Here is a 57,671-nt window from a genome sequence, read left to right as displayed (position 1 = left end):
TAATCTAATACAATCGCTTCTTTGGGGATACCTGCTTTAATCAGATCCTTTTGCATCGTAATTGGTTCATTATAATTTAAATGCGCATTATCTCCACTTACTAACAGATAATCGACTTTTCCTTGCCAATATAGATCAATAGCGCCATCGATACGATTGCGATAAAAACCGTTAATTCCACCACCTTTTACATATTTAGATGTACCTAATACTACACCAATTGTTCGATAGGGGAGTTTATTTTCATCATGATAAATGTAAGGTGCGGTTTTATAGCTTATCCAATAGTCGAGACTAATTATTACCGCTATTAAAAACAGTAGAAAGGTAATTAAATAAGCAATAAATTTTCTTAATATCATGCTAAAACCAATCAAAAATAAATACCATTATTGGAAATAAAAATGGTGCTGTCAATGAAGTCATAATACCACATAGTACTAGTGATAAAGAGCTATAAGCTCCTTCATTATAATCTACTTCAATACAGCGTGCAGTACCAACAGCATGTGATACAGCACCGATTGATAAACCTCTGGCGGAAGCTGTTTTGATTTTAGCCCAATTTAATAATTGATGAGCAAAAATTCCACCTAAAGTTCCGACTAGTATTACACATAATGCGGCAATAGATGGAACACCACCTTGATTTTCTGCGATAGTTACCGCTATGGCAGTAGTAACTGATTTAGGTAGTACCGAGGCGGCAATTTCATCACTACCTCCTAACCAGAATGCAATACATACTCCCGTCACCATAGAAGCAATTGAAGCTGTAAAGGTGATTATCATGATGGATTTCCAACGGGCTTTGATTTGTGGGATTAATTCAAACAAAGGATAGGCTAAAGCAACAACCGAGTATGGAAGTAAATCATTAATAATTTTTACATTTTTTACATATTCAATATAACTAGTGTGTGTGATTAATAATATTGGAATTAAAACAATAACCGAAATCACTAGTGGATTAAATAATGGATTTTTGATTTTAAAGGAAATTTTACGAATAATTAGAAAAACTAAAACAGTTAATGGTAGCATCCATATCATGATTGTTTCTCCTTATCTTCAGACGATTTTATTGTTGATCTATGCAAATGTTCAGTAAGATATGCCGTTAAGAATAAGACAATGATTGAACCGCCAACACTGGCAAAGCTAATCGGCAGCCAATTAGCTAAAAGTAGTGAATAATTGTCCATGATCCCCATTGCAGCAGGAATAAATAGCACAGTCATATAACGCATAAAGAGGTTACAACTGTTTTTGATCCAACGCGTTGGTATAAGTTGAAATGCTAATAAAAAAAACAAGATTAATAGACCAATAATACTACCTGGGATCATGATTGGTAAGATTGCCGAAACAATGTTACCTGCCCATAAACATAGGGTTAAAATAATTAATCCACGACCATAACTAAATAGTGTGTAATATAAAGAATAAAGTCGATGCTTAATTGTTGCATGTTTGGCTAAAAAATGTTTCATGGTTTATACACTAATTGTCTTAAAATTAAATATTGACGGTATGCCCGTCGTTTAGAAAGGGCGGAGAGCTAAAACTAGAAATATATAATACGCCCCTGTAATTTAATTATCCAACTAAATAATGACAATATTGGTAAAGCTGTTTTAATAAAGTAAGCTTTTCCGGTTTCTGTATATAAATTTCTGCTAGTTGTTCAAGTGATTGTAAATAATTTTGTATCTCAATGCTATTAAGTTTATCTCGACAGTGATCTTGCCAAATACGTTGTTCTTGTTCGGTTAATGTTTGCGGATAATTTCTTGCTTTGTAGCGAAAGAATAATGTGGTTAATCGTGGATCATCGAAAGTGATTGATAAAGTTTCTAATAAATGAATTGGCGTAGTTCTTATTGTTTCACAACGTAAAAGATCTTGACCATTTAAAAATCCACCATAAATTTGTGCATCAACATCACTGTTAACTGGATAATCATTATTGATACTAAATAACTCACGCATTTTATCCTGTAATTTATTTTGGTTTTGCAGCAGCTTTTGTTGATTAATCAAACATTGTTGTTTATCTAAATTAAAACGCTTTGCGTTATCAGCTAATAATGTGCTTAATGGCGCAATAATTGGACATTTATTTATATGAATCAGTTTTAACGGAATACGCTGCTCATCTAACTCAAGATCGGCTGTTTTGGTGTAAAGTTTTTCCTGAATAGTCTCGACAGGTAAATCAATAATTGAATCAATATCTCCAGCTAGATCACAGACTATAACTGCATTATTTTGCGTTGGATGCCATGCAATAGGGCAGACTAATGACATATTGCCTCTATGGCTACCTAACATTCCTGATACATGAACAATAGGTGTCATATTTACAACGTCAATAAGCTCGGCAACTCTGTTTTTATTACGTAATTTAAAGAAATAATTGAATAACTTTGGTTGGGCTTGTTTGATAAGTTTTGCCATAGCAATAGTAGCATAAACATCTGACATTGCATCATGGGCATGCTCGTGGGCAATATTATTCGCTTTAGTTAAATCTTCTAAACGAAAACTCGGTAAACCAGCATCATTTGTTGGCCAGTTAATACCTTCAGGTCTTAATGCATAACATGCTCTAACGACATCAAGTAGATCCCACCGTGAATTACCATTACGCCAACTATAAGAGTAAGGATCATAAAAATTACGATACAAAATATTGCGAGTCACTTCATCATCAAAGCGGATATTGTTATAACCTAAGATACAAGTATTCGGTCGGTTAAATTCTTGATGGATTAATTTGGTGAATTCAGCTTCACATAAGCCACTTTGATTTGTTTTTTGTGGTGTAATACCAGTGATAAGAACTGCTTCAGGATTGGGTAAATAGTCTTGCGCTATTTGACAATAAATGACTAAGGGTTTTTCAATAATATTAAAATCACTATCTGTTCTAATGCCAGCAAATTGTGCCGGACGATCTAAAGCAGGGTTGATGCCAAAAGTTTCGTAATCATGAAAATAAAAAGTAGGCTGTATTTGATCGTTTTTCATTCCGTTATTTTGCTCTTAAGTTTTCATTTTAATTTCAAGTGATTATATCATTATTTAGTTAATTTTATTTATGAACAATAGAGTGATGTAACAATAATCAAATTTTAATAGTTAATCATTAATGAAAAATCAAGGTAATAATTAAACTGACTTTACGATCAATTACAGAAATTATTTTTGCTAGTTCTACTATTGATAGAAATGATTTTATAGTAAATTTATTTTGAATAATTAATCTGTTAAATTTAATTAATAATATTTCAGTTAATCCTAAATATAAATGTTACACCGTCACAAATTTGATGTTGTCATATTTTATGGAGGGAAGATATGTCAAATAAATTATTAATGAGCTTATTTTTTATACCACATTTTTCATTACCACGTTTGTTAATCTCAGCTCTTGATAATGCTATATTAGTCACCTTGATTTTTTGTTTAACTTATTGTTACAATTAAATTAATTGGTAAAAAAGTCTTTTTGGCTATATTGCATGCTATTAAGTTTACCAGGGTTATCGGAATTAAAATAATTATTTCACTTTAATTCTTATTAATTCGTTATCTAAAAAAAGAGTGATATTATCAGCTTTCTGTTGATGATTATGCTTTTAAGCTAGCTTACATGGAATATAAAACAAATTATTATTTCAGTATTGGTTTTTCGAAATGGATTTCACAAAAAAATTATCCTTGTTTTAGCTATTTGTTTCGCGTTTACCGCAAATTGTTATGCTAAAAACTGTAAAAAAGGTATACCATGCGGTAACTTATGCATCCACCTGAACAATGGGAATGTGATAGAAATCGACAAATAGAAAAATTTCAGGGTAATGACAACAAGTTTATCAGTGAAAAGTGTTAATAATGAAAACAAAAATTATCTTAGTGTTGGTCTTTTTTATTACTGTTATACAAAATGCTTATGGCGTTGCTCAGTATAGAACATTTGTTCCTCGGATTCGTACTTATTCTTTTCATACTTTCCATTCTAGTAGAGGAACGGGCAACGAAACACCGTTAGATAATATTTTTTTAAGTATTTTTATCATTTTCTTTCTTGGTATATTTTTTCTATCAGCAATATCGGTAATTCAAGAGTGTAAAGAAGCTAAAGATAAATTATTAGCAGAAGAGAAAGAAAAGCGTAATGAACTTGAGCGAATAAAATTAGAGGAAGCTAGAGCAATTAAAAAAGCGATGGCTCCTAAAGTCGAAGTGTATAAACTTAAGAAATATAGAAAAAAAAGATAAAACATATTGATTACTAGAGATTTTTTAAGTTCATTTTAGCTAATTAGTCGCTATATGATTTTATACGCCATTATGGCTGATAACTGTAACTTGAGTAACATCAGATTATATTTTATTTAAAATTATCTACAGCAAAAGGAATTGTATAAGACTTATTGGATAAAGTTTAAGTGTGATGGAATTTATATTGTTACTTTATTATATCTGTTTTTAAAGAGTTATATTATCTTTGCAATTCTAATCAGAATATTAAAAGTGAATATAGGGATATATTCACTTTTAATCGATGTTTTAATTTAGTAATAGGTTTCGAGTTCTTTTAAAAATATTTTTAATTCCTCAATCCAAAGGTTTGCATTCATTGTAGTGCCATGACCACTGGTTTTGTCACTGGCTGGGATAAGATAATATTTGGCTGCTAAAATATCTTTCAATGCTTTTTGCATCACACCAGTATTTGGCGGATTTCTTTCATCATCTTCTGAGTTAATAACTAAAATAAACGCCTTAATCTTAGTTAAATCTTGTGTTGGATCAAAGTTTCTTGCGGCATCCCATTGATATAAAAAGTCATTAGTATCCATGCTAACACGTTCTTTTAACTTGTCTGATAATATTTCTTCTGTTTTTGCCGTATTATAGGCTTTATTTTGCCAAGCAATATCGCCACCATTAGTTGCTATGTCATAATAATTATAAACAGTTTGAAATTTTTCCGGTTGTTTAGTATAAAAACCATTGTTCCAGTCAGGATCTTCCTTAATTGAATTGATAAGCATTTTTCTCATAATCCAATTTCGACTAGATATTGGGGCAGGGGTTGCTGCCATTGGAATTGCAGCTGTCATATATTCGGGATATTTAGTTATCCATAACCAGGTGTTCATGCCCCCCATTGAGTTACCAATAATAAGTTCAAGGTGATTTATGCCTAATCCATTTTTCAATAGTTGGTATTGAGCATTAACCATGTCACCATAATCATAATGAGGAAAATTTCCTTTTAGTTTGTCAGAAGGTTTTGATGATTTTCCCGTACCAATTGCATCAGGTAATATAATAAAATATTTTTCAGCGTCTAACGGTTTTCCTTTATCAAATAATGCATGCCCGAAACTATCATTAAGCATAGAATTACCATCACCAGTTGTGCCATGTAAAATTAAAACAGGTTTGCCTTTAGGATTTCCGAGTGTGACATAGTGAATTTTTAGATTTTTGACCGTATTACCATCATTAAATTGAAAGTTTTTAATAATATAATCACCTTCATTTCTATTGTAAAAATCAGTACAAAACCCTGGCATAGCGATGATAAAGGAAATAAAAAATAATAGTGCTTTTGTTAGATTACTCATAATTGGTTCTCTCCATTATATTTATGCAAAGCTAACATTGTTTTAACGGTAAGAGATGGGGCCGGTAGAGAATAATTAACGAGGTAATGATCCATCGTTAATATGCATATTAATTTAATCAATACCAATTTTTCAATAAAAATAATTACTATTTACTAAAAATAATTGCTATTTAAATAATATCAGTTAATAAAAAAAGGGAATTTATTATTCCCTTTTAGTGTGATTCAGTCTTTAGGTGCACTTTCAATAATATCTGCTAATTTTTCCAGTGTTATTCTTAAAAACTTTGGCATAGCTTCTATTTCAATTGAATCCATTAGGTTTTTTACATAAAGACCTAATTCTGTATCACCTTCAACAATTAGTCGACGTTGGAAAAATAGTGTGTCAGGATCTTGTCTTCTAGTCGCAATCATAATCAAATCGTTAGCATTACCAATAAAGCTGACATCAGGAATTTCTTCACGACTCACAACTAGTTTGTTATCAATTAAGCTCACAAACCAAACTAATTGCAGATCTGTTACTTGTATTTTAAGCCAACGATTTTCTAGAAAATCAAGATCACCATCTTCCAGCGAATTTTTGAATTGTAATTGCAATAATTGTTCAATCGTTCGTTTTTTCAAGTCGAAAGGAATACAACGTAAAGTTAAACCTAACACTTGTGGTGCTTTATCGACAAATTGAGAATGAATTTTGCCAAGTAATTGGTGTTTGTTGCCAATCATTTATGCATCTCCAGAAATCATCTTCTCATAAATATCTAAATCTGTATTCAGATGTTCATAAGTTTCTTCACTAACTTCATTGCGAATTTTCATTTGAAGTAATGCTGTACGTTCAGCACCAATTGCTACCAAACGCATACGTCTTTCTAGATTTTCAGCCTCGAGTGCTTTTTGTTCTAAATCTTTAAGTCCTGTCCTACGTCTTAATGAACCAATTACCCGCGATCCGACTTCATGAATAATCTCTTGATCTAAACCTTCTTCTGAGGTTTCTTGTAAAAGACTAGTTTGCATTTTTTCTAGGCTAACGATAGCTTCTTCTGCCATTTGTCCTTTAACAGTTAAAATCTCATTATCTTGTTCGGAATTGTCCAAAATAACACTACCACGTAATAGGATAGGTAATATGATTACAGCTGAAATTAATGATACTAATATAATCCCAGCAGCAATAAATACTAATTGGTAACGACCACCGATAGTCATTGGAATTGATAATACACCAGCTAAAGTAATTGCCCCACGGACACCAGCAAAGGTGGAAATCCAAAGATCACGATTGGTATAGGCTCTGAATGCTAATGGGCGTTTTGTGCCGAAAGGCATTGTTGGCATATGTTTCATTGCCCATAACCATGCGAATCGAGTACCCATTAAGACTACGAAAACAAATAAAACAATCAAACATAATTGCCATAATTCAATTGAAGCATCGGTCTGATTTTCAGTAAAGGTAGTTGATAAGATACTTGGTAATTGAATACCTAATAAAAGGAATACAAAACCATTAAATACGAAGGTTAACATTGACCATGTGCTATCAGATTGTAGGCGAGCAGTTAATGGTGCATTGCGCATCATGCCTGATTGGTTTACTGTCATACCTGCACTAACAGCAGCTAAAATTCCAGAACAATGACATTCTTCCGCTATGATATAAGCCGCAAATGGTAGTAAGAATAGTAATACAATTTGAATAGCAGGATCATTATGAGTTAATTGGTTTATTTTACGTAAGATACGTGCATATAACCAGGTAAATAAAACCCCAACCGCAAGTCCACCAATTGCAACAACGAAAAATGAAATACTGATTTGTAATAGGTTAAATTGCAAAGCGCCTGCTGCTATTGCGATGGCAAATTTTAATGAAACAAGGCCAGAAGCATCATTCATTAATGCTTCACCTTCAATGATTTCCATTTTTTCTTTTTCAATTCTTCCTTTACCGACAATTCCACTAAGAGCAACGGCATCGGTAGGAGATAGAACGGCAGCTAATGCTAAAGCGGCTGGTAATTCAACATTTGGAAGCATCCAATAAAGTAGATATCCTAGCGCAATAATAGAAATTACGACTAATACCAGTGCTAATCCGACAATTTCTCTAAAATTGTAGACAAAATCTTTCACCGAAGTTTTTCGACCATCAGCAAACAGTAAGGGAGGTATAAATAAAACAAGAAAGAGTTCTGGATCAAATTTCAAATACACACCCAAAGCAGCTAAAAGGCAACCCAATAATATTTGCATTAATGGCAAAGGAATTTGGATCGGCAACATTTTTATAACAACACCAGAAAGTGATACAATTAATACCAGAAGTAATATTGTTGAAAATAGTTCCATAGTTACTCTTTTGTTATTATCCTATAATTAACTATTGATTATATCGGATTTTTAACAAAATTTCAGATTAAAATTGCCTAAATCATACAATTTTTAATCACTCTCTTTTTTTGAATAAAAAAACAAGCGTTTTTATTGACGGATATCATTGATGGAAAATTGGCAAAGAGCATTTGTTCTTCATACGCGTACCTATAGCGAAAGTAGCTTATTAGTTGACTTATTTGTTGAGAATGTAGGAAAAGTAACTATTCTAGCTAAAGGGGCTAGACGTAAAAAATCAGTATTGAAGGGAATTTTACAACCTTTTACGCCATTAATTGTTCAGTATTCAGGTCAAGGAGAAATTAAGAATTTGCGTCAGGTTGAAGCAATATCTCTAACATTACCACTTGTATCAGTTTTTCTGTACAGCGCTTTTTATTTAAATGAACTATTAGATCGAGTCCTATTAGCTGAAACCGAAACTAATACGTTATTTGATGATTATTTGATAAGCTTACAACAATTGGCACAACAAATGTCAGCTGAAAATGTATTGCGTACATTTGAATTGGCATTACTTGAGAATTTAGGTTATCACGTTGATTTTTTTCATTGCAGTGCAACGGGCGATGATATTGTTGAAACCATGCATTATCAATATCAATCAGAAAAAGGTTTTATTAGTAGTTTGCTACAAAATAGTACCAGTTTCACCGGCGAACAGGTGTTAGCTTTGGGTAAAAGAGAGTTTCTAACTATAGATACGCTTAAAGCAGCTAAACGTTTTACTCGAATGGCTTTAAAACCTTATATAGGTTCAAAACCTTTTAAGAGTAGAGAGTTATTTTTGAAAATTTAGTTTTTGATTTCTCTATTCCACCAATGATTATTGGCGGAATAGTTTATTAATTATAATTTACTCGATTAAACTTAGTATCTTGGTGGTTTAGCATATTTGCTATTATAACTATCGGCAGGGAAAGCGTTAGAATTCGGTGATTTCTTATATTGATTACCACTTTCCAATTGGAAAATTGCTGTACCAATCACCCCAATATTGTTCGCTGAACCTTCATCGGTATGATTTGCATAAGCTTTAGATGCTTGTGAAAATGTAAATGAGGCTACTTCACTATCATTTTTTCGGAACCCTTTAATTGATAGCGTACTATACGGTCTTAAAATATAACCATTATTGTTCAATGAACCAGCTTTTCCGTTGATAACATCTAATCCATCAACAGTTGCTACAATTTCATAAGTATTTCTTGAATAATTAACATAATAAAGTTGATAACTTTTACCTTCTTCACCAAGCATATTGATTTCATCATCCTGTTTGAAAAGCGACCATTTGTTATTGTTATCATCAATTATTGACATACCCACATCGCCATTGAGCATGAGTTCTTGAACTTTTTTTCCATGCACAAAAACTTTCTTAGAATAATGAATTACCGCAACGTCTATTGGTGTGTTATTAATGCGATCTAATTTAACTTCACGAACATGAGATTCGACCCCATCCCCCCATTGTGTTCCTATTCCTCTATCATTTGCTGCTTTTGAATTGATTGCTTGTTGACATCCACTTAAAATTAAACTGATTAAGCCAATCATTAATACATTATATATGTTATAAAATTTATTCATTAAGATTTCCTTTTCTAATTATGTTTAGTAATTATATATACAATATTATATATTTGAATATTATATAAATATATATTAATTTTGTTGGCTGTATTTTATCGACTGAATAATGAGTTCTATATTATGCTCCACTTGATGCACGGATAACTAATTCACCATTTACGTATATAGAACGAATTGGTAAGGTTGGATTATTTATCCTTTGAATTAAAGTTTCTACAGCAGTCAAAGCTATACTTGCTAACGGTTGTTTATAAGTAGACAGTGGGGTAGATAGATGACCTGCATAATCAGCATCATCAAAGCTAATGGTAAATAATTTTTGTCTTGGATTTATTCTTTGATTCAATGAGATTAATTGCATTGCCGTAAAGTCATTACCACAAACTACATGTTTAATGTTCAATTTTGCCAATTGATTAATTACTTTATCATCAATTTGTGGCACTTGAATTATCCAATCGTTAATTTTTGTAATTCCTGCATCATATAGTGCTTGTTTATACCCAATTATTCTTAAAGCAACGGTATTAGCTGAATCACTTTTTGATACAAATGCTATTCGAGTATTTTTCTTTTCAATAAAATAATTTGTGACAACGTAACCTGCGGCAATGTTATCAATACTAACTAAGTCAGCTTTACCTCGAGAAGGGAAAACATAATAGTCTCTCTCTAACAATATACAAGGAATATTGTAGAGTGCCAGATAATCCATTATTCTTTTGTTTATGATATTCGCGTAAGGGTGAAACTCTAAAGGTGTGAAAAATATTCCGTTAATATTATTTTTTGTATAATTAATGATGACTCTTTCTACGTCATTTAAAATAGATTGTATATCCTGACTTTTGGTCAGCATCCCTGCCCATAAAAGAGAAAACTGATAATTATTGGCTAAACTTGCTATCTCAGAATATAAACTGTCAAGAATCATTCTACTTTCATCTTGTTCTAAACGAGGAGCCAATATTCCAAAAATATATTTGCTTACTTGTTGATCTTTAGGGTGTCTAACATAAAACTTACCGCCTTGTTTACCTTCAATATAACCTTCTGTTTTTAATCTTGAAAATACTTTACTGATCGTTGGCCGGGAAGTCTTATATATTGAGCTTAAATCAGATGAAGACGGAAGGGTACTATTACAATCTAAAATTCCACTTTTGATCTGCAATAATATTTCCTGATAAATCTGCTCACTTTTATTTGCCATTATTTTACCTATATAACTTTAATTGAATATAACTAGTATGACATAACCATTAAACTTGATAAATTAAATTTTACAAGTTCTTAAAAAAAGTGACTTTGATATCATAAATAATAAAAAGAAATAGATTAATATTGTTAACCTTGTTGCAGATAATTAGACTGAATTTACTCAAAATATATTGCAAAATATTTTTGAGTTTTAGTATTTAAGGAAATTATTATTATAAATCATTTGATTATCTGAGGTGAGTTTATGAAAAAATTCATAGCATCGTTTTTAACAATTATATTCTTTCTTTTTACAAGTTGTTTTCAACTTGTAAATGCTGATGATAAAAAACCTATAAAGTTTGCTTTTATCACTTCAACTTTAAACAATTCATTTTTTACAGCAATATCTGATACATTTTCTGAAATCGCCAAACAAAATGGCGATCAATACATTCTTGTCGATCCTCAATATGATCAAGCTAAGCAAATTTCAATGATGGAAGATGTCATTAATCAAAAAGTTGATATTATTTACTTAATCGCCGTTGATTCTGAAGGTATCCGCCAAGGATTATTGGCTGCAAAACAAAAACAGATCCCGGTAGTGGTGATTGATAATCCTATTAGTGATGATGATTTAGTGGTTAGCACTGTGGCTTCAGATAATTTCTTGGCCGGTAAAATTAATGGTGAACAAATGGCTAAAGATTATCCTAATGGCGCTAAAATTGCGGTTATTGATTGTCCTTTCAACCGTGCTAGCGTTTTAAGAGCTGATGGCTTTTATGCCGGATTAGGCGAAAACAGAAGTAAATTTGAAGTCCTTTCTCAACAAAATGGCAAATGTGCTTTAGAGGTCACCATGCCAATTGCCGAAGATATTATTCAAGCTCATCCTGATTTACAAGCATTTTTTGCCGTAAATGATCCTTCTGCTTTAGGTGTTGTCGTTGCATTGAAAGCATCAAATAAACTTAAAAATGTTAAAGTCTATACTGTTGATGGTTCTCCTGACGGTAAAAAAGCATTTAGCGATGGAGATATAACGTTAACAGTTGCCCAAGCACCAATTCAATTAGCTAAAGAAACCTATAAAGTTGGTAAAAAGGTTTTAGCTGGAGAAAGCGTTGCTAAAGAAATATTGGTACCAACTTTTCCAATTACCAAAGAAATGATTGATCAATATGGAGTAAAAGTCTGGCAGTAATCATTGACTTTAATCAAGTTATATCTATTGAAATCAATAAGGTGATATTTATATGGAACAAGTTGCATTACAACTATCTCATATAGAAAAAAAATTTGCTGGTGTCCATGCGTTAAAAGATATGCACTTTAACCTTAAACAATGTGAAGTTCATGGATTGTTGGGCGAAAATGGCGCTGGCAAATCAACCTTAATCAAAATTATTGGCGGCATCTATAAACCAGATGCCGGTGAAATTAAGATTAATGGTAAAACTGAGATAATTAATGGTATTAAAGATGCACAAGCAAGAGGAATTAATGTTATTCATCAGGAGATTGTCTTAGTTCCTTATATTAGTGTATATGAAAATATTTTCTTAGGCCGAGAACCAAGAACACGCATGGGTTTTAAAGATCATCGTCAAATGATCACCAAAGCCAAAATAATGATGGAAAGCATGGGATTAACGATCGATGTGTTACGTCCTGTACATGAGTTAACCATTGCACAACAACAACTTATCGAAATTGTCAAAGCTATTTCATTTAACGTTCGTATCTTGATCATGGATGAGCCTACTTCTTCTTTAACTGATAAAGAAGTTGAGCAGCTTTTTATTATGATTAAAAAACTAACCGAACATAACGTAAGTATCATTTATATTTCTCACCGTATGGATGAGTTATTTACTATCACAGACAGAATAACTGTAATTAGGGATGGTAGTTATATAGATACCGTCAATACTAAACAAACCAATATTGATGAATTAGTCAAATTGATGGTTGGGCGTAACTTAAATAATTATTATCAACGTCACTATCAACAAAATGGAGAACGTTTATTAGAAGTTAAAAATCTTTCGAAAAAAGGAGTATTTAATAACGTTAATTTTCATTTAAAGAAAGGAGAGATTTTAGGTTTTGCCGGTCTTATGGGGGCAGGTAGGAGTGAAATCATGCAAGCAGTTTTTGGCGCAGACCGATATGATAGTGGTGAAATTTATTTTGACAATCAGCTTGTTAAGCTCAAATCGCCGCAAGATGCTATTGATATAGGAATAGCTTTAGTTCCTGAAGATAGAAAAAAACAAGGTCTTATTTTAGGTAATAGTATCGCATTCAATTTAACATTAACAGTATTGAAACAATTTATGCATGGTTGTTTTGTTAATCAACAAAAACAGAAAGATATCATTCAATACTATATTAATAAGCTCAATATAAAAACCCCAGATGCTGACAAAATTGTTGGTCAGCTTAGTGGCGGAAATCAACAAAAAGTTGTGATAGCTAAGTGGCTAGCAACTAAACCGAAAATCATCATTTTAGATGAACCTACTCGAGGAATTGATATTGGTGCTAAAGCCGAAATTTATCAAATCATTGATGAACTTTGTGCAAGTGGCATGGCTATTATTATGATTTCCTCAGAATTACCAGAAATTATCAATATGTGTGATCGTGTTTGTGTTGTTGCGAATGGACAAATTCAAGGTGAATTATCGCAATCAGAATTAACACAGGAAAAAATTATGAAATTAGCAACAGGGAGAGCTTAAAATGGCTAGCCAATCTATGAAACAATCAGATGATATGAGCTATCATCACTCTACAATAACCAATAATATCATTATTAGAAGTTTCAAAAATTTTATTACTAATAATATAGGGATTTTAATTGCGCTTCTATTAATTAGTATCATTTTAAGTTTTGCTAGTCCGGTATTTCTTTCCCAAGAAAATATGCTCTCAGTGTTAAGACAAGTATCCACTAATATGTGTTTAGCGTTAGGAATGACATTGATCATCATATTGGGTGGTATTGATTTATCGGTAGGTTCGATCGTCGCTATGGCGGGTACACTCACAGTTGGATTTATTTCAATCGGTGAAATGAGCATTGTTCCAGCTATTATGCTGGGTTTATTTATTGGTACTTTATGTGGTGCGGCAAATGGTGTCGCTATTGCTTATACAGGTATTCCTCCATTCATCGTTACATTAGCAATGATGATGATCGCTCGTGGCGTAGGTTATATTTATAGTGGTGGTCAATCAATTCGTATTTTTGATGAGGGGTTTACCAGCATAGGTACAGGTTACTTAGGCATGATTCCATATCCAGTTATCTATATGTTGGTATTTATAGTAGTCATGTTGGTGGTTGTTAATCGAACGCGTTTAGGTACTTATATTTATGCTCTTGGTGGTAATCGTGAGGCAGCGAGATTATCAGGTATAGCCATTAAACGTGTTGAAATCATTGTATATACCATTGCGGGTTTTTTGGCTGCTTTCGCAGGGATAGTGCTGGCTGCAAGAATGTATTCAGGACAACCATCAGTTGCACAAGGTTATGAAATGGATGCTATAGCAGCTTGTGTGCTCGGTGGTATTTCAATGTCAGGTGGAATAGGTCGCATTAGTGGCACTATTTTAGGTGTGATAGTTATCGGCATTATTAACAATGGTTTGAATTTATTGGGGGTTAATTCATTTTGGCAATTAGTTGCAAAAGGCGTAATCATCTTTTTAGCCGTCTATGTCGATATGCTAAAACGCAAGAAAGCAAACTAATTTAGACTAATTTGTTTTTAAATGTATGAATAATTGCAAATTTAATTAATAGGACAATAAAATGAAAAAATGTACTTTGATGTTAAATAACCCAGATGGTATTACTCGACATAATGAACCGGTAATCGCGCGTCTTTTTTTCAAAGAACAGCCAATAGATCCGTCTAAATTAAAACTAGTTAATGAACAAGGGAAAGTTATACCACATCAATTGTTTGATATAGTTTATGATGATACCACCGATACACTAATCTCTGCTTGCTCAATCGCCTTTATAGTAACTAATTTAGAGCAGTTAGTTGAAAATTATACTTTGTATCTTGATGAGAAAACGCCTGTAGATAATGCAAATGGCATAAAACAACTAGTGACTACTTTGAATGATGGTGTAAAAAGACTTGATACAGGTCACTATATTTTAGAATTATGTCGTGGTACTGCAGACGGGACATCATATGGGAAATGGGGTATTCGTTACTTTTCTGCTAAAGCTGAAGGTCGGAATTTGATTAAGGATTGCTCTAATGCTATAGGTGGTTTTTATGGCCCCTTTTTTACTCCAGCCAATGGATTAATTAATCCGCCTGAGCATACCATCGTAGAGTGTGAAACAGAGGTTGAAGGTCCAATTTATTGTCGTTATCGTTTTAATGGTAAAATTCCTAATGGTTTAGATCCAGCTTTGCATGATAAATCATTTTCAATTGTTTGGGAGTTTTTCTATCAGTCACCATGGTTTAGGCGTACTTATCATGTTGATGATTTTGAAACTTCTGTTGATGGTATGCCGGTCATAAATAAGATCACCGTTGGTGATGAGTATGAAAGTGGTAAAAATAATGTGGTATTTTCTCGTTTTGCTAGCTATGGCGGTACATTTTATCGTCAAGGTGATCTTTATGCCAATATTCTAGCTGATGAAGTTAATCGAATTTTATCGCAACCACTAGATCAACTTCCACCAAATGCAAGACTCTATCGAGAGTCCATTGGTGATAATATTAATGCAGTTTCTTGGGATTTCTTCTGGCGCCTATTTTGTGTTAAAGAAGGTATTTTAAGTGATGAAGAAATAAAATCACACGTTAAAACTATTCTGCGTAAAGCTCATCATGTTGTGCATAATAGCGCTCGAAACAAAGAAGTATTATTTGCTAAAGATGTAGATGTTAATAGTGTGCCAGAACAAACGATTTTTCCACTTGCTGCAAATAAAACGGCTGAAATAAATCCCGAATCAGGTTATGCTATGGTTTGGTATACGAGTAATATTGTCGGACGTTATCAAATTGTTCAACGTAAAGATTCCGGTTGGGTTAATTGGGGTACTAATGGTGAAAATGAGTATCCAGAATTACCTACCGGTTCAACGATTTATACTGCATATGGTCAATTTGATGATTGGCAGAAGCAAGCCGATAGTATGGAAAAAAATATTGATGTCAAACAAGGGTTAATCGAAGATGAATGACATAAAGATTGTTGCAATAGGTGAATTTTTATGGGATTGTTTACCTAATGGGAAAAAGATTGGCGGAGCTGCCGCCAACTTTTGTTATCATGCTAAATCAGCTGGAGCAAATGCAATATTAGTTTCAGCAATTGGCGATGACGACAATGGTAGAGAATTACGTGAACAGATTGAAAAACTGCAAATCCCACAACAAATTCAAATATCTGCAAATTATCCAACTGGAACGGTATTAGTTAAATTAGATTCAGCCGGTAAACCCACTTATGATATTGTTAATCCTGTTGCTTGGGATGATATTCAATTAACAGATCAATTATTAGAACTTATTCAGCAAGATGATTTAGATGCAATCTATTTCGGCAGTTTAATTCAACGTAATATACATAATCACGAACTATTGCAAAAGATTGTTAATCATCGATCACAACGAAGCAAAATTATTGTTGATATTAATTTACGTCAAAATCATTATAATAACGCGACTTTACTTTTGTGTATTGAACATGCCAATATCTTAAAGTTAAATGATGAAGAATTACCAATTGTTGCTGATTTATTGAAGATAAAAGCTGATCCGCAAGCGCTTTTCAATTATCTAAATGAACATTATCAACTTGAGTTGTTAATTTATACCTGTGGTAGTGAAGGTAGTCATCTTATTACTAAAAATGAACAGAATCATTGTCCTGCTGAAAAAATCACCCCAATTGATACTGTTGGTGCTGGTGATTCATTTATGGCAATAAGCAGCGTGCTATATTTAAAAGGCAAACAATTACAAGAAATTAATAGTAAAGCCAATCACATCGCTGCATATGTTTGTACTCAAAGCGGCCCGATGCCTATTATACCACAAACATATTTAACCGAATTATAATCTGTTTTGAGACCTAGCTTTTTAATTAGTGAATAATAGCTAGGTCATAACTATTATTTTCATATTCGATTACAACATCGTTTTATTGATTCCTAATCAAAAATAATCACTAAAAAGGCTATTAATAATTAAAAATAGGGTAATGTCTGTTTTTATTCGTTATGAAATCAGGATGTATTTAATCACTAGAGATAAATCTATTTTTAAATCAAGTTCAAGCCTATTTAAAATCCTCATGATAAGTGATAGTATACTCCGTCTATTTATTTATGTACGCATGTGCGCTTTCGTGTGGCGCACCACTGTTATAAGGATTTATTATGCCAATTATTACTCTTCCTGATGGTAGTCAACGTCAATTTGATAAACCTGTTACTGTATTAGAAGTTGCACAAAGTATTGGTGCAGGGCTTGCTAAAGCCTGTATCGCAGGCCGTGTTAATGGTGAACGTAAAGATGCGTGTGATGTTATTGAGCATGACGCAACCTTATCTATTATTACCGCTAAAGATGAAGATGGACTTGAAATTATCCGTCATTCTTGTGCACATTTATTAGGACATGCCATAAAACAATTATGGCCTAATACTCAAATGGCTATCGGGCCTACCATTGATAATGGCTTTTATTATGATGTCGATTTAGATCACTCTTTAACTCAGGAAGATCTTGATGCTTTAGAAAAACGCATGCATGAATTGGCCAAAAAAGATTACCCAGTTAAAAAAGAAGTAGTGAGTTGGGAACGTGCAAGAGAAGTCTTTTGGGAACGTCACGAACCTTATAAAATTGCTATTTTAGATGAAAACATTCCTAAAGATTCTACTCCAGCACTTTATCATCATGAAGAATATATTGATATGTGTCGTGGACCACATGTGCCTAATATGCGTTTTTGTCACCATTTTAAATTACAAAAAGTTGCTGGCGCTTATTGGCGTGGTAATAGTGATAACAAAATGTTACAACGCATCTATGGAACTGCATGGGCAGATAAAAAACAACTCGACAGTTATTTACAATTTTTAGAAGAAGCGGCAAAACGCGATCATCGTAAAATTGGTAAACAACTTGATCTGTATCATATGCAGGAAGAAGCACCAGGTATGGTATTTTGGCATAATGATGGTTGGATTATTTTCCGTGAACTTGAAGTTTTTGTTCGTACCAAACTGAAAGAATATGATTATCAAGAAGTGAAAGGTCCATTTATGATGGATCGTGTACTTTGGGAAAAAACAGGGCATTGGGGCAACTATAAAGAATTAATGTTTGTTACTTCATCAGAAAATCGTGAATACTGCATTAAACCAATGAACTGTCCAGGCCATGTACAGATTTTTAATCAAGGCCTAAAATCATATCGCGATTTACCATTACGTATGGCCGAATTTGGTAGTTGTCATCGTAATGAACCTTCTGGATCTTTGCATGGTTTAATGCGAGTTCGAGGTTTTACTCAAGATGATGCACATATCTTCTGTACTGAAGGGCAAATTCGAAGTGAAGTAAATAATTGTATCAAAATGGTCTATGATACTTATAGTACATTTGGCTTTAAAGATATCACGGTTAAATTATCGACTCGTCCAGAAAAACGTATTGGTAAGGATGAAACTTGGGATTTAGCAGAAAAAGATTTAGCTGAATGTTTGCAAGAAAATGGCATTGAATTTGAATATTTACCTGGTGAAGGGGCATTCTATGGTCCAAAAATTGAATTTACTTTACATGATTGCTTAGGTCGAGCATGGCAATGTGGTACAGTTCAACTTGACTTTATGTTACCAGAGCGATTAGATGCAACTTATGTTGGTGAAGATAATGAACGTCATGTTCCTGTTATGATTCACCGAGCTATACTTGGTTCAATGGAACGCTTCATGGGCATATTGACCGAAGATTGTGCTGGATTCTTCCCAACTTGGTTGGCACCATTACAAGTAGCGGTTATTAATATCACTGATAATCAAGCCGATTATGCCAAACAATTAACCGAGCAACTACAAAAAGTTGGCATTAGAGCAAAAGCGGACTTGAGAAATGAGAAAATAGGGTTTAAAATTCGTGAGCATACTCTAAAACGCGTTCCTTATATGTTTGTCTGTGGAGACAAAGAGATAGAATCAGGAACAATTTCAGTTCGAACTCGCCAAGGTAAAGATCTTGGTAGCTTTGAAGTGAAACATGTTATAGAATTATTGCTTAATGAAATTCATAGTCGTTCATTAGAACAAATGAATTAATGATAAATTAATTTGGAGGAATGAGATATTAAAGTCAGTAAACGAATTCAGTCAACACGCGCGCACAAAATCAATGATGAGATTACTGCTCGCGAGGTGAGGTTAACCGGCGTCGATGGTGAACAGCTCGGCATTGTTAGCTTAGACGAAGCTTTAAAACAAGCTGAGGAAGCAACATTAGATTTAGTTGAAATAAGTCCTAATGCAGAGCCACCTGTTTGTCGAATTATGGATTATGGCAAGTTCCTCTATGAAAAGAGTAAAGCAACAAAAGAACAGAAGAAGAAGCAAAAGGTTGTTCAGGTTAAGGAAATTAAATTCCGACCTGGTACAGACGAAGGCGACTATCAGGTAAAACTCCGCAGCCTGATACGCTTTCTTGAAGATGGCGATAAAGCTAAAGTTACGTTGCGTTTTCGTGGACGTGAAATGGCTCACCAACAGTTAGGTACTGAAATGCTTGATCGCATTAAAGAAGACTTGGCTGATTTGGCTATCATTGAATCTTATCCAACTAAGATTGAAGGTCGTCAAATGATAATGGTGTTAGCGCCGAAGAAGAAATAATGGTTCAACAAGCTAATTTTTAGTTTGCTAAAAATTACACCATTATTTTATTTTTATTAACAATGCGAAGTGGAAATTTATAAAATGCCTAAAATTAAAACTGTAAAAGGCGCAGCAAAGCGCTTTAAAAAAACAGCATCTGGTGGCTTTAAGCATAAGCAAGCTAACAAGAGCCATATCCTAACTAAAAAATCAACTAAACGTAAACGTCATTTACGTGGTTTGACTACTGTGTCAAAAGGCGATTTAGGTTTAGTAGTGGCGTGTGTTCCATACGCTTAATTTATTGATTAATTATTTAGAGGATATAGTTTATGGCTCGTGTTAAACGTGGTGTTATTGCTCGTGCACGTCACAAGAAAATTTTAAAACAAGCAAAAGGGTATTATGGTGCTCGTTCACGCGTATATCGTGTTGCTTTCCAAGCAGTAATTAAAGCTGGACAATATGCGTATCGTGACCGTCGTCAACGTAAACGTCAATTCCGTCAATTATGGATTGTTCGTATCAATGCTGCTGCTCGTCAATGTGGTTTATCTTACAGCCGTTTTATCAATGGTTTAAAGAAAGCTTCAATTGAAATCGATCGTAAGATCCTTGCAGATATCGCAGTATTCGATAAAAATGCATTCGCTGCATTAGTTGAAAAAGCAAAAGCTGCACTTTAATAGCTTTATAAGAGCCGGGTTATCTCGGCTTTTATTGTTTTAACGATATTTAAGAGTTGATTGATTATGAATTTAGTTATTTTTCATTTCTTTTTTAGCTTCGATAATCTCATTCGTTTATGAGGCAAATGAGAAACGAAAAATAATTATAAAAGCCTCAGAAGAGGCTTTTTTTATGTAATAAACAATAAGCAGGAGAACTGTATGTCTCAATTAGTTGAACTGGTAAGCAATGCCAAATCCGCTATTGAAAGTGCTAATGATATTAATACTATCGAACAGATTCGAGTGGAATATTTTGGTAAAAAGGGCTATTTTACCATGCAAATGGCGTCTTTACGTGATGTTCCAGCTGAACAACGGCCAACCATAGGTCAGAAAATTAATGATGCAAAGCAAGAAGTTGTTGAGTTATTAAATCAAAAACGTCACTTTTTAGAGCGTCAGGCTCTTAATGCAAAATTAGCAAATGAAACCATTGATATTACTCTTCCAGGTAAATCACTTGAATTAGGGGGATTGCATCCAGTAACTAAAACTATTAACCGTTTGGTTGAGTTTTTTGGGGAATTAGGCTTTGCTGTTGAAACAGGACCCGAAATAGAAGATGATTATCATAACTTCGATGCTTTAAATATTCCTGCACATCATCCTGCTCGTGCTGATCATGATACATTCTGGTTTGATGCAAAACGTTTATTACGAACCCAAACTTCTACTGTTCAAATTCGAACCATGGAAAATCAAAAACCACCAATTCGAATTATTGCTCCAGGCAGAACCTACCGAAACGATTATGATCAAACCCATACCCCGATGTTCCATCAAATGGAAGGATTGTTGGTAGATAAAGATATTAGTTTTACGCATTTAAAAGGTTTATTACATGATTTTCTTCATTGCTTCTTTGAAGATAATATGGAAATAAGATTTAGACCTGCATATTTTCCATTTACCGAACCTTCAGCAGAAGTTGATATTAAAGCTAAAAATGGGAAATGGTTAGAAGTGTTAGGCTGTGGCATGGTTCATCCTAATGTGTTACGTAATGTAGGTATTGATCCTGAAGAATATTGTGGTTTTGCATTTGGAATGGGAATCGAAAGATTAACCATGTTACGTTACGGCGTCACAGATTTACGTTCTTTCTTTGAAAATGATTTACGTTTTTTAAAGCAATTTAACTAGTTCTGGAGATCAAAACATGAAATTTAGTGAAAGTTGGCTACGTGAATGGATCAATCCAGAAATAAGTAGCGATAAATTATCAGATCAGTTAACTATGGCTGGTTTAGAAGTAGATGATATTGAAAAAGTTGCTGGTGATTTTACCAGTGTAGTCGTGGGTAGAGTTGTTGAATGTAAACAACATCCTAATGCTGACAAATTACGAGTAACCAAAGTAGATATTGGTAAACCTGAATTATTGGATATTGTTTGCGGTGCACCTAATTGTCGTCAAGGTTTAACCGTAGCTTGTGCCACAATTGGCGCTGTATTACCTGGTGATTTTAAAATCAAAGCAGCAAAACTTCGCGGTGAACCATCGGAAGGGATGTTGTGTTCTTATTCTGAGTTAGGCATTTCTGACGATCATAATGGAATTATTGAATTACCAGAGGACGCCCCTTTAGGACAAGATATAAGACAATATTTAAATTTAGATGATGTAATGATTGATATTAGCGTTACACCAAATCGTGCCGATTGTTTTGGTATCATTGGTGTCGCGAGAGATATTTCTGCTGTAAACAATATCCCAATGAAAGAACTAAAAGTTGAAAATATCACTCATACAATAAATGATACTTTACCTATTCAGGTTGATGCAGCTAAAGCAGCCCCTCGTTATTTAGGTCGCATTATCAAAAATGTTAAAGTTGATGCTTCAACTCCACTATGGATGAAAGAGAAGTTACGTAGAGGCGGTATTCGTTCTGTTGATGCCATTGTCGATGTTACTAACTATGTATTATTAGAACTCGGTCATCCAATGCACGCTTTTGACTTAGCTGAGATTGACAAAGGCATTGTTGTGCGTTATGCCAATAAAGATGAAAAGCTTGTCTTACTTAATGGCAACGAGGTTAAGCTTGATGAAAAAACATTAGTCATAGCTGATCAGCAAAAAGCATTAGCAATCGCCGGTATTATGGGCGGTGAAAAATCAGGGGTAACTGCATCAACGAAAGATATATTTCTTGAATCAGCGTTCTTTTCTCCATTAGCTATAACTGGTAAAGCTCGTGAATACGGTTTACATACAGAAGCTTCTCATCGTTATGAAAGAGGTGTTGATCCTTATTTACAATCAGCTGCAATCGAAAGAGCAACTCAATTGATTGTTGATATCTGTGGTGGTGAAGTAGGGCCTATTACTGAAGTTGTGAATGAAAATGAGCTTCCTGCTCAAGCAAAAATTAAATTACGTCGAAACAGAATTGATCGCATTATTGGCTATCATATTGAAACTCAAAAGATTACCGATATTCTAGTAAGATTAGGTTGTGAAGTTGTCTATAATGATGATAGTTGGACTGTTAAATCACCTAGCTGGCGATTTGATTTACAACTTGAAGAAGATCTAGTTGAAGAAGTCGCACGGATTTATGGCTATAACAATATTCCTAATGTGAATATGAAAATTGAATCGGTGATGAAACCAAAACCGGAAAATAAAATTTCTTTATCTAGAGTAAAAAATCTACTAGTGGACAAAGGCTATCAAGAAGCCGTAACTTATAGTTTTGTTGACCCTAAAATTCAGCAAACATTACATCCACAACAACCACAAATTACATTACCAAACCCAATTTCGAGTGAAATGTCGGTTATGCGTTTGTCTTTATGGTCTGGCTTATTAGATGCAGTGTTATACAACCAAAATCGCCAACAATCTCGCATGCGATTATTTGAGACTGGATTACGATTTATACCAGATGAAAGCTGTGAGTTTGGTGTTCGTCAAGAATTAATGTTATCTGGTGTTGTTACTGGAAGTTTATATGAAGAACATTGGATATTACCTAAACAAAATATCGATTTTTATGATGTAAAAGGGGATTTAGAACAGTTATTTATTCTTTTAGGCTGTTCTGATGGTATTGAATATCAACGTTCCGAACTTGATGCATTACACCCTGGACAAAGTGCTACAATCCTTTTTAATGGCGAAGTTATCGGCAATTTTGGTGTTTTACACCCTGAAATTGAAAAAAAATTATCTTTAAACAGTAAAACGCTTGTTTTTGAAATAAATTTAGCTAAAATTAATGATAAAAAAGTTCCTGTTGCTCATGAGTTATCAAAATATCCATCAAATAAACGTGATATAGCTGTCGTAGTATCGAATACAATTCCAGCAGCGGATATTATCTCTGAGTGTAAGCGTGCTGGTGGTGAGCAACTTGTAAAAGTTAACTTGTTTGATGTTTATCAAGGTGATAAAATTGACAATAATCAAAAAAGCCTTGCTATCAGTTTGATTTTACAAGACAAATCACGTACACTGGAAGAAGAAGATATAACAAACATTGTAAGCAATTGTGTTATTGCTTTACAGAATCGTTTCAATGCCCTATTAAGAGAATGATAATTATGACATTAACTAAAGCTGATATTGCAGATCGTCTTGCCGATAAATTTGATATCGATCGTCAAGAAGCTAAAGTCCTTGTTGAACTTTTTTTTGAAGAAATTCGCGTTGCTTTAGAAAAAGGTGAGCCAGTTAAACTTTCTGGATTCGGCAATTTTGCTGTTCGTGATAAAAATTCACGTCCAGGTCGTAATCCTAAAACTGGTGAGAGTGTAGATATCTCAGCTCGACGAGTTGTCACATTTAGACCAGGCATTAAATTTAGAGAACGAATTGAGAAAAATTTAACTTTATAATTAAATTTTTTAAAAATTGTTTTGTAAGTAATAGCCTTTTTGTTGTTATTACAACAAAAAGGTTGTTTACTTTTTTGTTAAAAAATTATTGTAATTAATTGCTGAATCAAGCATAATACACCTCCTCTATGGAGGCTCTATGGGTCCTCTTGCAACATTTTTTTGCTCATCAGGTCAGGTCCGGAAGGAAGCAGCCAAAGTAAAAAATATGTGTGTGGGATGTGGCTGATAGGGTCTCCTCCAAAACATTTTCTCTCAAAAATAAAAAATTATTAAGCTTGTCGTTGTTTGTTTATTAATCAATTGATTTTTCTTTTTTTAATTTTGTAACTAAATAGGTTGTAGGAATACAGCATTTTTGCGATCATATATCAAATTTTATTTATTTTCTTAAATGAAATTATTTAAATTAAGCAAAGTAATGAGGAATTTGTATATGATGCGAGTTGGATTGTTTCTTCTAACTAACTTAGCGGTTATGTTTGTATTTGGTATAATTCTGAGTATTTTAGGCGTGAATGCCCAGAGTACCTTAGGACTACTTATTTTTGCAGCTCTTTTTGGTTTTGGTGGTTCATTTATATCACTTCTTTTGTCTAAAAGAATGGCACTACGTTCTGTTGGTGGTCAAGTGATAAAAGAGGCTCGTAATGCTCAAGAACAGTGGTTACTTGATGTCGTACGTCGCCAATCAGATCAACTTAAATTAAAGATGCCAGCAGTAGCAATTTATGAAGCAGATGATATTAATGCTTTTGCAACAGGAGCGACTAAAAACAGTTCTTTAGTTGCGGTAAGTACCGGATTATTAGCGGCAATGACCCAAGATGAAGCAGAAGCGGTAATTGGTCATGAAATGAGTCATGTAGCAAATGGCGATATGGTGACTATGGCACTCCTACAAGGTGTACTAAATACGTTTGTTATCTTTATTTCACGAATTATAGCGTCAATGTTTGCTAAAGTAATAGAAGATCGTAGTGAAGCATTAGCTGATATAGCCTATTACGTGATAGCAATGATATTTGAAACTATCTTTGGAATCTTAGCAAGTATGGTTGCAATGTGGTTCTCGCGTTACCGCGAATTTCATGCCGATGCAGGTTCTGCAAAATTGGTAGGTTCTGCCAAAATGATTGCTGCATTAGAAAAACTAAAAGTAAGCCATGAACCAAATGAAGAAGCGTCAATTTTAGCTTTTTGCATTAATGGTGAGAAGAAAGCCAGATTTTCCCAACTATTCTTATCTCATCCACCTTTAGAAAAACGAATTGAAGCTTTAAGAAATCAATCAATTATTGGTTAATAAAACTTTAAATATTGGCTTAATAAACAAATAAAACCTTAATGGCAAATAGTAATAATATTTGCCATTTATTTTATCAATCGATAATATTCCTAGAGATTTAATATGTACCTGCAAACCAACAATAATAAACTTGAATTACTTAGTCCTGCGAAAAATATAGACATTGCCAAACAAGCAATCTTACATGGGGCTGACGCAGTTTATATTGGAGGCCCGCATTTTGGTGCCCGTCATAATGCCGGTAATTCAGTCAGTGATATAGCCGAATTAGTTGAGTTTGCCCATCGTTTTTATGCCAAAGTTTTTGTCACATTAAATACTATTTTGCACGATAATGAACTTGAGATAGCTCGACAATTGATCTGGCAATTATATGATGCTGGAGTTGATGCTTTAATTGTTCAAGATATGGGCATATTAGCCATGGATATTCCGCCGATAGATTTACATGCTAGCACGCAAATGGATATTCGAACCCCGGAAAAAGCTAAATTCCTTTCAGATGTTGGTTTTTCGCAAATAGTTCTAGCTCGAGAATTAAACTTAACTGAAATAGCGAATATTCATCAACAAATAGATGCCAATATTGAATTTTTTATTCATGGGGCTTTATGTGTTGCATTTTCAGGTCAATGTTATATTTCTCATGCGCAAACGGGTAGAAGTGCTAATCGAGGTGATTGTTCGCAAGCATGCCGTTTACCATTCACATTAAAGGATGATCAAGGCCGTGTTGTTGCTTATGAAAAACATCTTTTATCAATGAAAGATAATAATCAATCTGAAAACTTAATCGAATTGATACAAGCTGGAGTTAGGTCATTTAAAATAGAAGGACGTTATAAAGATTTAAGCTATGTAAAAAATATAACGGCATTTTATCGTAAAAAACTCGATGAAATTTTAGAAAAATCGGATGATTTTGCAAGTGCATCAAGTGGTAGAACTCAACATTCATTCACTCCAGATCCCAATAGAACATTTCATCGAGGTGCTACTGATTATTTTGTTCGGGGTAGACAAGCCAATATTGGCGCTTTTGATTCACCTAAATTTATTGGCTTACCTATCGGTGAGATGACGAAAGTTACTAACCAAACAATTGATATTAAATCTGAAAAAGTTTTAACGAATGGTGATGGATTAAACGTCTTGGTAAAGCGTGAAATCGTAGGATTCAGAGCTGATAAAGTTGAAAAAGTTGCTAATAATCATTATCGAGTGTTTCCTAATGAATTACCTAAGGTATTTCATTCCTTAAAATTACCTTATCAAATTAATCGTAACCTTGATCACAATTGGCAACAAGCTTTATTAAAAGAATCGAGTAGTCGTCGAATTGGTGTAGCATTTGAATTGTTCAATCAATCAAATGTTGTTCAATTGATAGCAACAAGTGAAGAGGGCTGTAGTGTAAAAATTACTTTAAAGGGTGAGTTTGAATTAGCTGAACAATCTGATAAAGCACTCAAAAATATAAAAGATATCTTATCAAAAATTGGTCAAACGATATATTATCTTACTGATTTAGAAGTTAATTTGACCGAGATATTTTTTATTCCAAGTAGCCAATTAAATCAATTACGAAGAGATATTATTGATAAGTTAACATTGGAACGGCTAACTCATTACCAAAGAAAGTTACGAAAACCACAAGCGGAACCTGCGCCAATTTATCCAGAAGAGCAACTAAGCTTTTTAGCAAATATTTATAATCATAAGGCTAGAGAATTTTATACTCAGCATGGCGTTAAACTAATTGAAAGTGCTTTTGAAGGACATGAAGTTAAAGATGATGCGCCATTAATGATTACAAAACATTGTTTGAGATTTGCGTTTAATTTATGTCCTAAACAAGCTAAAGGTATTCAAGGTGTGAAAACAAAAGTAACACCAATGAAATTAATACAAAATAATAATGAAGAATTAATACTTAAATTTAATTGCAAAGCCTGTGAAATGCAAGTTTGGGGTAAAATCAGAAAACACATTTTAAAAATGCCATTACCAGGAAGTGAATTGATTTTATTAACCAATAAATAATTACAGTCAAAGAAACAAAATTTACTGAATAAATTAGTTCTTTTTTAAAGAAGAACTAAGTTCGTAATAATACGTTATATTTAACATAATATACATTATTCTAACTTTAAATATTTGATTTATAATAAAATTACCTCAAAAGAAAAGGGCGGTTACATTACTCTTCTAATAACTGCCAAAATAATAATTTATTAATAACAAAAATCATTATAGTAGCACTCAACTAACGATCTTGTATTGATTATTAAGATTATATTTATTAACGTATTATAGAATAAGCAATATTTGACTTGAATCAATTCTTATTGTGATAAATATTATGGATTTTATTCAATTTCATTAGCTAATAGTTGAAAATAAGATTTATATGACTAATATCGAATTGAAAGCGCTTAGGCGTTTATTTTTTCTTTATGTTGCAGATGCCGTAACATATATCGGTAAGTGCTCAAAGCGAGCATGGCAATATAGGGAAAGCGGAAGCAGAAAAATTCCAGATGATGTTATAAACATCATGAATAAACTTAAAGAAGAAAGGACAGAATTACTTTTATTATTACAGACTGATAACTTATTCAGTAATAATAAAATTGGCAATTTGGTTTATTCAAGGTTAATTGATTCAGTAAAAGCTGAGCTTTATTCTAAAGGTTTTATTGATAAAATAATCTAATAAATTTACATCATATTTTTATATCTTCAGCTGACAACGTTGGCTAAAAATCAAAAAATGTACAATTAATAATTGTATGACATTGTTTTTTCTCTTTGAATTAAATTACCAAATTTTTAATAGATTATATACGTATTATCTCATTATATGGATTGCGTATATTTTTTCTTCTTGATGATCTAATTTTTAATTTATAGCGCTTAAACTCTATATAATAAAACTATTTTATAATTAAAAATAATAGTTCATCGAATGCGATAGCAATTCAATATAACATTAGATTTTGATTTCGGATGTTCAATGAAACCGAGATTTTATAAATTAAATTCGATAATCGTAAGTGAAATTTAAAGAGTTTAAATATTGGATTTTTTGAACCGAGCAAGAATAAAATGCTACTAACATTTTGCAATTAGTATCATTATTTAGGTCGCCTCTTATAAAACTGTATTGGTGCGCATAATGTATATTATGTTAAATAATAGATATTATAATCTATCCCCGTTTATCTCTTTATTACTCGGTAAAATGAGATTTTTAATAAGTTAAAATACCAAAAAGTGGTAATTTAATTATTTAATAATAATTTTTTATTTCTTTTCTATTTATTGAATAATAAAATATAAACTATATAGTTAGTTTTTGTTTTATCATAAAATATGGTAATCTTAGCAATTAAAATCTTTAACGATTCTATTTAGGTTTATATGCACACTATTTATAAAACATTGCGTAGCAATAGTTATTCAGTTCCTTGTGAATTATGTAGTATTGGTGGATTGTGTATCCCTATGTTACTTAATAATTCACTAAGTAATGTTTTAGAACGGCAAAAATCATATTTAAAAGATGAAATAGTTGTTAAATCAAAAACTCCATTTAAAAAGTTTTATATTGTTCATTCTGGTGCATTAAAGACGTTTGTCACTACTCCAGAAAAAACAGAACAAATTAATGGATTTTATTTACCTGGGGATATCGTTGGTTTAGATTCCATTTCAACTAAGGTATATAATAGCAATATTCAAGCATTAGGAAATACTTCGCTTTGTGAACTTTACTATGATGAATTAATGTCATTAATTGACAGTAACAAAGATGTTCGTGATCTGATATTTAAATTATTAAGTACAGATATATATAATTATCAAAAATTAATTCTCTGTTATTCGCAAAAAAAATCTGATGAACGTCTTGCTACTTTTATCTATTCTCTTTATCTTAGATATCAACAAAGAGGACATACTTCTTTAAATATCAAACTGGCAATGAGTCGTGCTGATATAGCCAATTACTTAGGCTTGACGATTGAAACCGTTAGCCGGAATTTATCAAAATTACAAGAACAAAATATTTTAACAGCTAAAGGGAAATACATATATATTAATAATTTAGAAGCTTTAATAGAAATATGTAACTAAATTTATCTGTACTAAATTAATTAAAATTTACTGTAAGGTTTTTTATATGACAAGTTTAAAGAAAACATTTATTGCAGCAACTATTGCACTTATCCCCTGTTCTTCATTCGCTGCCCAGCAGTTAACTGAAGAACAAGCTAATAGCATGCAATCTTACAAAAGCATTACTATTAGAGGTGCTTTTTATACCGATAGCGATTACCTTATGGCTATGTCTAAAGCTGCTGATAATGAAGGTGCGGCTTCTTTCTATATTACTACTACCAATATTAGTCCATCTAATGATACTTTACGAATTGTTTATGCTAAATTGTATAAATCAGATGCACCTAAAGCTGTAGAACAAGCGGAAAGTTTACGTAAGTTTGAAGGGGTTTATGAGTATCCAAAATCAAAAGCTATTCGTTTAGAACCATTTAATATTGTTCGTATTCGTGGTTACTTCCCAACCGATTATGACATCAATCAAGCAATTGCTAAAGAAGCTTCAGCTAAAGGGGCTTATGGGTTCTATATTGATTCACGTTCAGAAATAGGTAGTAATTTACAAATTGCAGCTTATTTATTCAAAAAAGATGCACCAGAACGAAAATTACAACCTGAAGATGCTATTCCTTATGATTCTGAAGCGGGTCAATTAGCTTTAGCTAAAGGTGGCGATGCTGCAATGCAGGTTGAAAAACCTGGTTATTATTCTCCTTCAGCGTTTAATGAAAAATATTATGCTGATAAATTTAATAATAAAGTTATAGATAAAACGACTACCACAACGACTACAGGTAAAGTTGCAACATCATCAAATACTGAAACAACAAGTACTGTTGCTACAGAACCTCAAAGAGTAACTCGTTACACCGTAACATTACCTGATGGAAGAAAAATACAAGAACTCAATGATGCTACAGCAGCTAAAATGGTTGCGTTTGATACATTAAAATTCAGAGGCTATTATGTCACTGATCAAGAAATTTCTTATCAAGCAGGTAAACGTGCGATTGAAGCTGGCGCAAAATATTATCATATTGCTCGTGTAGCACATGATACTAAAGGCCCAAATATTACGGTATTTGTTGATCTTTATCGATAATCAAAAATGGGCGCCTAAGCGCCCTTCTTTTTATTCTCATAACTTATCAGATTATAGATTCTAAAATTATAACTCTGTCGATACAGTCTCTATTTGTTGTCTTATGCGTTTTGCTGAAATTGGATAAGGTGTTCCTAATTGTTGTGCAAAAAGATTAACTCTTAGTTCTTCAATCATCCATTTAATGTTAGTCACTTTGCTTAATGATTTTTGATTTTCTGGCAAACTATTTAGCCAAGTTTGATATTCATTCTTAACTTCTTCTATTATATTCATTGCTTGTCTATCTTTAGCCATATTCGAACCAAGCTTCTCTAAGCGTTTTTCAATCGCAGATAAATAGCGGTAAATATCAGGAAGTTTGTCATAACCGGTTTGTGCAACAAACCCTTTATAGACTAATTCACTGACTTGCTGTTTGATATCAGATAAAGCAAAAGCAAGGGATAGATCTACTCGACCTTTTAATTTTTTATTAATATTAAAGTGTAACGTTAATATTGATTCTACTTGTTTAGCAATATCAACAACAGTTTCATTGATATGGCTTTTAGTGTAAGTTAGAAGTTGTTGATATTGTTGTTGATTATCAATAATTTGGTTGTTTTTTTCTATTAAATGATCAACGCCACAAGCAATGCAATCATCAATAAGATTGAGTACTGTTCCAAACGAATTGAAATATAAACCTAGCTTAGATTTGTTTGGCAGTTTCTCATGTAAATATTTTATCGGTGATGGAATATTGAGGATTAATAATCGTCGAATACCTAACTTGCTTAATCGCTTTTGTTCTTCCAAAGAATCAACAAGTTTAATACTAACTGAATGTTGATTATCAATAATCGCTGGATAAGCTTTAATTGTGTAATTTTTTTGTTTTTCTTCATAGATTGCAGGTAAAGAACCAAAATCCCAATCTGTAATATTATTCTTTTCTATTTTAATCGATTTTTTCTGGGTTAAGGATGATAAAGCTTGTTGAACTTCTGTTTTAAGTTGTTCTTGAAGTTTAACTAAATCTTTGCCGAAAGCAATTTCGCGATTATGATCAACAATACTGAAATTCATCTTTAAGTAACTAGGTACTTGATCAAGTTGCCAATCTGTTGACTCAATCCTAGTACCGGTCATTTTTCTAAATTCATTTTGTAACGTTTCAAGTAACGGCGATGCTGTAGAATTGACTCTACTCAAAAAGGCTTCAGCATAGTTAGGTGCCGGTACCAAACTTTTACGTAATGATTTAGGTAATGACTTGATTAATGAGATAATTAAATCATAGCGAAAACCAGGAACTTGCCAATCAAAACCACTATTTTTTATCTGATTAAGGATATTTAGTGGAATAGTGATTGTGACGCCGTCACGTTCATTACCAAGGTCAAACTGATAACTTAAAGGTAGCTTTAAGTTGTCTTGATACCAAAAATCTGGATAATCATTCACTTTCACTGGTTGTGCTGACGGTTTGATCAACATATTTTTTTCAACATTAAGAAATTCTGGATCAACTTTTTGTTTTGTTTTCCACCATGTATCAAAATGCTTTGCAGAAATTACTGATTTATCTATTCGTTGGTCATAAAAATTATATAGGTCATCATCATCAATCAAAATATCTTGACGTCGAGACTTATGTTCAAGATCCTCAACTTCATTGATTAATTTTTGATTTTGCTTATAAAAACTGTGGTTAGTTTGCCAATCACCTTCCACTAACGCATGGCGAATAAATAAAGAACGACTTAATATTGGATCAATTTTACTGTAATTAACCGTGCGACTAGCAACAATAGGTAATCCATATAAAGTGACTTTTTCATTAGCAATGGTTGTTCCTTGTTTTTTAGACCATCTCGGCTCACTGTAACTGTATTTAACTAAATGTTTAGCTATTGGTTCGATCCACTCAGCTTCAATTTTGGCTGCAGTTCTACCCCACAATCGGCTGGTTTCAACCAATTCACTAGCTATACACCATTTCGGTTGATTTTTAAAAATCGCTGAATTAGGGAAAATAGCAAATTTGATATTACGAGCACCAATATATTCATGTTTTTCGATTTCTTTCATCCCAACATGCGATAATAATCCACTTAATAGTGCAATGTGTAATGAACGATAATCCGCTAATTGGCTATTAATCGGAAATGCTAGTTGTTTAACAGTTTGCCTAATTTGCGTATAAACATCTTGCCATTCACGAATACGCAGATAATTGAGGTATTCTTTTTGACATAAACGTCTAAATTGATTACCCGATAATTCTGCTTGTTGGCTGGCAATATAATTCCATAAATTAATAAAAGAGATAAAATCTGATTCTTTATCGGCAAATCGTCGATGTTTTTCATCAGAAGCTTGCTGTTTATCAAATGGACGTTCTCGAGGATCTTGTATTGACAATGCAGCGGTAATAATCATCACTTCTTTTATACAACCTAATTGTCTTGCTTCAACTAACATTCTCGCTAATCGAGGATCTATAGGCAACTGAGATAAAATTCGACCTATATCAGTTAAGTGATAATGATGATGTTTAGTATAAATAGCTCCGAGTTCTTCTAATAGTCGTATGCCATCACGAATATACCTAGAATCAGGTGATTCCACAAACGGAAAAGCAGCAATATCACCTAATCCTAATGATGTCATTTGTAATATAACTGAGGCTAAATTTGTTCGTAATATTTCTGGTTCAGTAAATTCAGGCCTCGATAGAAAATCCTGTTCATCATAAAGCCGAATACATATACCGTCTGATGTTCTACCACAACGCCCTTTGCGTTGATTTGCCGATGCTTGAGAAATTGGTTCAATTGGTAATCTTTGCACCTTAGTACGATAGCTATAACGACTTATTCTGGCTAAGCCAGGATCGATAACATATTTAATGCCTGGAACAGTGAGCGATGTTTCAGCAACATTAGTTGCTAATACAATTCGTCGTCCATTATGCGGTTGGAAAATGCGATTTTGTTCTGATGCCGATAGCCTTGCATATAAAGGTAGAATTTCAGTATGTTTCAATTCTAATTTTCTTAATGTATCGGCAAGATCACGTATTTCACGTTCTCCCGTTAGAAAAATGAGTATATCACCAGCACTTTCAGATGAAAGCTCATCGATAGCATCAATGATTGGTTGAAAATCATTGTTTTTATCACTTTCAGAATCCTCACTAAAAATCACTGGCCGATACCTAACTTCAACTGGATAGGTTCTACCTGATACTTCAATTATCGGAGCATGATCAAAATGATTAGAGAAACGTTCAACATCTATTGTTGCCGAAGTGATAATGACTTTTAAATCAGGGCGTTTAGGTAATAGTTGTTTTAAATATCCTAAAATAAAATCAATATTTAAACTACGTTCATGAGCTTCATCTATAATGATAGTATCATATTGCAGCAATAGCTTATCTTGTTGAATTTCTGCTAATAAAATGCCATCAGTCATCAATTTAACCAATGTACTATCACTAACATGATCTGAAAATCTAACTTTGTAGCCGACTAATTGCCCTATTTCCGTTTTCAATTCTTCAGCAATACGATTGGCTACCGAACGAGCGGCTAATCTTCTAGGTTGAGTATGACCAATATAGCCTTTAACACCTAGCCCTAATTCTAGACATATTTTGGGAATTTGTGTCGTCTTACCTGAGCCAGTTTCGCCAGCAATTATGACTACTTGATGATGTTTAATTGCTTCATAAATAGCCTGTTTTTTTTCAACTACAGGTAAATTACTAGGAAAATCAATATGATTAGGTAAAGATTGTAATCGAATATTATAATGTTCAATAGCTAAATTTATTGCTGATTCGATTTCAGCAATATTTTGTTTTTTATTAATAAGCTTTCTTATTTTCAGTTGTTCTAAGAAAGTCATTGACGACAATTTGTTTAATTGTTGAGATACCATAAGGCGTTGAGTATATTATTCACAATTATAATTGTTATAAATTATAGCAAATATTCCTTATTTATAGGAGATTAAATGAAGAAATCACTATTACTATTATTATCTGCTTCGCTAATATTTAACTCAACTGGATGCGCTTTTTCAAATAGCATCAATGAACAGGATCTTATGCATCACCATTATATCCTGATGGAAAATAATGGTTTGAGTTTACCTATTTTCAAAAATGTTGATTTAGAATTTGGCGAAAATATGATTATGATTGGAAAAATATGTAGTGAATTTTCAGCTCAAGTCAAACTTGAAAATAATATGATCAAAGGCCATATAATTAATATGACCAACAATAACTGTCAGAATAAACAATTAGATTTACTTGATAATGTGATTAAAAAACTGATTATTGATGGGGCAAATGTTCAATTAATTGGCACTAAATTAGTGTTGAGAAATAATCAAGATACACTTATCTTTCAATTAAAGGATTATATGTAACTTAAAAACCCCTCTCCTCAAAATTTTTATAAAATCTATCGTTATTATCCAATCTGTTATCTTATACTAATTGTATAAACTTAAAACAGATTTAGTGATAAAAAACTTTATTTAAAATAGAGTTAAGTCTATAATGAAGCCAATTTTTTGAGGATCTAAATTTTAATGAAAATAGTCAATTTTTCAGACACTGAAATAAAATTAAGTAACTATTTTTCAGTTGCTAGATCCTTCTTATATCCCTTTCAATCCAATGTAAATACTTTGCATTTAGACATATACCCAGTTTATATGAAATTTAAACATTAACCTTAACAAGTAGTGATAATATTATGAAAAAGACAAAAATCGTTTGTACTATAGGACCAAAATCAGAATCAAAAGAGATGTTAACCAAATTATTAAATGCAGGCATGAATGTAATGCGTTTAAACTTCTCTCATGGTGATTATGAAGAACACGGTAATCGAATCAAAAATTTACGTGAAGTAATGCAAGAAACTGGCTTAAAAGCGGCAATTATGTTGGATACTAAAGGTCCAGAAATCCGTACTATTAAGTTAGAAGGTGGTAATGATGTATCACTTGTTGCTGGTCAAACTTTCACTTTTACTACCGATGAAACCGTAGTTGGTAATTCAGAACGTGTTGCGGTTACTTATAAAGGTTTTGCTCAAGATCTTAAACCTGGCAATCGTGTTTTGGTTGATGATGGTTTAATCGCTATGGACGTTGTCGAAATCAACGGTAACGAAGTTGTCTGTAAAGTACTAAATAATGGTGATTTAGGTGAAAATAAAGGTATTAACTTACCTGGCGTTTCAATTAAATTACCTGCACTTGCTGAAAAAGATAAAAATGATTTAATTTTCGGTTGTGAGCAAGGTGTTGACTTTATTGCTGCATCTTTTATCCGTAAACGTTCTGACGTTGAAGATATCCGTGCTCATCTTAAAGCTCACGGTGGTGAAGAAATTAAAATTATTTCTAAAATTGAAAACCAAGAAGGTTTAGATAATTTTGATGAAATTTTAGAAGCTTCTGACGGTATCATGGTGGCTCGCGGTGACTTAGGTGTGGAAATCGCTGTTGAAGAAGTTATTTTTGCTCAAAAAATGATGATCAAAAAATGTAATAAGGCGTCAAAACCAGTTATTACTGCAACACAAATGTTAGACTCAATGATTAAAAACCCTCGCCCTACTCGTGCTGAAGCTGGAGACGTTGCTAATGCAATCATCGATGGAACCGACGCAGTTATGTTATCAGGTGAAAGTGCTAAAGGTAAATATCCATTTGAAGCAGTAAATGTGATGGCTACTATTTGTAAACGTACTGATGGTACTATTCCTGCTAAACTTGAGTTAACAACCAAAGAAGAAACATTACGTATTACTGCTGCAGTTTGTTGTGGTGCAGTTGAAATTGCTGAACGTTTAAATGTGCCATTAATTGTTGTTGCTACTCGTAGTGGTAAATCTGCTCGTGAACTTCGTCATTACTTCCCGACAGCTCGTATTTTAGCATTATCTTCAAGTCAAAAAACAGTTAATCAATTAGCATTATCTAAAGGTGTTGAACCAATTTTAATTGATGCGATTAACTCAACTGACGATTTCTACCGTTTAGGTAAAGAAATGGCAGTTAAAGTTTGTAATGTTAAACAAGGTGATACGATTGTTATGGTATCAGGTGCATTGGTTCCAAGTGGTACTACTAATACAACTTCGGTACACCGTATCTAATCATTTTAAAATTGTTTAAATGAATAATAAAAAGCTAGCGATGTGCTAGCTTTTTTTTTAACATGCGTTATGCTGTTAGATATTCAATTTGTGGACTGGACCAAATAAGACATGATTATAGAAAAAGTATATTTACCCAAAGAACTCAGTTGGTTATCCTTTAATCAACGTGTACTACAAGAGGCTGCTGATGAAAGTAATCCTCTTATAGAACGAATCCGTTTTTTAGGTATTTACTCCAGTAATCTAGACGAATTTTATAAAGTTCAATTTGCAAACTTAAAAAAATATGTTCTTATTGAGCAAGAACAATCTCAATCCACCTCAAATGCGAAACATTTATTAAGACAAGTTAACCAAAAAGTTATTCAACTTGAATTACAATTTGATCAGCTCTATAACGAACTATTATTAGAAATGGCTAGAAACCAGATTTTCCTAATAAATGAGAGACAACTTACTAGTTATCAAGAAAATTGGATAAAAAATTACTATAAGCAAAATCTAAGACAATATATCACCCCTATTCTTCTTGATAGCCATACTGAATTGATCCAATTTCTCAAAGATGATCATGCTTATTTGGCAGTGGAAATTATTTGTAAAGACAATATTAGTTATGCCTTATTGGAGCTGCCTACCGACAATGCTCCTCGTTTTGTTTTATTACCATCGGAAGTTTCAACCAAAAACAAATCAATTATCTTTTTAGATAATATTTTACGTTACTGTTTAGACGATATTTTTAAAGTCTTTTTTGATGCTGTTGAATTAAATGCTTATTCAATCAATATTAATCGTGATGCAGAATATGAATTAAATAGTGAACTAGATAGTTTACTAGAATTAATGTCACAAGGATTAAAACAACGTTTAACCGCACAACCGGTACGCTTTACCTATCAAAAAGATATGCCTAAAGCATTATTTGAATTATTGATTAATAAGTTAAAATTAACAGAACAAGATGCAATGCCAGGCGGACGTTATCCTAATTTTAAAGATTTAGTTAACTTTCCTGATTTAGGGGTTAAAAATTTACTTAATAAACGTTTACCTAGCCTTGCTTATAATCGATTCAAAAAATTTAGGAATGCTTTTGCGACTATTAAGGATCGAGATGTATTGCTCTACTATCCTTATTATTCATTTGGTCATGTACTTGAGATCATGCGTCAAGCCTCTTTCGATCCAGCTGTGACCCATATTCGCATGAATATTTATCGGGTGGCGAAAGATTCCCGATTTATACACGCAGCAATTAATGCCGCCAATAATGGTAAAAAAGTTACAGTGGTGGTTGAACTACAGGCTCGCTTTGATGAAGAAGCAAATATAAAATGGGCAAAAAGATTAATTCGTAGTGGTATTAAAGTTATCTATTCACAACCAAAACTCAAGATCCATGCTAAATTGTTTTTAATTGATCGACGAGAAGAAGATAGAATTGTCCGCTATGCACATATCGGCTCAGGTAACTTTAATGAAAAAACAGCTCGAGTCTACACTGATTTTTCACTATTAACTTCTGATCCAGCCATTACCGATGAAGTTATTAAAGTATTTAATTTCATTGAAAATCCATTTAAACCTGTTTCATTTAATCACTTACTGGTCTCTCCACAAAATACTCGTCAACGTTTTTATGAGTTTATTGAACGTGAAATTAATAATGCCAAAGCAGGAAAACCTTCTGGTATTTATTTAAAATTGAATGCGATCACCGATAAAGAGATGATTGACCAACTTTATCGAGCTTCATGTGCAGGTGTAAATATTAGAATGATTGTTAGGGGGACTTGTGTGTTAGTTCCTCAAATCCCTAATTTAAGTGAAAACATCTATGTAACGAGTATTGTCGATCAATATTTAGAGCACGCTCGGGTATATATTTTTGAAAACGATGGTAAAAAAGACACTTATATTTCATCAGCAGACTGGATGCCTCGTAACTTAGATAATCGAATTGAAGTAGGTGTTAAAATTTTTGAGCCAGTTTTAAAATCTACTATACATGATATCTTTAACTTGCAATGCAATGATAATGTCAAAGCAAGAATCATCGATAAAGATAATATGAATAATTATGTACAACGAGGCAATAAGAAAAAAATAAGAGCACAACATGCCATTTATGACTATTTAAAACACATGGAATCATCGGTATAAGGGTTTTAACGTGAATAAATTTAATGAATATGCTGTCGTCGATTTAGGCTCTAATAGTTTTCATATGATCATCGCTCGCAATATCGATGGAGCTAGACAAATCATATATAAACATAAAAAGAATATTCATCTTGCTACTGGATTAAATGAAAATAATGAATTAAGTGAATCAAGTATTAATCGCGGTATTGAATGTTTAGCGTTATTTGCAGAACGATTAAATGGATTTCCAGCCGAAAATGTAAGAATTATCGCTACTTATACTTTACGAATTGCGAAAAATAGACTTAAATTTTTAAACGAAGCGGCTAAAGTATTACCATACCCTATTGAAATCATTTCTGGTCAAGAAGAAGCCAGACTTATTTATCTCGGTACAATGACAGCAGAGTCCACCAATGAAAACGATAGCAAATTCGTGGTTGATATTGGTGGTGGCTCTACTGAAATTGCCATTGGTAAAGGTAATAATCTAAAACCAATACTGGTAGCTAGCAGACCAATGGGATGTGTCACTTACACTAAACAGTTTTTTCCGCAAAAGAAAATTGATTATCAATCATTTCAACAAGCAAAATTAGCTGCCGAGCAACAAATTGAAAATTTAATCAATCTAATAAAAAAACAAAATATTAGTGCTGCTTTCGGTACATCCGGTACCATTAAAAGCATTTATAAAATTTTACTCGATATTGGGGTTAGCGACGGAATTATTACCCCTAAACGTTTGGATGATTTAATCAGTTATGTATTAGAATTTAATTATTTTCATGAAATTGATTTTCCTTCTCTATCCGAGGAAAGAAAAAATGTTTTTGTCAGTGGATTAGCTATCTTCAGTGGCGTCTTTAATGCATTAGGTTTAGAAGAATTACAATTTAGTCCAAGTGCTTTACGTGAAGGTGTTCTTTACGAACTTATTGATGGGCCGAACTACCGAGATATCAGACAAACAACAGCTGAATCGCTATCGCAGCACTATAATATTGATGAACGCCATGCTAAACAAATTGTGAAAACGGCAAAATACCTTTTTTCTCAATGGAAAGCGCAATCTTTAATGATCATACCACCAAGTGTTGAATCCATTTTATATTGGGCAGCACAATTGCATGAGGTGGGGTTAAAAATTAACTTTTCTTCGATCCATAAACACTCTAGTTATATTCTAAAAAATAGTAATTTACCGGGGTTTAATGAAGAACAGCAATTATTATTATCAACGTTGGTTCGTTACCATCGAAAATCGATTAATATAGAAGAATTTCCTTATTTTAGCTTGTTTGAATTTAAGCATATTATTGCCATGTTACAAATTCTCAGATTATCGATACTCATAAACAATCAACGTAGTCCCGATCTAGATCTCAATGCTTTTAAGTTAATTTTGTCGCAAGAAAAATCCACTAAAATGACACTAACGATAGATAAGCTGTTTGTTGAAAATAATAGGTTGATTCTATTAGATTTGGAACAAGAGAAAAAATATTGGAAATCGGTAAATAACTGGAAATTATCAATTGAAACTTTATAAGATTTTACTTTATTAAGGTAAAAAACCGCCATTTGAAGTGACCCCCCAATAGTTGGACAACCAATTACTGGGGGGCTTTTTATTTGTCGATAACAGTAGAGATTATAGAGTTTTTAACCTAATCCAATAATTTTCCACCATAAAATTCCAATGGTGAAAACAATAATTAGATTAACTACACTACAAATAAAGCCTACTTTCCACCAAGTTTTTACCGGTACAAATCCTTCAGCAAATAATAATGGATTTCGAGCATTTGCAAACTGAGTAAGAGAACCAAAATAATTGGTACAAATGACTAAAGCAAAAATAGCAATTAATTGTGGTACTCCTAAGGCAATAGCAACCGATAAGAACACGGGGAACAGTGCCGCAATATGTGCATTACCACTGGCAAAGAAATAGTGTAAATAAACATAAGCTACGCATAAAATAATGATAACAAAAATCCAACTACTATCACCTAAATGGCCTTTTACTGCTGCACCAATGGTATCGCCTAACCATTTAGTTACACCAAGTTTATTAACTTGACCAGCCATCATTAACAAAGCAGCAAACCAGATTAATGTATCCCATGCCGCTTTTTCACCTTTGATATCATCCCAACTTAATACACCAGTTAAAATTAAAATAGTTAAACCAATAAATGCGGTTGTAGTTGAATCAATACCAATATTTTTACCAAAAATCCAAAGTGCTAATAATAAAACGACTGTAGAACCCATAATGATTTCTTTTAAGGTAATTGAACCCATTTTCTTAAGTTCTTCAGCAGCTAATTTTGGTGCTTCGGGTGTTTTTTTCAATTCTGGATTAGTTAAAAAATAAATAACTAAAGGAATAACAACAAATGACACTAAACAAGGAACAATTGCAGCAATAAACCATTGTCCCCAACCCAAAGTGATACCAAGTGATGAAGTCACTAATTTAGCTGCTAACAAATTACCAGTAAAGGCAGTTAAAAACATTGCCGAAGTAATGTCGTTAACGTGACTTATGGTTAGCATTAAAAAAGTACCAATACGATTTCTTGATTCATCTTTAGGATTTGAATTAAAGTTGATAGCCAATGCTTCAGCTATTGGGTAGATTACCCCACCAGCTCGAGCCGTAGTACTTGGAATCGCCGGCGCTAAAGCAACATCGGTTACTGATAATCCATAAGCTAAACCTAAGGTATTTTTACCTAAAATTTTAACTAAAAAATAAGCAATACGTTTACTTAAACCAGTTTTAATAAACCCTCTAGCAATCATAAACGCGATAACAATCAACCAAATTAAACTACTGTTTAATTCACTTAATGATATTTTGACTGATTCGGCAGCGGTTGTCGCTCCTGATGGTCTAAGAACAGCAAATACCGTAATAGCTAATAATCCAATTGCGCCTATAGGCATGATTTCTGCAACAATACAGGCGATAGTTGCCACAAATATAATACTTGTTCGCCACCCTTCTACACTAATACCTTCTGGTGGAGATATAAAAAGCCACAATATTGCCGATATTCCTGCAATAATAATAAGAGGAAGCCATTTAACTGGCGGTTTTTTTACTGTACTCATAATATTTCCTTTTAAATTAAATATCAATTTAATCAAATTGATAATGAAATGATATAATTGGTAAAATCTTTATTTTATTCGCAATATCTAGCTTATTTGATATTCTTGGTCGAGCAGTTGAAAAGCAAAATTATCAGGATTGACTATCTTTATTGTTTTATCCTTCAATAAAAATATAGCAGATAAATTTTGCTGATTTTTCAATAATTGTTTAGTCTTTTCAGTACCAAATCCATATAAGATTGTTGAATAAATATCTCCCTCAAGGGATGTATCCGAAATAATGGTTATACTTTCTAATTCATTATCTAAAGGATAACCCGTTTTAGAATCCAAAATATGATGATAAACATGTTGGTTTTCAATAAAGTAACGTTCGTAAATTCCTGATGTAACTACGGATTTATTTTTTACTTTAATAAGACCGACTAACTCATTTTCGATTGAGGAAAAGGGTTTTTTTAACCCAATATGCCAATAACCTTCAGCATCAATGGGTGAATCGCCAGTAGTTAGCACATTACCACCTAAGTTTATTATGGCCTGATAAACATTGTGTTGTTGCAAAACAAGTTTAATCACATCGGCAATATAACCTTTGGCTATTGCCCCCAAATCAATCTCCATGCCAGCCTTTTTTAAAAATACCGAACAAGATTTAGGATCTAATTTAATATCATTAGGATCGATCAAAAATCTCTTTTCAACAATTTGCTCAGGATTGGGGACCTGATGCCCAGAAAAACCGATCTTCCAAAGTTTAACTAATGGGCCAATAGCAACATTAAAGCAACTATCTGGCATTAAACTGACTTTCCAAGCTTGCTCAATAAGCGAATAAACGGCATGACTAACTCTAACCGGATGTTTTCCTGCCGCATTATTGATTGACATAACTTCCGATACCGGTCTATTAACCGTTAATTTATTTTCAAGCTGATTAATGGTATTAAAAACATGTTGCATAACGGTTTCATTAGGCTCAAAAAGCATTAATGATACCGTTGTTCCCATCATAGCTTGAGTATATTCATAGCGTGAATGATGCATTCAAAAATTGCTATTCAGTTATTGATGAATATAATCTGTCGCTTGTTTTCCTGCTTGCATACCAAAAATGATAATATCGGCTACGGCATTACCACCGATACGATTGGCGCCATGTACACCACCAACAACTTCACCAGCAGCAAATACCCCACTGATGACATTTTTCTCGGTATCAAGAACTTGGGTTTCAGTATTAATTGTTACCCCACCCATAGTATGATGAATACCTGGAGCAATTTTGATCGCATAAAAAGGAGCTTTATCTATTGGATGGCGTAAACCAGTAGTTCGACCAAAATCTTCATCTTGTTTGTTATTAACAAAATGATTATATCGTTCAATGGTTTTATGTAAGGTATTCGCATCAATTGACAGTTTTTGCGCTAACTCATCAATTGAATTAGCTTGCACAGTTAGATCTTGCGATACATATTCCTCAACAGACTTATTTTCATCACGAATTTGTTGATCAAATAAAATATATGCATAATGTTCAGGCAACTTAATTATTTCGGCTGATACTTTATCACGTGTATTTAATTCATTAACAAAACGTTCACCTTTTTGTGATACTAAAATAGCACCACCACCACGAATTGATTCAGAAATTAAGTAAGATGTAGTCTGTTCAACAGTCGGATGAATTTGAATTTCTTTCATATCTACTGTTCCGGCACCTAATTTTTCTAAAATCATAATACCAGAGCCAGTTGCACCTTTGTGATTGGTGGTGACAAATCCTTTAAGATCGGGTCGATATTTTTCAACCATTTTATGATTAGCACTAAAACCGCCGGTAGCAATTATAACTGCTTTAGCTTTTATGGTTTGTATTGAACCATCTTCTTCAGTCACCTTAACACCAACAACTTTATTATTTTCAGTAATAATTTCAGTTACATTACAATCAAGCATTACTTCAATGCCACGTCGATTAATGTTTTTAACTAAACCACTAATTAAAAAACCGCCGACTGCAGCACCACTAGCAGGACGATGAGTACGATCAATACTCATACCACCAGTAGTTGTAATACCGCTGAGTTCAATGCCATTATTATCTAACCAATCAATAGCATCAGGCGCATTCTCAACAAAATAGCGTAATAGTTCTGGATTATTTTTGTTTTTGCCACCAATCATGGTTTCTTGATAGAACAGATCTTTACTATCAACAATACCTTTAAGTTTTTGGAATTTGGTTTCCGCAGCATTCATACCTGCAGAAGCTTTATTGGTATTACCGCCAATAACCGACATTTTTTCAATCACAACAACACTAGCACCTAGGTCATGGGCTTGAATTGCTGCAGCAAGACCTGCACCACCACTACCGACAACAACAACATCATAGGCTTTAGCATTTGGATCGCCACCTTCGGCAATAATCGCTTCTTTGTTTGATTGAGCCATTGCCTTAGTAACTGCTTTTTTGAAGGCTTCACTTTGTGATGTAGCACCAGAAATCGCATCTACATGAGGGCTATTTGATTCAATAATTCGATGCTTAATTTCTGAAAAATTATTTAATACCTCATGATCAAAATTATTGGCATTAACTAATTGCATATCTTTGATAAAATCTTTACCAAGCTCAACATTAATCACAAATTCATAAGACTCATCATTGACTTTTTCTTGATAATTTCCTGGTTTAAACTTTTTAACATTCAAGTTCACATCACGAATTAAACTTTCGACAAGTGAAAAATGCCACAAAGGTTCTGGGATATTGAGTTCTTCTCGTTTGTCACTATTGATGAATAACTCTAACTTTTCACCTTTCATGATGCGATCAGTCCAATCTGGATATGCAATACACGCTCGGCCAACTGCGACAAAGTCAAATCCATTATCTAATGCGGCTCTAACATCACTTTCATTAACAACGTTGCCCACCCCAACAACCGGGATTTTAGCTAAAGTTTCTGAACGCATTGCTATATATTTATTAATTAATGGTGTTGGATCTTGAGTATCAACTATCGAAGGCCTTAAAATTGCCCCCATGGAAAAGTGAATATAATCTAAGCCTTTCTCCGCAAGCTTTTCAAGTAAATACATTGAATCATCAAAACGAATCCCCGGCTCTTCTATTTCTTCTGGTGAGAAACGGTAACCAACAATAAAGTCTGAATTTGCATACTGTTTGACCATATTATAGGTAATATCTAGAACCGCTAATGGGAATCGAGCTCGATTATCACGACTACCTCCCCATTTATCATTTCGTTGATTTGAATTTGGTGAATAAAATTGTTGAATCAAATAAGTATTAGCACCATGAATTTCCACGCCATCAAAACCAGCTTGAATAGCTCGACGTACTGCTTGACCAAACTTATCAACCATTTGATCAACTTCATCGGCAGTTAATTCTATCGGTGTAGCTGCTCCCGGTCTTGGTGCCGCAATAGCACTTGGACCAACTGGAGTTTGACCACCAATGAGTTTCGGTTCAACCATTCTACCGCCATGATAAACTTGAATAATCGCTTTTGAACCTTTTTCTTTAATAGCTTGAGCTATTTTTGCCAGACCTTCAATTTTATCATCGCTATCAAGACCGATTGCACCAGGGAAAGCTAATCCTTTATTATCGACAAAACCACATTCAACTATAATTGAGCCTATTTCTCCAGCTCTTGCTCGATAATATTCAATTAAATCACTTGTAACCGAGCCTTCATAAAACCCTGAGCAAGTGGTCATAGGTGCCATCATAATGCGATTTTTTAATGCCACTCCATTGGGTAAGGTTACTGATTTGAAAATATCTTTTTTCATTTATTTATACCTAATATTTAATATTAAAATTAAAATTAAAATTTTGGCGTGCATAATACCATCTCAAATTTCTCTTCTCCACTTACATAAGTTTCATTAGTCAAAAAATATCATTTTTTCGACAGAAAAATATCAAATGTTTTTAGTGAGTTAATTACAAAAATTACAAAATCAAGTCAAATGACTACTCATTTCTTATCGAATTTGTTGGCTTATACAACTATTTTAAGTCTTATAGTCTAAAAAAAAACACTATAACTATTTCATTTACTTATATATTTTTATTAATATAGCACTTGAACTTTATTTATATTCAGCTAGAATGCTTAGCAATTTTAGAAAAGAGAATTTGATTATGATTGTGGTTCAAACACACAGACCAATAACAAAAACAAAATTGAATTGTCTTTTTCTTTTAAATATTGATCCTCCTTTATGGAGGATTTTTTATGTCTACAACTTTAACTTTTCAAGTTTATACCAAATTTTAAATCAAAACCACATTAAGAATAGCCATAAACAGGAGATAGCATGAAACCTTTGATCCCTTTTTATAATCCAAGTATAAGTTATGAAGATAACTATGCTCAAGGCCCTTTTGGACTTTTTGCTGAATTAGATAAGGCTGAACAGGTCGCAACTAAACCAACAAAATTTTTAAATGTCGATGTTAACCTACCATTTGGTCAGCCAGCAGGTCCGTTACTAAATGCTAATTATATTAAAGCTGCTTTTGCTTATGGATTTGACTTATGTGTTTATAAAACGGTTAGAACCAAGTTTCACAAATGTCATCCATTACCGAATGTTTTATCTGTTCATCCTAATGGCAAGTTATCACCTAACTTAGACACAGTATTGGCTGATACAAATTATAATCAACCTTTATCAATTACCAACTCCTTCGGTGTACCATCTTTTGCACCTGATATTTGGCAACCGGATATGGCTGATGCGGTAAATGCAGCTGGCGCTGGACAATGTGTTATTGGTAGTTTCCAAGGAACTCAAGGTAATGGTGAGATAGAAAAAGATTATGCTTTAGCTGCTAAGTTAGTAAGAGAAACTAATGCACCAATATTAGAAGCTAATTTGAGTTGTCCAAACGAAGGTGCAAGTAAACTACTTTGTTTTGATGTCGATAAAGTAGAACGAATTGTGAATGAAATTAAGAATGCGGTGCCAGATCGCCCTCTTATTTTAAAATTAGCTTACTTCCCAGATGATGAACGTATTATATCTCTATTAACTCGTGTCGGAAAAATCATTGACGGATTGAGTACTATTAATACCCTTTCGGCAAAACCGGTAGATGCAAATGGACATCCGGCATTAGGCGAAAACCGTAAGGAAGGTGGTATATGTGGTGATGCAATCCGTTGGGCTGGTTTAGATATGGTTAGTCGACTTAATAAATATCGTAAACAAATGGATTTAAAATTTGCCATTATTGGTGTTGGTGGTGTTAGTAATAGTGAACATTATCATCAATTTATTCAAAATGGCGCTGATGCGGTAATGAGTGCTACAGGAGCAATGTGGAACCCATTATTAGCTATTGAGATTAAAAAAAGTCTTAAATAGTTATCAGTTAACTCACTTTATAACTGATTAATTGTTACAGGGTAACTTATTTGCCCTGTAATTTTATTCTTACCAAAAACTATATCATCACTTCTTGAGAAAATAATAACCGCCAAAAATAACATGTGCAAAGAAGACTATTGCTAAAATAATCCTAACATGCAAAGAATCAAATAAAATAAATGGAATTAATAAAATGATAAATACCATGGTTAACATTTTTACTAATCCTGTTTTTGAAATCTTTTTCTCGATAATCATTTTTTGTACATAAGTTTGATAATAACGAGTTTGAGTAAAATAGTTATACAGGCGATCAGAACTATTTAACCATAGATATGCAGTAAGCAGATAAAAAGGCACTGTCGGCAAAAGAGGAACAAAAATGCCCACAGTTCCTAATACAAAGAAAACCCCACCTAGAAAAATAAATAGCGATTTTTTTAACATATCTAAATCAATTCGAATAACTTTAACTTATGCAAATAATTATTGAAGATAACATAAATAGAGAAAGTTACAACTTTAGGTTCTCGTCGTGATCTCACCTATATTTAAAATTAAAATTGGAACAAAAAGAATATAAAAAAATTAATTTATTGTTACGAAAATTATTCTGTATTTTTAACAATAAATAGTATTGAATTATAGTTAAGATTGATTAAGAAACATTATAAGTTTTATATAGATAGTTTTATGTAAGTGTTTTTGAATTAAACTTAAATTAAGTATAACTTTTAAGAATTGGCGGAACGGACGGGGCTCGAACCCGCGACCCCCTGCGTGACAGGCAGGTATTCTAACCAACTGAACTACCGCTCCGCTTTTTAGATTCTTTAATGCAGAAGATTAAAGTAGGCGTGATATTAAAGATTATTATTATTTTCGTCAATATAAATTTCAAAAATTATGTTCAATTGAATAGAAAACAATCATTAATGCTCTTTCCAAAGCGCCCCACCACTTTTTTTATCAATTTTTTCTAAAATTGAATCATGCGCAGATAGTTCCGCTTCATTAGCTTTAATTACTGTAAGTGGTATCCCATTACGTTCAATTTTTTTTACAGCATTATTCGTCATTGATGAAGATAAATTATCGTCCGAACTAAATGCCAAAGTAGTTTGCCCCCCGGTCATTGCTAAATAAACTTCAGCAAGTATTTCAGCATCCAGTAAGGCTCCATGTAAAGTACGATGAGAATTATCAATTTGATAACGTTCGCACAATGCATCTAAATTATTACGTTTACCCGGGAAAAGACGTCGAGCCATAGCTAATGTATCGGTAACAATACAGTGATCAGCTGTTTTAAAGTCTAACCCACAAAGGCGAAACTCATAGTCCATAAAGCCAACATCAAACGAGGCGTTATGAATAACTAATTCAGCACCATCTATAAATTTAATAAAATCATGTGCTATATTTTTAAAAATCGGTTTGTCTTTAACAAATTCATCACTGATACCATGAACTTTAAAGGCTTCTTCATCAATTAAACGTTCTGGATTGATGTAAACATGAAAATGATTGCCAGTTAATCGTCGATTTAATACCTCAACTGCACCAATCTCAATAATCTTATGACCTTCATAATGATTATTACCATCTTGATTCATACCTGTAGTTTCTGTATCTAATACAATTTGGCGGGTTGAATGTGTTATCACAATATACTCTTCTTTATCTATAATTGGGAATTTTACAAATTAATGGTATAGTCTAACACCAAAACGTACTGATGTTGATACCTCCACTGTTTTAATCAATGATTGATACAACATTAATAATGGCTTATTAATATTTATATTAAGCTAAAATTTCTTGAAAAATAATCACGTAATAAGTTTATAACTATGTCAAATATACAAAAAAATATTGAAATATTCACTGATGGATCTTGTTTGGGTAACCCTGGACCTGGTGGTTATGCAGCTATTTTAAAATACAAAGAAAATGAAAAAGTATTAGCTCAAGGTTATTTTAACACCACGAATAATCGCATGGAATTGCTTGCTGCCATTGTGGCGTTAGAATTACTGAAAGAACCCTGTCAAATTAAGCTTTATTCTGACAGCCAATATTTGCGTAATGGCATTTCGAATTGGATTTATGGTTGGAAAAAAAACGGCTGGAAAACCGCAAAAAAACAACCAGTAAAAAATGTTGATTTATGGCAACGTTTAGATGTATTAGCTAAGTTACATACCATTGAATGGATATGGGTAAAAGGTCATGCGGGCCATATTGAGAACGAACGCTGTGATGAAATTGCCAAAACGCAAGCTGAATCGCCCACCTTACATGATACTATTTTTGAAGCATCATTAACCGATTAATGAGATAAAATAGAAGGTGTAATTACCATGTATCAGTTACATGTTATTCCTGCTCTAAAAGATAATTATATTTGGTTACTTGAAAATGCTAATAAACAGGTGGTTATTATAGATCCGGGTGAGGCTGCTCCAGTGCTAAGCTATATGAAAAAATATCACTTATCACCCCTTGCAATTTTACTCACTCATCACCTTATCGATCACACTGGTGGGGTAACTGAGCTAAAAGCAGCTTATCCCGATATTGAAGCTTATGGGCCAAGTGAAATTAATTTGCAGATTAACCATCTCGAAAACATCAATGAATTATTGATTGCTGATTTTCGATATGAGGTTATTTCAGTACCGGGACATACATTAGGACATTTAGCTTATTATTGTCAGCCATATTTATTTTGTGGAGATACATTGTTTTCCGCTGGTTGTGGTAGAATTTTTGTAGGTGATTATAAGCAAATGCTAAGTTCACTGAATAAATTAAAGCAGTTACCTGATGATACCCTTATTTGTGCAGGACATGAATATACCTTAACTAATTTAGATTTTGCTCAAATGCTGGTTCCTGAGGAGCAAGTTATCCATGAGTATTATGATTTTATTTGCAAAAAGAAAATTACTTTGCCTTCTATTTTAACCAAAGAAAAACAGATCAACTTATTTTTACGTTGTGAGGAAAAAATTTACAAAATAAATTTAATTGTAACAATGAGTTAGAGATGTTTACTTTTTTTAGGAGCCAAAAGGACATTTTTTAGGTATAATACTCAGCTTAAATTAATGTCCTAACTTATAATCTAATGAAAAAATTATTAATATTTACAGTGTTATGTGCTTTTTTAGTCGGGTGTCAAAATCATGGTTCACGATACAACGCTGGCTCAAAAAAATATAATGCTAAATCAATAGTTAATTCTAGCGTTAAAAGTGGTGGTGTTAATTACGCTTCAGTCACGCAAAATCCTTGGCATTATATGTTAAAGCAAATAAACGTTAACGTTCCGAATAATAGCCGTGTTGTTGCCGAACGCGAACGTTTATTACGTAATCCAAAAGGATTTGAAAATATTGCGTTACGATCTGAGCCTTATGTGTATTACATCATTAATCAGTTACGAAAAAACAAATTACCGGTTGAATTAGCTTTAATACCGTTAATAGAAAGTGCTTACGACCCTTTAGCCACCTCTCCTGCCCAAGCCGCTGGTTTATGGCAATTTGTACCTGTTACCGCTAAAGAATATGGCTTAAAACGTAGCAATAGTTTTGATGGCCGACGAGATCTAATCGCATCAACAGGTTCAGCAATCTCTTTGTTACAAAATCTTAATAATCGATTTAATGGTGATTGGTTATTAACATTAGCTGCCTATAATGCTGGTGAAGGTCGAATTCAAAGAGCTATTGATAAAAATAAAGCTAAAGGTTTATCAACAGATTATTGGTCGTTAGATTTACCGACAGAAACAATGCATTATGTGCCAAAAATATTAGCTATTATCGATATTGTTAAAAATAATAAACGTTATGGTATTAAATTACCTGACTGTAATTATGAAAACTCATTAGTTAGAATCGATATGTCTAAAAATGTATCATTGGCTAAAATAGCGCAATATTCAGAATTATCACTTAGCGATTTAATGACATACAATGCAGGTTATGTACAACAAACAGTAAATGGCCCTTTCCATCTACTGGTACCTTATTCTCATGCAGATAAATTATTTAAAAAGTTAAAAAGTGAAAATTTAGTTGCTAATCAAGTAACTGAACTTTTAGAAGATGTTCCGCATAACAATATGCCGTTTGAAATAAAATCTACCACTATTCAATATACCAATACTACAGTAAAAGATACTAAATCAATGTTAAATAGTGGCAAAAAACAGATTACTTATCAAGTTAAAGCAGGTGATAACCTTTATACTATTGCGCAAAATTACCGAGTTAAGATCACCGATCTTTTACAATGGAATAAATTAAAAAATATGCGTGTTAAAGAAGGTGATATATTAACAATTAATTTGGTCAATTCTAATCCAATTTAAATCTAACAAATAATGGATTATGATCTGATGCGGCTGTATTAACTATATTAGCCGCATCAAGCTTCAACCCTCGATAAAAAATAAAATCCAGTGGCCTACCTAGAAACGTTTTTCTTATATCAATCGAGAAATTAACCGGTTTGAGATTTATTGAACGTATCAAATGATAAAGTAGGCTCAACCGTTGCCGACTCCAAGCATTAAAATCACCCGCTAAAATTACTGGTCCATGATGTTGCTTAATATAATTTAATAACATATAGATTTGTTGGCGGTAAACTTTCACCCCTAGACTAAAATTAATGGCATGAATATTAGCAACTAATAGTTGTAGCGTTGAATTTTTAATTGGATAAAGAGTGATTAATGCTGATTTTGGAACACGGATGAATGGTTCTCTTTCTCTAAAGGAGAAAATTTGCGTTGGTTTTATGTCTGTTATTGTCATAACTCCAGCATAAATATCATTTAAACTATAGGCTGGAACATGGTCGGCAATTTTGTTATGCCTAGCAATAAAATTTAATAATTGTGAGGTGGTTTGAGCTTCTTGTAATAATATCAACTTAGTTTGATCTGCATATTGCTCAAGGATATTAATACAATCTGCTCTTTTCTGTTTAAAAATATTCCAAACCAAAACCGAAAAAGACTGTTGGTCGATTAACGGTTTGTCATGCATAATTTTATGGTTTGGTAATATTAATTCAACATCACTTTTTCCTTGATATCGTAATGTATAATCGCGATGTTTAAACATTTTAGCTGTTCATTTTTTCTTTTAGATATTCATCAAATGACATAGTGTCATTTTGTTCTATTTTCTTTTGTTTTTCAATTGATAACATTCGTTGTTGATTAAAATCATCTTCAGTTAGAACTGATAAAGGTTCTGAACTTAGTTGTTTTTTATATTGAGTAGCTAAAGCTAAACCAAATTTGGCTGTGCCCAAATCACTAATCGCGGCTAACGTTCTTGCTGATAGTGTCAATTCCGGTTGATCAAACATCAGATCAAGCCGTTCACAAACTTTTCGATATTGTTGTTTGTCGTCTTGATGATCAAGTACATCTGCGACTCGAAGTAAATCTTTGAAAAGTTCATGCCCTACTTTAGCTAACGGTTGTCGATAGCTATCACAGCCTAATCCAATTTCTAATCCTGGTTTACGGCCTTCAATAATCACTCTATTCCAATTTAATTTTGCACATTCAAGCTCTGCACTACTCATTTCAGGAGCTGGAGCTAAAGCACACCAAATTAGAAATAGGTCGATAAATCGAATTTGTTCCTCAGTAATACCAATTGGTGAAAATGGATTAACATCAAGTGCTCGAACTTCTATATATTCTATGCCACCACGTAGTAAAGCATCGGATGGCGATTCCCCTGATCTTGGAACTCGTTTTGGCCGAATTGGTGCGTAAAATTCATTTTCAATTTGTAATACATTATCATTCAACTGTCGATAATGGCCATCAACCTTAATGCCTAATTTGCTAAATTCGGTTGATTTTGTCTTGGTAGCCCGTTTTAAACCCTCAACATAGGTATCTAGATGATTAAAGGTGATCCCTAATTGTTTCTGGGCATTATTGGTATAACCAATATCACTCATTCTTAGTGAGGTAGCATAAGGTAAATAACAGTTACCATTAGTTTGTTCGATGAACGCTTTTGCTTTTTCTGGATCTTGAATAAATGACGAGCACATTGATGGCGATGCACCAAATAGATAAGGGATAACCCAACCAAAACGGTAGTAATTACGAATTAGAGTAAAATACCCTTCCGAGATAACTGCCTTACCTTCTTCACTGTTTTTAACACCATCTCTCGCTTGCCAAAATGCCATAGGTAATGAAAAGTTATAGTGAACACCTGAAATAGTTTGCATCATAGCACCATAACGATTTTTTAAACCTTCACGGTAGACTGTTTTAAGACGACCTTCATTAGATTTACCGTATTGAGCTAAGATGATGTCATCTTCTTTCGCAACGAAACAAGGCATGCTCAGTGGCCACATTAACTCATCGCCAATATTTACACTGGCATAGCGGTGTAAATCTCGTAAAAAAGTTAACATATAATCGATATTGGTATTTACAGGGGTAATAAACTCTAATAAAGATTCAGCAAAGTCAGTCGTGATCCATGGATGAGTTAATGCAGCACCAATTTTTTCAGGAAACGGCGTTTTTGACAACGAACCATCAGGCAAAATCCGTAATGTCTCACGTTCAAGGCCTCTCTGAATGCCTTGTAAAATAGTATAATGTTTTTCTAACCAACTGAGAGCTTTCGAAACATCAGGAACCATAATATTAACTATCCTAAATTCAGTTTATGTTGGCTTAATTTTAACATAGTTTACTGGTTAAGATAGGCAGTTTTCTTGATTGAGTGAAGCTATTTTAAGGATATGAATCCTCAATCGAAAATAAAAAAACTATTATTTAAAACATTTAAGCAAAGAGTGGAGTGATGAAAAAAGCCATTACTTAGTTAATAAGTAATGGCAATATTATAAATAATGCTTAGATAATGATATTAATTACTAGATTGTTGTTTTTGCTTAGCGACATAATCTTCATCTACTGGTATTACCGTTTTATTTTGTGGATCGATAATATAGGTTTTACCAAAACCAACTACTAATCTTCCCTCTTTCGGGGTTAATTTAAATAAATTAAAATCATTCATTTCAGCTAACATATAAACCATTTTGCTCACTTTTTTAGCTAGCAGATCGACAACAGAATCAAACTGCTCAGTTCCTCTTTCGACAATGGTTGCCGAAGCATGGAAAGACAATCTTCTACGAGCATAAATATTCTTAGTATTAGATTCATCATCAATAATTAAAAAAGATATATTTGAATTAGCTTTGATATTTTTACTATGTGGAGCTAAGTCTGAAATTAAAATGTAATAGTCATTACCGTCAAAAAAATATGGTGAATAGCTAGTATCAACCACTCCTGTTTCGGTGATTGTTGAAAGTATGATAGTTTGCATTGTTTCGTGTAAATCATCTATTGTTTTTTGTACAATATCATTTTTGGACTCAGCCATAAATTACTCCTTGATTTGTTTTAATATTTAGTTAAATAATCTGTTTTCAAAAATCATGATAAATTTAATTGATAACACTTATTAAAGTAGTTTGATATATCACTATGAGAAATAATAATGAAACTACTTGTTGGTAAGTTAGCCTGTAACAATTTTAGCAATTGTTTTTCAGCTACTTTATCTAATGCATTGGTGGTTTCATCCATAAAAATCCAATCCGGTTTATGCATTAAAATTCTCGCAACAACTATACGTTGTTTTTCTCCACCAGAAAGTGTATTTAAATTATCATTAAGTAAATATTTATCGATATCTTCAGAAGAAAAACCCACATCAAACAGTAATTGTTTAATAACAGTAAGATCTTTCTCAAACAATGGTTCTGGATAGCTTACTGCATGAGCCAATCCTCCCATAGGAAAGTAAGCATTTTGTGATAAAAAGAGTTTCTTTAATTTAGGAACCTTGACCACTCCATCATAATATGGATAAAGACCAGAGATTATTTTAAAAAGTGTTGATTTACCTATACCTGATGCGCCAGATAAAACAACTGATTCCCCTTTGTTAATATGGAGATCGGGTAATTTTAGTAAAATCTTTCCATCAGGTTTCTTTATAATTAAATTTTCCAACGATAAACGTTCATTTCCATTTTCAGCTTGATTAAGTTGTTTAAACTGATAAGAGACTTGTTCAGACTGTTGAATAAATTGGCCCAAACGATAACTACATGCTATCAGTTCGGCCAGTTTGTTATAATTGAAAATAAACCAAGATAAATTAGTTACTACATTACTAAATGATTTACTAATTTGCATCAATGATCCTAAACTAACTTTACCGATTAAATAGATTGGTAGAGAAAAAAAGGTCGGAATACTTAATACGGTTAAATAGTAAGGCCGAGTAAAACAACCTAAAATAAATTGCCGTTTAATCAGCTTATACCAATTTTTTACAATACTATTAAAATGTTGATCAAATTGTTGTTGTTCAACCTTTTCTCCCTCTAATAATGCAACAGATTCTTTCGCTTCTCTAAATCGAGTTAAAACAAAACGGTAATTTGCTTCTAAATGTTGTTGCTGAATTAGTAAATTTTTTAATGGGCTTCCCAACTTATGGGCAATATATGAGGTCAAAATGACATAGATAGGGGCTAACCAAATTAAATAATGTGAAATGCTAATATCAATATTGAATAGGCTAAATTCTAACACAAAATTATTGGTTATTTGCCATAAAAGCATAAAATAGGAAAAAAGACCAATACATTGTGTAATAAATGAAAATCCTTCGTTAGTTAATCTCTCGATAAATAAATGGCAATCTTCAGAAATACGCTGATCTGGATTGTCTATGTTTGCTTGATTATTATTTATAAACCAATAGGCTTTATGATTCAGCCAATGACTTATTATCGTGTCATTTAAAACTTTACGCCAAGTTATGACTAATGTTTTTCTTAAATACTCGATGATCAAATAGGTAATGGCACCAAAAAAAGTTAACATGATAAAAACTAATAATTGCGTTATTACCGCTTGCATATCGTACTTTTCTAATGCGTTATAAAAGTTTTTATTCCAATTAATCATTTCAAGACTGATTCTGATTAGAATGATATTTAAACTTATAATAATAAAAGCATAACCAAAACCTAACTTTCCTTGCTTGGATTTGAAACAGAGTTTCATAAGCAAGATGATATTTTTCAATGTTTGCAAAACTTATATTCTCGAAACTAAATATTTTTTCTATTTACTACTATCAATATCGTTATTGAAATTTTGATAGTAGTAATCATCCTTAATTATTAGAAATTTATAACCGCACTTATGGCAAATGTTCTTCCTGGCGCTGTTTGTAACTCGATAGGATTCGTCACTTTGACATTAGTTTGCGGATTTTTATAATAACTACTAAACATAGGCCATTTAAAATAACGACGATCGAAGATATTTAATACTGAGCCCCTAATAGTAATATTCTTGCTTGGATGCCAATTTAAATAAGCATCATAAATGGCATAACCACTTGGTTTAAATACTTCATCTGAAGACGAGCTATCTTTCGATACATGTGAAACCGCTTTAGAAAAAGTAGCTAATACTTCGGTATCAAAATTGAAATCAGGAAGATGCCATTTTAGACCGAGGTTACCTTGTAATGGCATAGCATCATTAAAGTAAGATTTTTTCTCTCCAGGTGATTCTTGTTTTTTACCATATTGATACGAAGTCGATGCATTTAATGTCCAATTTGGATAAAATTGCCATTCAGCCGATGATTCAATGCCCCAAAGATTAACTTTGGATAAATTTTTATAGGTATAATCTTTTGGTCCAACACGAATAAAATTCTTTATATAATCACTATAATCAGCTTTAAAAAAGCCTACACTAAACCAGCCTTTAGAAAAATCGCCTCTTAACCCTGTTTCATATGATTTTAC

The 57,671-nt window shown here is 32.8% G+C and carries 47 protein-coding genes, 1 tRNA gene and 1 other RNA gene (2 of these 49 running past the window's edge); 28 read left to right on the top strand and 21 right to left on the bottom strand.

The genetic code is table 11. The features are described from left to right. The 4 genes from H3T56_RS03630 to sbcB all read right to left on the bottom strand — a co-directional run. Positions 1-362, bottom strand: the 5' portion of a protein-coding gene (locus tag H3T56_RS03630) for a vancomycin high temperature exclusion protein (protein WP_065612947.1). Its footprint begins 286 nt before the window's first position; only the first 362 of its 648 coding nucleotides appear in the window; the start codon lies at positions 360-362; its stop codon lies beyond the left edge, outside the window. 1 nt (position 363) lies between these two features. Next, a complete protein-coding gene (locus tag H3T56_RS03625) occupies positions 364-1,053 on the bottom strand; it encodes a CidB/LrgB family autolysis modulator (protein WP_198192052.1) in 690 nt (229 codons plus the stop codon). Next, positions 1,050-1,493: a CidA/LrgA family protein gene (locus tag H3T56_RS03620; RefSeq protein WP_082205071.1), complete on the bottom strand. Its 444-nt coding sequence runs from the start codon at positions 1,491-1,493 to the stop codon at positions 1,050-1,052. Before H3T56_RS03620 ends, H3T56_RS03625 begins: the two co-directional genes overlap by 4 nt. Before the next feature lie 106 nt (positions 1,494-1,599). Next, positions 1,600-3,033 carry an exodeoxyribonuclease I gene (gene sbcB / locus H3T56_RS03615; protein WP_198192051.1) on the bottom strand — a complete coding sequence of 478 codons (1,434 nt, stop codon included), beginning with the start codon at positions 3,031-3,033 and terminating at the stop codon, positions 1,600-1,602. An 867-nt stretch (positions 3,034-3,900) separates the two neighbouring features. On the opposite strand from sbcB, the gene H3T56_RS03610 reads away from it, so the two are divergent. Then, complete coding sequence (locus tag H3T56_RS03610; protein ID WP_086357184.1) at positions 3,901-4,287, top strand: hypothetical protein; 387 nt, start codon at positions 3,901-3,903, stop codon at positions 4,285-4,287. Positions 4,288-4,583: 296 nt separating this feature from the next. On the opposite strand, the gene H3T56_RS03605 is transcribed toward H3T56_RS03610, so the two are convergent. The 3 genes from H3T56_RS03605 to H3T56_RS03595 all read right to left on the bottom strand — a co-directional run bounded on the left by H3T56_RS03605 (position 4,584) and on the right by H3T56_RS03595 (position 8,008). Further along, a complete protein-coding gene (locus H3T56_RS03605; protein ID WP_198192050.1) occupies positions 4,584-5,645 on the bottom strand; it encodes an alpha/beta fold hydrolase in 1,062 nt (353 codons plus the stop codon). 227 nt (positions 5,646-5,872) lie between these two features. Next, positions 5,873-6,379, bottom strand: a complete 507-nt coding sequence (locus H3T56_RS03600; RefSeq protein ID WP_065578763.1) for an SCP2 domain-containing protein — start codon at positions 6,377-6,379, stop codon at positions 5,873-5,875. Beyond that, the gene (locus tag H3T56_RS03595; protein ID WP_198192049.1) at positions 6,380-8,008 is read right to left on the bottom strand and encodes a Na+/H+ antiporter; all 1,629 of its coding nucleotides are present in this window, start codon (positions 8,006-8,008) and stop codon (positions 6,380-6,382) included. It lies immediately after the preceding gene. 151 nt (positions 8,009-8,159) lie between these two features. On the opposite strand from H3T56_RS03595, the gene recO reads away from it, so the two are divergent. Continuing rightward, complete coding sequence (gene recO / locus H3T56_RS03590; RefSeq protein ID WP_086360687.1) at positions 8,160-8,852, top strand: DNA repair protein RecO; 693 nt, start codon at positions 8,160-8,162, stop codon at positions 8,850-8,852. Between the two features lie 71 nt (positions 8,853-8,923). Here the strand turns inward: recO and H3T56_RS03585 are convergent, their stop codons facing one another. Continuing rightward, positions 8,924-9,646, bottom strand: coding sequence for a hypothetical protein (locus tag H3T56_RS03585; protein ID WP_065612952.1), 723 nt, complete (start codon positions 9,644-9,646; stop codon positions 8,924-8,926). 121 nt (positions 9,647-9,767) lie between these two features. Further along, positions 9,768-10,862: a GntR family transcriptional regulator gene (locus tag H3T56_RS03580; RefSeq protein WP_198192048.1), complete on the bottom strand. Its 1,095-nt coding sequence runs from the start codon at positions 10,860-10,862 to the stop codon at positions 9,768-9,770. A gap of 252 nt (positions 10,863-11,114) precedes the next feature. On the opposite strand from H3T56_RS03580, the gene H3T56_RS03575 reads away from it, so the two are divergent. The 18 genes from H3T56_RS03575 to H3T56_RS03490 all read left to right on the top strand — a co-directional run bounded on the left by H3T56_RS03575 (position 11,115) and on the right by H3T56_RS03490 (position 30,876). Beyond that, positions 11,115-12,059 (top strand): sugar ABC transporter substrate-binding protein, encoded by a 945-nt coding sequence (locus tag H3T56_RS03575; protein WP_065651132.1) that lies wholly within the window; start codon positions 11,115-11,117, stop codon positions 12,057-12,059. 52 nt (positions 12,060-12,111) lie between these two features. Then, a complete protein-coding gene (locus tag H3T56_RS03570) occupies positions 12,112-13,602 on the top strand; it encodes a sugar ABC transporter ATP-binding protein (protein ID WP_065651131.1) in 1,491 nt (496 codons plus the stop codon). A 34-nt stretch (positions 13,603-13,636) separates the two neighbouring features. Continuing rightward, positions 13,637-14,620, top strand: coding sequence for an ABC transporter permease (locus H3T56_RS03565; RefSeq protein WP_081298904.1), 984 nt, complete (start codon positions 13,637-13,639; stop codon positions 14,618-14,620). 61 nt (positions 14,621-14,681) lie between these two features. Next, positions 14,682-16,091 carry a hypothetical protein gene (locus H3T56_RS03560; RefSeq protein WP_065578756.1) on the top strand — a complete coding sequence of 470 codons (1,410 nt, stop codon included), beginning with the start codon at positions 14,682-14,684 and terminating at the stop codon, positions 16,089-16,091. Beyond that, positions 16,084-16,971, top strand: coding sequence for a carbohydrate kinase (locus H3T56_RS03555; protein ID WP_065578755.1), 888 nt, complete (start codon positions 16,084-16,086; stop codon positions 16,969-16,971). Before H3T56_RS03560 ends, H3T56_RS03555 begins: the two co-directional genes overlap by 8 nt. A 320-nt stretch (positions 16,972-17,291) precedes the next feature. Next, positions 17,292-19,217, top strand: a complete 1,926-nt coding sequence (gene thrS / locus H3T56_RS03550; RefSeq protein WP_065578754.1) for a threonine--tRNA ligase — start codon at positions 17,292-17,294, stop codon at positions 19,215-19,217. Between the two features lie 27 nt (positions 19,218-19,244). Then, entirely contained in the window at positions 19,245-19,784 is a 540-nt protein-coding gene (gene infC, locus H3T56_RS03545) for a translation initiation factor IF-3 (protein ID WP_065612958.1), read from the top strand. Positions 19,785-19,868: 84 nt separating this feature from the next. Further along, complete coding sequence (gene rpmI / locus H3T56_RS03540) at positions 19,869-20,066, top strand: 50S ribosomal protein L35 (protein WP_065557738.1); 198 nt, start codon at positions 19,869-19,871, stop codon at positions 20,064-20,066. A gap of 32 nt (positions 20,067-20,098) precedes the next feature. Next, a complete protein-coding gene (gene rplT, locus H3T56_RS03535; RefSeq protein ID WP_024496189.1) occupies positions 20,099-20,452 on the top strand; it encodes a 50S ribosomal protein L20 in 354 nt (117 codons plus the stop codon). 204 nt (positions 20,453-20,656) lie between these two features. Then, entirely contained in the window at positions 20,657-21,640 is a 984-nt protein-coding gene (pheS, locus tag H3T56_RS03530; RefSeq protein WP_198192046.1) for a phenylalanine--tRNA ligase subunit alpha, read from the top strand. A gap of 16 nt (positions 21,641-21,656) precedes the next feature. Next, positions 21,657-24,044: a phenylalanine--tRNA ligase subunit beta gene (gene pheT / locus H3T56_RS03525; RefSeq protein WP_086357187.1), complete on the top strand. Its 2,388-nt coding sequence runs from the start codon at positions 21,657-21,659 to the stop codon at positions 24,042-24,044. Between the two features lie 5 nt (positions 24,045-24,049). Beyond that, positions 24,050-24,343, top strand: a complete 294-nt coding sequence (locus H3T56_RS03520) for an integration host factor subunit alpha (protein ID WP_034882129.1) — start codon at positions 24,050-24,052, stop codon at positions 24,341-24,343. A 138-nt stretch (positions 24,344-24,481) separates the two neighbouring features. Then, positions 24,482-24,577: signal recognition particle sRNA small type (gene ffs, locus H3T56_RS03515), an RNA gene on the top strand. A 202-nt stretch (positions 24,578-24,779) separates the two neighbouring features. Beyond that, positions 24,780-25,649, top strand: a complete 870-nt coding sequence (gene htpX, locus H3T56_RS03510) for a protease HtpX (RefSeq protein ID WP_065651125.1) — start codon at positions 24,780-24,782, stop codon at positions 25,647-25,649. 111 nt (positions 25,650-25,760) lie between these two features. Beyond that, a complete protein-coding gene (locus tag H3T56_RS03505) occupies positions 25,761-27,695 on the top strand; it encodes a U32 family peptidase (RefSeq protein WP_198192118.1) in 1,935 nt (644 codons plus the stop codon). 367 nt (positions 27,696-28,062) lie between these two features. Next, the gene (locus tag H3T56_RS03500; RefSeq protein WP_034902722.1) at positions 28,063-28,368 is read left to right on the top strand and encodes a DUF1870 family protein; all 306 of its coding nucleotides are present in this window, start codon (positions 28,063-28,065) and stop codon (positions 28,366-28,368) included. A 707-nt stretch (positions 28,369-29,075) separates the two neighbouring features. Beyond that, positions 29,076-29,789, top strand: a complete 714-nt coding sequence (locus H3T56_RS03495; RefSeq protein ID WP_034902725.1) for a helix-turn-helix domain-containing protein — start codon at positions 29,076-29,078, stop codon at positions 29,787-29,789. A 46-nt stretch (positions 29,790-29,835) separates the two neighbouring features. Beyond that, on the top strand, positions 29,836-30,876 hold the full coding sequence (locus H3T56_RS03490) for a YdgH/BhsA/McbA-like domain containing protein (protein ID WP_034902728.1): 1,041 nt from the start codon (positions 29,836-29,838) through the stop codon (positions 30,874-30,876). Between the two features lie 66 nt (positions 30,877-30,942). Here H3T56_RS03490 and hrpA read toward each other — a convergent pair whose 3' ends face one another. Further along, the gene (gene hrpA / locus H3T56_RS03485; RefSeq protein WP_198192045.1) at positions 30,943-34,809 is read right to left on the bottom strand and encodes an ATP-dependent RNA helicase HrpA; all 3,867 of its coding nucleotides are present in this window, start codon (positions 34,807-34,809) and stop codon (positions 30,943-30,945) included. Positions 34,810-34,884: 75 nt separating this feature from the next. On the opposite strand from hrpA, the gene H3T56_RS03480 reads away from it, so the two are divergent. The 4 genes from H3T56_RS03480 (at position 34,885) to H3T56_RS03465 (ending at position 40,752) form a co-directional block, all read left to right on the top strand. Next, positions 34,885-35,304 carry an META domain-containing protein gene (locus H3T56_RS03480; RefSeq protein ID WP_086354310.1) on the top strand — a complete coding sequence of 140 codons (420 nt, stop codon included), beginning with the start codon at positions 34,885-34,887 and terminating at the stop codon, positions 35,302-35,304. Between the two features lie 332 nt (positions 35,305-35,636). After that, positions 35,637-37,049: a pyruvate kinase PykF gene (pykF, locus tag H3T56_RS03475; protein WP_034902737.1), complete on the top strand. Its 1,413-nt coding sequence runs from the start codon at positions 35,637-35,639 to the stop codon at positions 37,047-37,049. Between the two features lie 111 nt (positions 37,050-37,160). Then, on the top strand, positions 37,161-39,218 hold the full coding sequence (gene ppk1, locus H3T56_RS03470) for a polyphosphate kinase 1 (protein ID WP_198192044.1): 2,058 nt from the start codon (positions 37,161-37,163) through the stop codon (positions 39,216-39,218). Between the two features lie 10 nt (positions 39,219-39,228). After that, a complete protein-coding gene (locus H3T56_RS03465) occupies positions 39,229-40,752 on the top strand; it encodes an exopolyphosphatase (protein ID WP_199283274.1) in 1,524 nt (507 codons plus the stop codon). Between the two features lie 113 nt (positions 40,753-40,865). On the opposite strand, the gene H3T56_RS03460 is transcribed toward H3T56_RS03465, so the two are convergent. The 3 genes from H3T56_RS03460 to H3T56_RS03450 form a co-directional block, all read right to left on the bottom strand. Then, positions 40,866-42,326: a DASS family sodium-coupled anion symporter gene (locus H3T56_RS03460; RefSeq protein WP_198192043.1), complete on the bottom strand. Its 1,461-nt coding sequence runs from the start codon at positions 42,324-42,326 to the stop codon at positions 40,866-40,868. An 87-nt stretch (positions 42,327-42,413) separates the two neighbouring features. After that, a complete protein-coding gene (locus tag H3T56_RS03455; RefSeq protein WP_198192042.1) occupies positions 42,414-43,376 on the bottom strand; it encodes an FAD:protein FMN transferase in 963 nt (320 codons plus the stop codon). An 18-nt stretch (positions 43,377-43,394) separates the two neighbouring features. Beyond that, on the bottom strand, positions 43,395-46,163 hold the full coding sequence (locus H3T56_RS03450) for a flavocytochrome c (RefSeq protein ID WP_198192041.1): 2,769 nt from the start codon (positions 46,161-46,163) through the stop codon (positions 43,395-43,397). Positions 46,164-46,694: 531 nt separating this feature from the next. On the opposite strand from H3T56_RS03450, the gene H3T56_RS03445 reads away from it, so the two are divergent. After that, the gene (locus H3T56_RS03445) at positions 46,695-47,747 is read left to right on the top strand and encodes a hypothetical protein (protein WP_198192040.1); all 1,053 of its coding nucleotides are present in this window, start codon (positions 46,695-46,697) and stop codon (positions 47,745-47,747) included. Positions 47,748-47,834: 87 nt separating this feature from the next. Here H3T56_RS03445 and H3T56_RS03440 read toward each other — a convergent pair whose 3' ends face one another. The 3 genes from H3T56_RS03440 to dnaQ all read right to left on the bottom strand — a co-directional run bounded on the left by H3T56_RS03440 (position 47,835) and on the right by dnaQ (position 49,417). After that, the gene (locus H3T56_RS03440; RefSeq protein WP_065578741.1) at positions 47,835-48,197 is read right to left on the bottom strand and encodes a YbaN family protein; all 363 of its coding nucleotides are present in this window, start codon (positions 48,195-48,197) and stop codon (positions 47,835-47,837) included. A gap of 295 nt (positions 48,198-48,492) precedes the next feature. Next, a tRNA-Asp gene (locus H3T56_RS03435) sits at positions 48,493-48,569 on the bottom strand. A gap of 113 nt (positions 48,570-48,682) precedes the next feature. Further along, positions 48,683-49,417, bottom strand: a complete 735-nt coding sequence (gene dnaQ, locus H3T56_RS03430; protein WP_198192039.1) for a DNA polymerase III subunit epsilon — start codon at positions 49,415-49,417, stop codon at positions 48,683-48,685. Positions 49,418-49,612: 195 nt separating this feature from the next. Here dnaQ and rnhA point away from each other — a divergent pair, with 195 nt between their 5' ends. From rnhA to H3T56_RS03415, 3 genes are all read left to right on the top strand, one after another. Next, positions 49,613-50,086, top strand: a complete 474-nt coding sequence (gene rnhA / locus H3T56_RS03425; protein WP_065651259.1) for a ribonuclease HI — start codon at positions 49,613-49,615, stop codon at positions 50,084-50,086. A 27-nt stretch (positions 50,087-50,113) separates the two neighbouring features. Beyond that, complete coding sequence (gloB, locus tag H3T56_RS03420; protein WP_198192037.1) at positions 50,114-50,800, top strand: hydroxyacylglutathione hydrolase; 687 nt, start codon at positions 50,114-50,116, stop codon at positions 50,798-50,800. 83 nt (positions 50,801-50,883) lie between these two features. Then, the gene (locus H3T56_RS03415) at positions 50,884-52,134 is read left to right on the top strand and encodes a transglycosylase SLT domain-containing protein (protein WP_034903686.1); all 1,251 of its coding nucleotides are present in this window, start codon (positions 50,884-50,886) and stop codon (positions 52,132-52,134) included. On the opposite strand, the gene H3T56_RS03410 is transcribed toward H3T56_RS03415, so the two are convergent. The 5 genes from H3T56_RS03410 to H3T56_RS03390 all read right to left on the bottom strand — a co-directional run. After that, positions 52,121-52,894 (bottom strand): endonuclease/exonuclease/phosphatase family protein, encoded by a 774-nt coding sequence (locus H3T56_RS03410; RefSeq protein ID WP_198192036.1) that lies wholly within the window; start codon positions 52,892-52,894, stop codon positions 52,121-52,123. The genes H3T56_RS03415 and H3T56_RS03410 overlap by 14 nt on opposite strands. A 1-nt stretch (position 52,895) precedes the next feature. Next, positions 52,896-54,458 (bottom strand): glutamate--cysteine ligase, encoded by a 1,563-nt coding sequence (gene gshA / locus H3T56_RS03405; RefSeq protein WP_086361185.1) that lies wholly within the window; start codon positions 54,456-54,458, stop codon positions 52,896-52,898. A gap of 230 nt (positions 54,459-54,688) precedes the next feature. Further along, positions 54,689-55,213 (bottom strand): HugZ family protein, encoded by a 525-nt coding sequence (locus H3T56_RS03400; RefSeq protein ID WP_198192035.1) that lies wholly within the window; start codon positions 55,211-55,213, stop codon positions 54,689-54,691. 53 nt (positions 55,214-55,266) lie between these two features. Further along, entirely contained in the window at positions 55,267-56,913 is a 1,647-nt protein-coding gene (locus H3T56_RS03395) for an ABC transporter ATP-binding protein/permease (protein ID WP_199283275.1), read from the bottom strand. Between the two features lie 119 nt (positions 56,914-57,032). Further along, positions 57,033-57,671 carry the 3' portion of a TonB-dependent hemoglobin/transferrin/lactoferrin family receptor gene (locus tag H3T56_RS03390; protein WP_198192033.1) on the bottom strand. The gene runs 1,557 nt beyond the window's last position, so the window shows 639 of its 2,196 coding nt (coding positions 1,558-2,196); its start codon lies beyond the right edge, outside the window; it ends in the stop codon at positions 57,033-57,035.

Origin of the sequence: Gilliamella sp. W8123, assembly GCF_016101085.1 — a bacterium.
Classification (GTDB): Bacteria; Pseudomonadota; Gammaproteobacteria; order Enterobacterales; family Orbaceae; genus Gilliamella; species Gilliamella apis.
The sequence above is the reverse complement of the archived record's forward strand: the minus strand, read 5'-3'. Positions and strand labels throughout refer to the sequence as shown.

Bases quoted from the DNA above. Each gene is read 5' to 3' on its own strand.
- H3T56_RS03625 (WP_198192052.1), bottom strand. From the start codon at position 1,053: ATGATATGGATGCTACCATTAACTGTTTTAGTTTTTCTAATTATTCGT.
- H3T56_RS03620 (WP_082205071.1), bottom strand. From the start codon at position 1,493: ATGAAACATTTTTTAGCCAAACATGCAACAATTAAGCATCGACTTTAT.
- sbcB (WP_198192051.1), bottom strand. From the start codon at position 3,033: ATGAAAAACGATCAAATACAGCCTACTTTTTATTTTCATGATTACGAA.
- H3T56_RS03610 (WP_086357184.1), top strand. From the start codon at position 3,901: ATGAAAACAAAAATTATCTTAGTGTTGGTCTTTTTTATTACTGTTATA.
- H3T56_RS03605 (WP_198192050.1), bottom strand. From the start codon at position 5,645: ATGAGTAATCTAACAAAAGCACTATTATTTTTTATTTCCTTTATCATC.
- H3T56_RS03600 (WP_065578763.1), bottom strand. From the start codon at position 6,379: ATGATTGGCAACAAACACCAATTACTTGGCAAAATTCATTCTCAATTT.
- H3T56_RS03595 (WP_198192049.1), bottom strand. From the start codon at position 8,008: ATGGAACTATTTTCAACAATATTACTTCTGGTATTAATTGTATCACTT.
- recO (WP_086360687.1), top strand. From the start codon at position 8,160: ATGGAAAATTGGCAAAGAGCATTTGTTCTTCATACGCGTACCTATAGC.
- H3T56_RS03585 (WP_065612952.1), bottom strand. From the start codon at position 9,646: ATGAATAAATTTTATAACATATATAATGTATTAATGATTGGCTTAATC.
- H3T56_RS03580 (WP_198192048.1), bottom strand. From the start codon at position 10,862: ATGGCAAATAAAAGTGAGCAGATTTATCAGGAAATATTATTGCAGATC.
- H3T56_RS03575 (WP_065651132.1), top strand. From the start codon at position 11,115: ATGAAAAAATTCATAGCATCGTTTTTAACAATTATATTCTTTCTTTTT.
- H3T56_RS03570 (WP_065651131.1), top strand. From the start codon at position 12,112: ATGGAACAAGTTGCATTACAACTATCTCATATAGAAAAAAAATTTGCT.
- H3T56_RS03565 (WP_081298904.1), top strand. From the start codon at position 13,637: ATGAGCTATCATCACTCTACAATAACCAATAATATCATTATTAGAAGT.
- H3T56_RS03560 (WP_065578756.1), top strand. From the start codon at position 14,682: ATGAAAAAATGTACTTTGATGTTAAATAACCCAGATGGTATTACTCGA.
- H3T56_RS03555 (WP_065578755.1), top strand. From the start codon at position 16,084: ATGAATGACATAAAGATTGTTGCAATAGGTGAATTTTTATGGGATTGT.
- thrS (WP_065578754.1), top strand. From the start codon at position 17,292: ATGCCAATTATTACTCTTCCTGATGGTAGTCAACGTCAATTTGATAAA.
- rpmI (WP_065557738.1), top strand. From the start codon at position 19,869: ATGCCTAAAATTAAAACTGTAAAAGGCGCAGCAAAGCGCTTTAAAAAA.
- rplT (WP_024496189.1), top strand. From the start codon at position 20,099: ATGGCTCGTGTTAAACGTGGTGTTATTGCTCGTGCACGTCACAAGAAA.
- pheS (WP_198192046.1), top strand. From the start codon at position 20,657: ATGTCTCAATTAGTTGAACTGGTAAGCAATGCCAAATCCGCTATTGAA.
- pheT (WP_086357187.1), top strand. From the start codon at position 21,657: ATGAAATTTAGTGAAAGTTGGCTACGTGAATGGATCAATCCAGAAATA.
- H3T56_RS03520 (WP_034882129.1), top strand. From the start codon at position 24,050: ATGACATTAACTAAAGCTGATATTGCAGATCGTCTTGCCGATAAATTT.
- htpX (WP_065651125.1), top strand. From the start codon at position 24,780: ATGATGCGAGTTGGATTGTTTCTTCTAACTAACTTAGCGGTTATGTTT.
- H3T56_RS03500 (WP_034902722.1), top strand. From the start codon at position 28,063: ATGACTAATATCGAATTGAAAGCGCTTAGGCGTTTATTTTTTCTTTAT.
- H3T56_RS03495 (WP_034902725.1), top strand. From the start codon at position 29,076: ATGCACACTATTTATAAAACATTGCGTAGCAATAGTTATTCAGTTCCT.
- H3T56_RS03490 (WP_034902728.1), top strand. From the start codon at position 29,836: ATGACAAGTTTAAAGAAAACATTTATTGCAGCAACTATTGCACTTATC.
- hrpA (WP_198192045.1), bottom strand. From the start codon at position 34,809: ATGGTATCTCAACAATTAAACAAATTGTCGTCAATGACTTTCTTAGAA.
- H3T56_RS03480 (WP_086354310.1), top strand. From the start codon at position 34,885: ATGAAGAAATCACTATTACTATTATTATCTGCTTCGCTAATATTTAAC.
- pykF (WP_034902737.1), top strand. From the start codon at position 35,637: ATGAAAAAGACAAAAATCGTTTGTACTATAGGACCAAAATCAGAATCA.
- ppk1 (WP_198192044.1), top strand. From the start codon at position 37,161: ATGATTATAGAAAAAGTATATTTACCCAAAGAACTCAGTTGGTTATCC.
- H3T56_RS03460 (WP_198192043.1), bottom strand. From the start codon at position 42,326: ATGAGTACAGTAAAAAAACCGCCAGTTAAATGGCTTCCTCTTATTATT.
- H3T56_RS03455 (WP_198192042.1), bottom strand. From the start codon at position 43,376: ATGCATCATTCACGCTATGAATATACTCAAGCTATGATGGGAACAACG.
- H3T56_RS03450 (WP_198192041.1), bottom strand. From the start codon at position 46,163: ATGAAAAAAGATATTTTCAAATCAGTAACCTTACCCAATGGAGTGGCA.
- H3T56_RS03445 (WP_198192040.1), top strand. From the start codon at position 46,695: ATGAAACCTTTGATCCCTTTTTATAATCCAAGTATAAGTTATGAAGAT.
- H3T56_RS03440 (WP_065578741.1), bottom strand. From the start codon at position 48,197: ATGTTAAAAAAATCGCTATTTATTTTTCTAGGTGGGGTTTTCTTTGTA.
- gloB (WP_198192037.1), top strand. From the start codon at position 50,114: ATGTATCAGTTACATGTTATTCCTGCTCTAAAAGATAATTATATTTGG.
- H3T56_RS03415 (WP_034903686.1), top strand. From the start codon at position 50,884: ATGAAAAAATTATTAATATTTACAGTGTTATGTGCTTTTTTAGTCGGG.
- H3T56_RS03410 (WP_198192036.1), bottom strand. From the start codon at position 52,894: ATGTTTAAACATCGCGATTATACATTACGATATCAAGGAAAAAGTGAT.
- gshA (WP_086361185.1), bottom strand. From the start codon at position 54,458: ATGGTTCCTGATGTTTCGAAAGCTCTCAGTTGGTTAGAAAAACATTAT.
- H3T56_RS03400 (WP_198192035.1), bottom strand. From the start codon at position 55,213: ATGGCTGAGTCCAAAAATGATATTGTACAAAAAACAATAGATGATTTA.
- H3T56_RS03395 (WP_199283275.1), bottom strand. From the start codon at position 56,913: ATGAAACTCTGTTTCAAATCCAAGCAAGGAAAGTTAGGTTTTGGTTAT.